Source organism: Janthinobacterium sp. NKUCC06_STL (assembly GCF_019345455.1).
In the GTDB taxonomy this organism is placed as follows: Bacteria; Pseudomonadota; Gammaproteobacteria; order Burkholderiales; family Burkholderiaceae_D; genus Janthinobacterium; species Janthinobacterium rivuli.
The window spans coordinates 227,478-271,985 of record NZ_JAHKQY010000008.1; the positions used below are offsets into that span (position 1 = coordinate 227,478).

The 44,508-nt window shown below is 62.9% G+C and carries 48 protein-coding genes and 1 rRNA gene (1 of these 49 cut by a window edge); 20 read left to right on the top strand and 29 right to left on the bottom strand.

Features of this window, described 5'->3' with window-relative positions; genetic code table 11:
- The 3 genes from KO539_RS22840 to rsmB form a co-directional block, all read right to left on the bottom strand.
- Positions 1-84, bottom strand: partial view of a PAS domain-containing sensor histidine kinase gene (locus KO539_RS22840; protein ID WP_099403349.1) — the start only. The gene continues 2,214 nt to the left of window position 1, outside the view; 84 of the gene's 2,298 nt are visible here — the first part of the coding sequence; it begins with the start codon at positions 82-84; its stop codon lies beyond the left edge, outside the window.
- Complete coding sequence (locus KO539_RS22845; RefSeq protein ID WP_225243733.1) at positions 84-590, bottom strand: DUF4390 domain-containing protein; 507 nt, start codon at positions 588-590, stop codon at positions 84-86. Before KO539_RS22845 ends, KO539_RS22840 begins: the two co-directional genes overlap by 1 nt.
- 97 nt (positions 591-687) lie before the next feature.
- Entirely contained in the window at positions 688-2,109 is a 1,422-nt protein-coding gene (gene rsmB, locus KO539_RS22850) for a 16S rRNA (cytosine(967)-C(5))-methyltransferase RsmB (RefSeq protein ID WP_219311903.1), read from the bottom strand.
- 376 nt (positions 2,110-2,485) lie between these two features.
- On the opposite strand from rsmB, the gene argS reads away from it, so the two are divergent.
- Genes argS through KO539_RS22885 form a run of 7 tightly spaced genes read left to right on the top strand, consistent with a single transcriptional unit; the run spans position 2,486 to position 8,704 of the window.
- On the top strand, positions 2,486-4,195 hold the full coding sequence (gene argS, locus KO539_RS22855) for an arginine--tRNA ligase (protein WP_219311905.1): 1,710 nt from the start codon (positions 2,486-2,488) through the stop codon (positions 4,193-4,195).
- 20 nt (positions 4,196-4,215) lie between these two features.
- A complete protein-coding gene (locus KO539_RS22860; RefSeq protein ID WP_099403353.1) occupies positions 4,216-4,932 on the top strand; it encodes an SPOR domain-containing protein in 717 nt (238 codons plus the stop codon).
- A gap of 9 nt (positions 4,933-4,941) precedes the next feature.
- Positions 4,942-5,613, top strand: coding sequence for a thiol:disulfide interchange protein DsbA/DsbL (locus tag KO539_RS22865; RefSeq protein ID WP_219311907.1), 672 nt, complete (start codon positions 4,942-4,944; stop codon positions 5,611-5,613).
- A 37-nt stretch (positions 5,614-5,650) separates the two neighbouring features.
- The gene (locus KO539_RS22870; protein WP_219311909.1) at positions 5,651-6,445 is read left to right on the top strand and encodes an SDR family oxidoreductase; all 795 of its coding nucleotides are present in this window, start codon (positions 5,651-5,653) and stop codon (positions 6,443-6,445) included.
- 15 nt (positions 6,446-6,460) lie between these two features.
- Positions 6,461-7,255, top strand: a complete 795-nt coding sequence (locus KO539_RS22875) for a biotin--[acetyl-CoA-carboxylase] ligase (RefSeq protein ID WP_219311911.1) — start codon at positions 6,461-6,463, stop codon at positions 7,253-7,255.
- Positions 7,256-7,259: 4 nt separating this feature from the next.
- Positions 7,260-8,018, top strand: coding sequence for a type III pantothenate kinase (locus tag KO539_RS22880; protein WP_219311913.1), 759 nt, complete (start codon positions 7,260-7,262; stop codon positions 8,016-8,018).
- On the top strand, positions 8,012-8,704 hold the full coding sequence (locus KO539_RS22885; RefSeq protein ID WP_219311915.1) for an SPOR domain-containing protein: 693 nt from the start codon (positions 8,012-8,014) through the stop codon (positions 8,702-8,704). Before KO539_RS22880 ends, KO539_RS22885 begins: the two co-directional genes overlap by 7 nt.
- A 52-nt stretch (positions 8,705-8,756) precedes the next feature.
- On the opposite strand, the gene KO539_RS22890 is transcribed toward KO539_RS22885, so the two are convergent.
- The 6 genes from KO539_RS22890 to KO539_RS22915 form a co-directional block, all read right to left on the bottom strand.
- Positions 8,757-9,800, bottom strand: coding sequence for a septal ring lytic transglycosylase RlpA family protein (locus KO539_RS22890; RefSeq protein WP_219311917.1), 1,044 nt, complete (start codon positions 9,798-9,800; stop codon positions 8,757-8,759).
- Positions 9,800-10,915: a rod shape-determining protein RodA gene (gene rodA, locus KO539_RS22895; protein ID WP_219311919.1), complete on the bottom strand. Its 1,116-nt coding sequence runs from the start codon at positions 10,913-10,915 to the stop codon at positions 9,800-9,802. The genes KO539_RS22890 and rodA overlap by 1 nt, the downstream gene beginning before the upstream one ends.
- Before the next feature lie 8 nt (positions 10,916-10,923).
- Positions 10,924-12,894 carry a penicillin-binding protein 2 gene (gene mrdA / locus KO539_RS22900; RefSeq protein ID WP_219311921.1) on the bottom strand — a complete coding sequence of 657 codons (1,971 nt, stop codon included), beginning with the start codon at positions 12,892-12,894 and terminating at the stop codon, positions 10,924-10,926.
- Between the two features lie 12 nt (positions 12,895-12,906).
- Entirely contained in the window at positions 12,907-13,419 is a 513-nt protein-coding gene (gene mreD / locus KO539_RS22905; RefSeq protein WP_035824494.1) for a rod shape-determining protein MreD, read from the bottom strand.
- Positions 13,416-14,471, bottom strand: a complete 1,056-nt coding sequence (gene mreC, locus KO539_RS22910) for a rod shape-determining protein MreC (RefSeq protein WP_219311923.1) — start codon at positions 14,469-14,471, stop codon at positions 13,416-13,418. Before mreC ends, mreD begins: the two co-directional genes overlap by 4 nt.
- 106 nt (positions 14,472-14,577) lie before the next feature.
- Positions 14,578-15,621, bottom strand: coding sequence for a rod shape-determining protein (locus tag KO539_RS22915; RefSeq protein WP_010393186.1), 1,044 nt, complete (start codon positions 15,619-15,621; stop codon positions 14,578-14,580).
- 351 nt (positions 15,622-15,972) lie between these two features.
- Here KO539_RS22915 and gatC point away from each other — a divergent pair, with 351 nt between their 5' ends.
- From gatC to gatB, 3 genes are read left to right on the top strand one after another with little or no spacing between them, the layout of a single operon-like run.
- Positions 15,973-16,275, top strand: a complete 303-nt coding sequence (gene gatC / locus KO539_RS22920) for an Asp-tRNA(Asn)/Glu-tRNA(Gln) amidotransferase subunit GatC (RefSeq protein WP_034784699.1) — start codon at positions 15,973-15,975, stop codon at positions 16,273-16,275.
- A 52-nt stretch (positions 16,276-16,327) separates the two neighbouring features.
- Positions 16,328-17,812, top strand: coding sequence for an Asp-tRNA(Asn)/Glu-tRNA(Gln) amidotransferase subunit GatA (gene gatA, locus KO539_RS30315; RefSeq protein WP_374106476.1), 1,485 nt, complete (start codon positions 16,328-16,330; stop codon positions 17,810-17,812).
- A 38-nt stretch (positions 17,813-17,850) separates the two neighbouring features.
- The gene (gatB, locus tag KO539_RS22925; RefSeq protein WP_374106477.1) at positions 17,851-19,326 is read left to right on the top strand and encodes an Asp-tRNA(Asn)/Glu-tRNA(Gln) amidotransferase subunit GatB; all 1,476 of its coding nucleotides are present in this window, start codon (positions 17,851-17,853) and stop codon (positions 19,324-19,326) included.
- A 68-nt stretch (positions 19,327-19,394) separates the two neighbouring features.
- Here the strand turns inward: gatB and KO539_RS22930 are convergent, their stop codons facing one another.
- Positions 19,395-19,949 carry a hypothetical protein gene (locus tag KO539_RS22930; protein ID WP_158300227.1) on the bottom strand — a complete coding sequence of 185 codons (555 nt, stop codon included), beginning with the start codon at positions 19,947-19,949 and terminating at the stop codon, positions 19,395-19,397.
- Between the two features lie 310 nt (positions 19,950-20,259).
- Between KO539_RS22930 and KO539_RS22935 the strand changes: the two genes are divergently transcribed.
- From KO539_RS22935 to KO539_RS22945, 3 genes are all read left to right on the top strand, one after another.
- Positions 20,260-20,643 (top strand): BlaI/MecI/CopY family transcriptional regulator, encoded by a 384-nt coding sequence (locus KO539_RS22935; RefSeq protein ID WP_219311926.1) that lies wholly within the window; start codon positions 20,260-20,262, stop codon positions 20,641-20,643.
- Positions 20,640-21,887, top strand: a complete 1,248-nt coding sequence (locus KO539_RS22940) for a M56 family metallopeptidase (protein WP_219311928.1) — start codon at positions 20,640-20,642, stop codon at positions 21,885-21,887. The genes KO539_RS22935 and KO539_RS22940 overlap by 4 nt, the downstream gene beginning before the upstream one ends.
- A gap of 94 nt (positions 21,888-21,981) precedes the next feature.
- A complete protein-coding gene (locus tag KO539_RS22945; protein ID WP_219311930.1) occupies positions 21,982-23,019 on the top strand; it encodes an oxidoreductase in 1,038 nt (345 codons plus the stop codon).
- 18 nt (positions 23,020-23,037) lie between these two features.
- On the opposite strand, the gene KO539_RS22950 is transcribed toward KO539_RS22945, so the two are convergent.
- From KO539_RS22950 to KO539_RS22965, 4 genes are all read right to left on the bottom strand, one after another.
- A complete protein-coding gene (locus tag KO539_RS22950; protein WP_219311932.1) occupies positions 23,038-23,502 on the bottom strand; it encodes a carboxypeptidase-like regulatory domain-containing protein in 465 nt (154 codons plus the stop codon).
- 65 nt (positions 23,503-23,567) lie between these two features.
- On the bottom strand, positions 23,568-23,759 hold the full coding sequence (locus KO539_RS22955; RefSeq protein ID WP_035824477.1) for a YqaE/Pmp3 family membrane protein: 192 nt from the start codon (positions 23,757-23,759) through the stop codon (positions 23,568-23,570).
- 95 nt (positions 23,760-23,854) lie between these two features.
- Entirely contained in the window at positions 23,855-24,724 is an 870-nt protein-coding gene (locus KO539_RS22960) for an alpha/beta fold hydrolase (RefSeq protein ID WP_219311934.1), read from the bottom strand.
- 21 nt (positions 24,725-24,745) lie between these two features.
- Positions 24,746-25,639 carry a LysR substrate-binding domain-containing protein gene (locus tag KO539_RS22965; protein ID WP_034749390.1) on the bottom strand — a complete coding sequence of 298 codons (894 nt, stop codon included), beginning with the start codon at positions 25,637-25,639 and terminating at the stop codon, positions 24,746-24,748.
- Between the two features lie 125 nt (positions 25,640-25,764).
- Here KO539_RS22965 and KO539_RS22970 point away from each other — a divergent pair, with 125 nt between their 5' ends.
- Both KO539_RS22970 and KO539_RS22975 read left to right on the top strand, forming a co-directional pair.
- Entirely contained in the window at positions 25,765-26,508 is a 744-nt protein-coding gene (locus tag KO539_RS22970; protein ID WP_219311936.1) for a sulfite exporter TauE/SafE family protein, read from the top strand.
- The gene (locus tag KO539_RS22975; protein ID WP_219311938.1) at positions 26,496-26,750 is read left to right on the top strand and encodes a GNAT family N-acetyltransferase; all 255 of its coding nucleotides are present in this window, start codon (positions 26,496-26,498) and stop codon (positions 26,748-26,750) included. The genes KO539_RS22970 and KO539_RS22975 overlap by 13 nt, the downstream gene beginning before the upstream one ends.
- Here the strand turns inward: KO539_RS22975 and pyrE are convergent.
- Entirely contained in the window at positions 26,747-27,409 is a 663-nt protein-coding gene (gene pyrE, locus KO539_RS22980) for an orotate phosphoribosyltransferase (protein ID WP_219311940.1), read from the bottom strand. The genes KO539_RS22975 and pyrE overlap by 4 nt on opposite strands.
- Before the next feature lie 108 nt (positions 27,410-27,517).
- Here pyrE and KO539_RS22985 point away from each other — a divergent pair, with 108 nt between their 5' ends.
- Positions 27,518-28,294 (top strand): exodeoxyribonuclease III, encoded by a 777-nt coding sequence (locus KO539_RS22985; protein ID WP_219311942.1) that lies wholly within the window; start codon positions 27,518-27,520, stop codon positions 28,292-28,294.
- Between the two features lie 6 nt (positions 28,295-28,300).
- On the opposite strand, the gene KO539_RS22990 is transcribed toward KO539_RS22985, so the two are convergent.
- The 13 genes from KO539_RS22990 to KO539_RS23050 all read right to left on the bottom strand — a co-directional run bounded on the left by KO539_RS22990 (position 28,301) and on the right by KO539_RS23050 (position 41,054).
- Positions 28,301-29,200, bottom strand: coding sequence for an RluA family pseudouridine synthase (locus KO539_RS22990; protein ID WP_257626404.1), 900 nt, complete (start codon positions 29,198-29,200; stop codon positions 28,301-28,303).
- Position 29,201: 1 nt separating this feature from the next.
- A complete protein-coding gene (locus KO539_RS22995; RefSeq protein WP_219311943.1) occupies positions 29,202-30,104 on the bottom strand; it encodes a M48 family metallopeptidase in 903 nt (300 codons plus the stop codon).
- Positions 30,085-31,344, bottom strand: coding sequence for an AmpG family muropeptide MFS transporter (locus KO539_RS23000; RefSeq protein ID WP_176389112.1), 1,260 nt, complete (start codon positions 31,342-31,344; stop codon positions 30,085-30,087). Before KO539_RS23000 ends, KO539_RS22995 begins: the two co-directional genes overlap by 20 nt.
- Positions 31,344-31,955 carry a methionine biosynthesis protein MetW gene (gene metW / locus KO539_RS23005; RefSeq protein WP_034749410.1) on the bottom strand — a complete coding sequence of 204 codons (612 nt, stop codon included), beginning with the start codon at positions 31,953-31,955 and terminating at the stop codon, positions 31,344-31,346. The genes KO539_RS23000 and metW overlap by 1 nt, the downstream gene beginning before the upstream one ends.
- Positions 31,952-33,151 (bottom strand): homoserine O-acetyltransferase, encoded by a 1,200-nt coding sequence (locus KO539_RS23010; protein WP_219311945.1) that lies wholly within the window; start codon positions 33,149-33,151, stop codon positions 31,952-31,954. Before KO539_RS23010 ends, metW begins: the two co-directional genes overlap by 4 nt.
- Before the next feature lie 134 nt (positions 33,152-33,285).
- Positions 33,286-35,028, bottom strand: a complete 1,743-nt coding sequence (gene ptsP, locus KO539_RS23015) for a phosphoenolpyruvate--protein phosphotransferase (RefSeq protein WP_219311947.1) — start codon at positions 35,026-35,028, stop codon at positions 33,286-33,288.
- Positions 35,029-35,072: 44 nt separating this feature from the next.
- Positions 35,073-35,342, bottom strand: coding sequence for an HPr family phosphocarrier protein (locus KO539_RS23020; RefSeq protein ID WP_010393142.1), 270 nt, complete (start codon positions 35,340-35,342; stop codon positions 35,073-35,075).
- A 92-nt stretch (positions 35,343-35,434) separates the two neighbouring features.
- Positions 35,435-35,839: a PTS sugar transporter subunit IIA gene (locus tag KO539_RS23025; protein ID WP_035824452.1), complete on the bottom strand. Its 405-nt coding sequence runs from the start codon at positions 35,837-35,839 to the stop codon at positions 35,435-35,437.
- Positions 35,840-35,853: 14 nt separating this feature from the next.
- On the bottom strand, positions 35,854-36,810 hold the full coding sequence (gene gshB / locus KO539_RS23030) for a glutathione synthase (protein WP_219311949.1): 957 nt from the start codon (positions 36,808-36,810) through the stop codon (positions 35,854-35,856).
- A gap of 97 nt (positions 36,811-36,907) precedes the next feature.
- Positions 36,908-38,206, bottom strand: a complete 1,299-nt coding sequence (gene gshA / locus KO539_RS23035; RefSeq protein WP_219311951.1) for a glutamate--cysteine ligase — start codon at positions 38,204-38,206, stop codon at positions 36,908-36,910.
- A 204-nt stretch (positions 38,207-38,410) separates the two neighbouring features.
- Complete coding sequence (locus KO539_RS23040) at positions 38,411-39,925, bottom strand: ammonium transporter (RefSeq protein ID WP_307789201.1); 1,515 nt, start codon at positions 39,923-39,925, stop codon at positions 38,411-38,413.
- Positions 39,926-39,936: 11 nt separating this feature from the next.
- Positions 39,937-40,275: a P-II family nitrogen regulator gene (locus KO539_RS23045; protein ID WP_010393464.1), complete on the bottom strand. Its 339-nt coding sequence runs from the start codon at positions 40,273-40,275 to the stop codon at positions 39,937-39,939.
- 11 nt (positions 40,276-40,286) lie between these two features.
- Entirely contained in the window at positions 40,287-41,054 is a 768-nt protein-coding gene (locus KO539_RS23050) for a TorF family putative porin (RefSeq protein WP_219311953.1), read from the bottom strand.
- A gap of 270 nt (positions 41,055-41,324) precedes the next feature.
- On the opposite strand from KO539_RS23050, the gene KO539_RS23055 reads away from it, so the two are divergent.
- The 4 genes from KO539_RS23055 to KO539_RS23070 all read left to right on the top strand — a co-directional run bounded on the left by KO539_RS23055 (position 41,325) and on the right by KO539_RS23070 (position 44,343).
- Positions 41,325-41,573, top strand: coding sequence for an accessory factor UbiK family protein (locus KO539_RS23055; RefSeq protein ID WP_035824443.1), 249 nt, complete (start codon positions 41,325-41,327; stop codon positions 41,571-41,573).
- A gap of 114 nt (positions 41,574-41,687) precedes the next feature.
- The gene (locus KO539_RS23060; protein WP_219311955.1) at positions 41,688-43,208 is read left to right on the top strand and encodes a YifB family Mg chelatase-like AAA ATPase; all 1,521 of its coding nucleotides are present in this window, start codon (positions 41,688-41,690) and stop codon (positions 43,206-43,208) included.
- A 64-nt stretch (positions 43,209-43,272) separates the two neighbouring features.
- Positions 43,273-43,818 (top strand): hypothetical protein, encoded by a 546-nt coding sequence (locus KO539_RS23065; RefSeq protein WP_257626405.1) that lies wholly within the window; start codon positions 43,273-43,275, stop codon positions 43,816-43,818.
- Between the two features lie 180 nt (positions 43,819-43,998).
- Positions 43,999-44,343, top strand: a complete 345-nt coding sequence (locus KO539_RS23070; protein ID WP_034749443.1) for a DUF1840 domain-containing protein — start codon at positions 43,999-44,001, stop codon at positions 44,341-44,343.
- Positions 44,344-44,404: 61 nt separating this feature from the next.
- Here KO539_RS23070 and rrf read toward each other — a convergent pair.
- Positions 44,405-44,508: ribosomal RNA gene (gene rrf, locus KO539_RS23075) — 5S ribosomal RNA — on the bottom strand; the annotation flags it as partial.

Consider the following 44,508-nt stretch of genomic DNA (forward strand, 5'->3'; position numbering starts at 1 on the left):
GTCGGAAGCCGACGCCAGCAGGAACAGCAGGATACTGACAATGCCGCCGCCCACCACCAGCAGATAGCGCAATGCTTGACTCACTACTCCGCCGTATACAAGAAGGTTTTTTTATTCGAAGCCAGGCGCCAGTCGCTGTTATTGAAGGCATTGACCTGTATCGGCTTGGGCAGGTAGTCGCGGTCCATGCCCATGCGCAAGGTGACGTTATACGTCTGCCCCACTTTCAGCTCGCCGCGCCGCGCCACCAGCCAGCGGCTGGGACGGCGGATCAGGAACAGCGCATCGTCGAGCGTGGGGAAGCTTTGCTGCAAGCCGACGCCCGACACATGATACTGGCGCGTGAGCACGTTGTAAGACAGCTTGCTGGTCTGGCGCGCCACGATGGCTTTTTCATCGAACCAGTACCAGCGGGGCCGGGTCAGTTCGATTTCGGTCGTGAAATACAGCGGTACGCCATGCTGTACCGCGTCATCGAGGTCGTGATTGAGCTCGAAGGAATACGTGGCGGCCAGCTTGTAGCCCTCTTCGCCCGACTCGATGTAGGCACGGGTGATGTCGACCATGTCGGCGGCATGCGCGCGTGGCATGGTACATGCCAGCATCAGCAGCAGGGCCAGGAGTCGGAAGAGTCGTGTTGTCACAAGTGTGCCGGTGTAGTCCGTAGGATAAGGTTCGACGAATCGCTCAAGCCGCATTTTTTTGGAAGAGCGCATAGAACAAACCGTCGTGGTCCTGCTCCGCGCTGCCAGTCGGCAACAGCTGGCCAGGCGCTGTCAATCGGGTTGCATTATTGCGTACCGCAAATGCCGCCGCCTGTGCCTCGGATTCTTGCGGCCACAATGAACATGTCACGAACAGCAATTTACCATCGGGGCGCAGCATCTGCCACAGGTTGTCCAGAATTTTGGATGAAAGTGTTGCAAGTTGGAACGCATCGCCCTTGCGGCGCAACCAGCGAATGTCCGGATGGCGGCGCACGATGCCCGAGGCCGTGCACGGCACGTCGGCCAGGATGCGGTCGTACTGCTGGCCGTCCCACCACGCGCTCGATTGCGCATCCTGCGCCTTCAGGGTGGCGTCCAGACCCAGGCGCTCGAGGTTTTCCGCGATGCGCGGCAGGCGCTTGGCGTCCGCGTCGATGGCCGTCACGTGCACGTCGGCCAGTTCCAGGATGTGGCACGTCTTGCCGCCAGGTGCCGCGCAGGCGTCCAGCACGCGCATGCCATCGTGCAAGTCCAGCAGCGGCGCGGCCAGTTGCGCGCCAGCATCTTGTACGGAAACGACGCCCTGCTCGAAGCCGGGGATCTGGGCCACGCCGATCGGCTTGTCCAGGCGCACGGCGAACGGTCCCACCTGGCGCGCGGCAATGCCCGCCTCGGCCAGCACGGCCAGGTACGCTTCGACCGTGCTCTTGCGGCGGTTCACGCGCAAGGTCAACGGCGGCACAGCATTGCCGGCCGTCAAAATGGCTTGCCAGTCGCGGGGATAGGCCAGGCGCAGCGAGTCGATCCACCACTGCGGATAATTCCATTGCGCCAAAGGCTGCTGCAGGGCCGCTTCCAGCAAGGATTTGCGCTCGCGCAAGAAACGGCGCAAGACGGCATTGACCATGCCCTTGGCGTGCGCCAGGTCAGGGTGCGAGGTGGCCACCGTGACAGCCTGGTCCACAACGGTAAATTCTTCGTACGGCTGTTCGCCCGGCTCGGCCGACATCAGGGACAGCGCACAGCACAGCAGCGCGGCCAGCATCGGCGGCTCGGGCGCCTTCGACGTCATCAGGCCGACCAGGGTTTCGCTGCGGCCCAGCTGGCGCATGGTGCGATAGGAAATATCCTGGATCGCGCCGCGCGCCTGCGGGCTGGCGTTCGATTGCATAAACACCTTGGCCAGCGCCTGCGGCAGGGCCGTGCCCGTGCGCACTTGCGCCACGGCATTGGCCGCGCCCAGCAGGCAAAATGCCAGCGAGTCGGCACGCAAATCGGGTTGGAAGCCTGGCTGCAAGACCGGTTTCAGGTCGGGATGGTAGCTGGGACGCAGTTTCGGTGCGGCAGGCGCCTGGCCTGGCGCCGGCTTGGTTTTCAATTTCAGCGTGGGGCGCTTGTTCATAGTTATCCGGTGTGGCTGCGCGCGGCGGGCTGCATGGTGGCAAAGTCGCGGCCGCGCGTCATCAATAAAGGGTCGATTGTAGCGTTTGTGGCGCCCTCTGGCCCAAGCGATTGCAGCGATACCTGTAAATTGCGGCAAAAAACTGCATATATACAAGCAGAATGCCCCATGCTGATGTTTTCGTGCACCAACATGGACATGCTGTCCTGATAATATCGTGAAACGCGCCGGCACGGGCACACTGCCTGCCAGCGTATTGTTCCGGGCAGCAAACCAGTATAATTAACGCAGTCTGGGCGGCTTGGGTACTGGCCGTCCGTTTTGCTTTTCGATTCATTCTATTCATTCTTAACGCGGTTCCGCCGCCATCCTGCTCATGCTCGCCCAACAGAAACAAGAAATCATCGCCCTGTTCCAGGCCGCCCTCGCTCCCGTCCTGGCCGGCACTTCGCTAGCGCCTGCCGTGGTGCTCGAGCGACCACGCGATGCATCGCATGGCGACGTCGCCTGCAATATCGCCATGCAACTGGCCAAGCAGCTGAAACAGAATCCCCGTGAACTGGCGCAAACCATCGTTGCGGCCGTGCTGGCCAACCCGGCCGGCAAGGGCCTGGTCGAGGCAGTGGAAATCGCCGGTCCCGGCTTCATCAACGTGCGCGTGTCAAACGCCGCCAAGCAGGCCGTGGTGAAAACCATCCTGAGCGAAGCCGACGGCTATGGCCGCAGCACGGCAGGCGCCGGCAAGCAAGTCATCTTGGAATTCGTCTCGGCCAATCCGACCGGTCCGCTGCACGTGGGCCACGGCCGCCAGGCGGCCCTGGGCGACGCCCTGTCCTCGCTGTTCGACGCGCAAGGCTACCAGGTCACGCGCGAGTTCTACTATAACGACGCGGGCGTGCAGATCCAGACCCTGGCCAATTCCGTGCAGGCGCGTGCGCGCGGCTTCAAGCCGGGCGACGCCGAATGGCCAGAGTCCGCCTACAACGGCGACTATATCGCCGATATCGCCAACGACTTCAAGGCCGGCAAGACCGTCTCGGCCAGCGATGGCCAGCCGGCGTCGGCCAATGGCAACGTCGAAGACATCGATTCGATCCGCCCGTTTGCAGTGACTTACCTGCGCAACGAGCAGGACATCGACTTGCAGGCGTTTGGCGTGAAGTTCGACAATTACTACCTGGAATCGTCGCTGTACGCGGACGGCAAGGTCAATAGCGCCGTCGAAACCCTGATCAAGGCGGGCCACACCTACGAGCAGGATGGCGCGCTGTGGCTGCGCACCACCGACTTCGGCGACGACAAGGACCGCGTGATGCGCAAGACGGACGGCACCTACACGTATTTCGTACCGGACGTGGCGTATCACCTGGTGAAATGGCAGCGCGGCTTCGTGCAAGCCATCAATATCCAGGGCAGCGACCACCACGGCACCATCGCGCGCGTGCGCGCCGGCCTGCAGGCGGTCGACATGGGCATCCCGCAAGGCTACCCCGACTACGTGCTGCACAAAATGGTCACCGTCATGAAGGACGGCGAAGAAGTCAAGATTTCGAAGCGCGCCGGCTCCTACGTCACCGTGCGCGACCTGATCGAATGGTCGGGCGGCGGCGACATCGCCAAAGGCCGCGACGCCGTGCGCTTCTTCCTGATCTCGCGCAAGGCCGACACGGAATTCGTCTTCGACGTCGACGTGGCGCTGAAAACCACCGATGAAAACCCCGTCTATTACGTGCAGTACGCGCATGCACGCATCTGCCGCATCCTGGAAAACTGGGGCGGCGATGCCAGCACGGTCGCCAACGTCGACCTTTCCCCACTGACGGCACCGACCGAAGCAACCCTGCTGGCGACCCTGGCCGCCTACCCGGAAATGCTGGCGCGTGCGCAAGCGGAACTGGGGCCGCACCAGGTGGCGTTCTACCTGCGCGACCTGGCCGCCAACCTGCACAGCTTCTACTTCGCCGAAAAAGTGCTGGTCGAGGACGAAGCCGTCAAGATGGCCCGCCTGGCCCTCGTCATCGCCGCGCGCCAGGTACTGCGCAACGGCCTGGCACTGATCGGCGTATCCGCGCCAAACAAAATGTAATCGCGAAGGTCAAACCGTCAATGAATCACGCTTCCTCTTACGCCAGCCGCTTCTCTTCGACCCGGCGCCAGCAGGGCAATACCCTGGTCGGCATCATCATCGGCCTGGTCATCGGCCTGGGCATCGCCGTGGTGGTCGCCCTGGTGATCACCAAGGGCGCCTCGCCCTTCACCGACAAGTCGGGCAAGGCCGGCAAATCGACCGAACCGACGGCCGGCCAGATCGCCGACCCGAACAAGCCGATGTACGGCAACAAGGAAGCGGCCAAGGAAGCGGCGCGCGACTTCTCCAAGGAGCCGCGCGAGATCGTCACGCCGACGCAGCCAGCCGCACCGGCACCGGCGCCAGCGCAGCAGCCGAAGGCGCCGCCGCCGGACGCGCTGCAGGAATTGATCGGTACCTTGAAGGACAAGCCGGCGCCGAAAACGCCGGCGGCAGCACCAGCAGCGCCGCAAGCCAAGGCCGACGTGAAAGAAGCCAAGGCCGATGCAGCCAGCGACAAATGGATTTATTATCTGCAGGCCGGCGCCTTCCATGACATGTCGGACGCCGAAAGCACGCGCGGCAAACTGGCGCTGCTCGGCTTCGAAGCGGCCATCAGCGACCGCAGCACCGACGCCGGCGTGCTGCACCGCGTGCGCGTCGGACCGTTCAACCAGCTCGAAGCGATGAACCGCGCGCGCACGAAACTGTCTGAAAATGGCATCGACGTCGCCGTCGTCCGCAACCAAAAATAAGGAACCAGCATGCGTTTTCTGAAGAACATCCTGATCGCCGTCGCACTGTGCACGGCCGCCATGGGCGCATCGGCCTCGCCGGCCGAGCCGAAAAACGGCGTCGAGTACGAAACCCTGCCCACGCCGCAGGCGACGGAAGCGGGCAAGAAAATCGAAGTGACGGAATTCTTCGCCTATTACTGCCCGCATTGCAACGTGCTCGAACCGCAATTGGCGGCCTGGGTCAAGAAGCAGGGCGACAACATCGTCTTCAAGCGCGTGCACGTGTCGCGTGATGACAGCGTGGCGCCGCAGCAGCGGCTGTTCTTCACCCTGCAAGCCATGGGCCTGGTCGACAAGCTGCACACCAGTGTCTTCCACGCCATGCACGTGGAACGCAACCGCCTGAACACCGACGACGCCGTTTTCGATTTCGTCGCCAAACAGGGCGTAGACCGCCAGAAATTCATCGACACCTACCGTTCCATGGGTGTCTCGGCCCGCGTGCGCCGCGCGGACGCCATGATGCAAGGTTATAACGTGACGTTCTGGCCCATGATCGCCATCGATGGGCGCTACATCACCTCGCCGTCGCAAGCCGATCAGGGCAGCAAGTCGGCCAAGAACGAAGAGCAGCTGAACGGCCAGGCGCTCAGCGTGATGGACGCGCTGGTCGCGAAAGCCAAAGCGGAAAAGAAATAAGCATGGCCACTTCCCTGGCGCGCCCGGGTATCGTCTGATGCAACGCGTGCTTTACAGCGTATTCATCACGGGCGCGTCGAGCGGCTTGGGCGCCGCCCTGGCGCTGCAGTACGCGCGCCAGGGCGCCCATCTGGGCTTGCTGGCCCGCCGCGGCGACACCCTGCAGCAACTGATCGCCTCCCTGCCCCACCCTGAACGCCACCGCGCCTACGCCGTCGATGTGTGCGACCACGCCGCCCTGAAAAGCGCGGCCGCCGACTTCATCGCCCATGCCGGCGGCATCGACGTCGTCATCGCCAGCGCCGGCGTGTCCTACGGCACCTTGAGCGAACACGCGGAAGACCTGGACGCCTTCGCGCGTTTGATGGCCATCAACGTCACGGCCACCGTCGCCACCTTCGCGCCCTTCATCGCCACCATGAAAAGCCAGGGCAGCGGACGCCTGGTGGGCATCGGCAGCGTGGCCGGCATCCGCGGCCTGCCCGGCGCAGAAGCCTACAGCGCCTCGAAAGCGGCCGTCATCAGCTACTGCGAATCGCTGCGCCTGGAACTCAAGCCGGCTGGCGTCAAGGTCGTCACCATCACGCCCGGCTACATCGACACGCCGATGACGCGCCACAACGCCTACCGCATGCCCTTTTTGATGCTGGCCGAAAAATTCGCCGCACGCGCCGCGCGCGCCATCGCCGACGGCGACAGCTACCGCGTGATCCCGTGGCAGATGGGCGTCGTCGCCAAGCTGCTGCGCGCGCTGCCCAATGCCGTCTACGACCTGGCCTTCGCCAACGCGCCGCACAAGGCGCGCAGCAAGCCATCCGGCGACAGCCAGTAAAACCATATCCTCCCCATGACGAAGCACTCAGACCTGAACAGCGCGGCCATCGCCGCCCATTGCGCCACGGGCGCCTCCCACGTGGCCATTGAAGTGGTCGACGAAACGGGATCGACCAACGCCGACCTGCTGGCGCGCTGCGCCACCCTGGCCGGCCCCACCCTGCGCATCGCCGGCCAGCAGACGGCCGGACGCGGGCGCGCCGGACGGCCATGGGTGTCGCAGGCGGACGCCAGCCTGATGTTCTCGCTGGCCTGGCGCTTCAAGGGGCCGCTGCATCAGCTGGTCGGCTTGCCGCTGGCCGTCGGCGTGGCGCTGGCCGAGACCATGTCCTCGCTGGGCGTGCCGGTACAACTGAAATGGCCGAACGATCTGCTCAAGGATGGCCATAAACTGGCTGGCATCCTCGTCGAGACGCAGCAGGCGCCCGATGGCGCCGTGTGGGCTGTAATCGGCTGCGGCATCAATCTGCTGATGCCCGATGTGCTGGAACGGCAGATCGGGCGCAGCGTTTCGGCCGTGCCCTGGCTGGCGCAGATGGAGCGCAATACCCTGGTGGCGGCCCTGCTCAGCCGCCTGGCCGGCATGCTGGCCGAATTCGACGACACGGGCTTCGCGCCGTTTGCCGAACGCTGGAACGCGCTGCACGCGTGGCAGGGCCAGCACGTGAAAATTCTCGACAACGGCCAGCTGCTGCAGCAAGGCGTGGCGGCCGGCGTGGACCAGCTGGGCCGCCTGCTGCTGCGCACCGATGGCGGGCTGCAGGAAATCATGTCCGGCGACGTGTCCTTGCGCCTGCTGGGGGAGTAAGCACATGCTGCTGCTGATCGACGCCGGCAATACGCGCATCAAATGGGCACTCGTGGCCGCCGGTAGTGCCGCCGGCGGCTGGCTGGCCAGCGGCGCCGTCGCGCATGCGCAGATCGACACGCTGGCCGCGCAATGGGCGACACTCGCCATTCATGAGGTGCTGCTGTCGAACGTGGCCGGCACCAATATCGGCACGCGCCTGCGCGCCATGCTGCCAGTCGCGGCCCGCGACTTTGCCTCGCTGCCGCAGCTGGCAGGGCTGACGAACGGCTACCGCACGCCATCGCAGCTGGGCTGCGACCGCTTTGCCGCCGCCATCGGCGCGCACGCGCTGGCGCCTGGCCAGGCCGTCATCGTCGCCAATTGCGGCACCGCCACCACCATCGACGCCATCACGGCAGATGGCGTTTTCCTCGGCGGGATGATCTTGCCGGGACTGGGATTGATGGCCAGCTCGCTGGCGCGCAATACGGCGCAACTGCCGCAAATCGCCAGCGACGCCGCGCTGCCGGCCGGCTTTGCCGACAACACGGACGACGCCATCCTCTCCGGCTGCCTGGCGGCCCAGGCGGGCGCCATCGAGCGGGCCGTGCGCATGCACGGCGCCAGTGCCTGTCTGTTGTCGGGCGGCGCCGCAGCACGCATCGCGCCGGCCCTGGCGCTGGCGGTACCGCTGCACCTGGTCGATAATATCGTCATGCTCGGCCTGCAGGCGGCTGCGCGCGCCGGGGCCGCAGGAACACAAGGAAACCACGTATGCTGAAATTCGTCTTCTGGCTGCTGGCCGGCGTCAACCTGCTGGTGCTGGCCATCGGCCAGGGTTATCTGGGCAGTTTTCGCACGGAGACGCGCGAGCCGGCGCGCCTGAAAAACCAGCTGCAAGCGAATAAACTCAGCTTGCTGACGCAGGAGCAGGCCACGGCGTCCGCCGCGCCGCCAGCCGCCGAGGGAGTGGTAGCGGCGGCCGCACCAGCGCCGCCGCCATCGTATGCGTGCACGGAAGTGGGCAATTTCCTGCTGGCGGACGGGCGCCGCTTCGAGGCGCAAGTGGCGGCACTGGGCCTGGGCGACCGCCAGTCGCGCCGCAACGTGGCCGGCCAGGATATTTCCAGCTACATGGTGTACATCCCGCCGCAGGGCAGCAAGGAAGGCGCCGACCGCAAGGCCGGCGAATTAAAGCAGCTGGGCGTGACGAATTACTTCATCATGAATGAAAGCAGCCCGCTGCGCTGGGGCATTTCACTGGGCGTGTTCAAGTCGGAAACCAGCGCGCAAAGCCAGCTGGCATCGCTCAACAAACAGGGCGTGCACAGCGCCCGCGTCGCACCGCGCTACAGCGCCAGCAAGCAGCTCGCTTACCAGTTCCGCGACCTCGACGCCGCCACGCGCGCGCGGCTGGCCGAGATCACGAAGCAGTTCGAAGAACAGGAACTGCGCTCCTGTAAATGACACGTGGCAATCGCGTCGGATTACGGCGCCTTGCGCCTAATCCGACCTACGCTTATCTTTCGATGACGATGGGCTTGATGCCTGTCGATTCCGGTAAATTCGCCGCCGCCCGTGCCGCCTCGGCGCGGCTGGAAAATGGTCCGCCGTACAGGCGGAACAGGTTACCGGCCTGCACCACGCCGAGGGACCCCAGGCCCGCCGCATACGGCGCCAGGCGCGAACGTCCCGATTCCGCATTGTCGGCGCGCGAGTAGGCGCCCAGCTGCAGATAAAAGCCGCTGGCCAGCGCCGCCGGTGCCGGCATGGCCACCGTCGCATCGACGGGCAGCATCTGCGACGACACTTCCGGCTGCACCACGGCGCCCGTTTCCACGGGCGTATCGATGGAGATGGCGACCACGGAAGGCACCGGCTTCGGCGCCGCACGGGCCGCCAGGATGGCGTCGATATCGGCCGGCAGCAGCCGTTCGACGACCACCTGGTGGCTGCCCTTGCCAAGGAAGCCCAGTTTCAGCGCCGCCGTGTAGGACACGTCGATCACGCGCGTGGCGTGGAACGGGCCGCGGTCATTGATGCGCACGATCACCTGCTCGCCGCTGTCGATGCTCGTCACGCGCGCATACGACGGAATCGGCAAGGTCGGATGGGCCGCCGTCATCTTGTACATATCGTAGATTTCGCCCGACGAAGTGCGCTGGCCATGGAATTTCTTGCCATACCAGGTACCCGTACCCTTCTGCTTGAAAGGTTCGTTGTCGGTGATCGGCGTGTACGTCTTGCCGAAGACGACATAGGGGCGGTTCGAGCGCGTCGAATACGGCTCGTTGCGCACTTCCGCGTCGGGCACGTCGCGCAGGTTGGCCGGCGGATTGTCGCCCGGGCCATCATCCTTGTAGTAGCCGCCGCGCCCGGAGCCGGCCGCCGGCAATACCGGCAGGGTGGGATCCTGGCGCACGGGCACCTTGACCTTGCCGCCGGATGGCAGCGGCACGTTATTCGATGCGGGCTTTTGCGGCGTGGTGCCGCAGGCGGCCAGGGTCAGCAAAGCGGCCAGGCTCAATCCGCGCATGGCGAAGGTCTCGAAAGGCGCGCGCATCAGGTCTGCACCAGCTTGCGGTGGCGCTGAATGCTCATCAGGATACCGGTGGCCACGCCCAGGGTCAGCAGCGCGGTGCCGCCATAACTGAGGAATGGAAGGGGCACGCCGACCACCGGCACGATGCCGCTGACCATGCCCATGTTGACGAAGGCGTAAGTAAAGAAAATCATAGTGATCGCTCCTGCCAGCAGGCGAGTGAAAAAACTGGGGGCGTTGGCGGCGATCATCAGCCCCCGTCCCACCAGCAGCAAATACATCAGCATCAGGATCAAGTTACCGACCAGGCCGAATTCCTCGGAATACACGGCAAAAATAAAATCGGTCGTGCGTTCCGGAACAAACTCCAGGTGGGCTTGCGTGCCGTGTGTCCAGCCCTTGCCCGTCATGCCGCCGGAACCGATGGCGATGATGGACTGGATGATATGGAAGCCCTTGCCCAGCGGGTCCTTGGTCGGGTCGACCAGCATCATCACGCGGTCGCGCTGGTAATCATGCAGGTGCGACCAGGCGATCGGCAGGCAGGAAACAAAGGTAATCAGCAAGCCGGCCAGCACCTTCCAGGACAGGCCAGCCAGGAAGATGACGGTAAAGCCGGCCGCCACCACCAGCAGCGCCGTGCCCAGGTCGGGCTGGCGCGCGATCAGGTAGACGGGCGCCAGCAGCAGCACGGCCGCCATCAGGAACGATTTCCAGCGCAGGGCGCCCGCATTGTGCTGGAAGAACCAGGCCAGCATCAGCGGTGTGGCGATCTTCAGGAATTCGGACGGCTGGATGTCGATCACGCCGATATGCAGCCAGCGCCGCGCACCAAGCTTGATGGTGCCGAACAGCGCCACGGCCACCAGCAAGATCACCGATACTGTGTACGCCGGCACGGCGATGCGCATCATCATCTGCGGCGTGACGTTGGCCGCCACCCACATGACGAAAAAGCACAGCAGGATGTTGCGCAGGTGGTCCTCGATCTTGCCCGGGATGCCGATGCTGGCCGAGTACAGGGTCAGCAAGCTGGTACTGAGCAGCATCAGGATGATGATCATCAGTGGCGGATCGAACACCGCCAGATAGGGTTTGGCGCGCCGCCACAGCGAGCGCCTCTCGTTAATGGGCATGTGCTTCCTTATTGCCTGGCAGGAGTCGCCGGGGCGGCCTGCTCGTCAGTGATTTCTTCCAGGGTGCGCACTTCGTCGACATCTTCCTTGGGCACCTTGGTGGTGTCTTTTTCCTTGTCGCTCGGACGCTTGCCCAGCAGGTAGTAGTCGAGCGCCTTGCGCGCGATCGGCGCGGCAACGCCGGCGCCGAAGCCCGCGTTTTCCACCACGATGGCAATCGCGATGCGCGGCTTGTCTGCCGGCGCGAACGCCGTAAACAAGGCGTTGTCACGCAGGCGTTCGGCCAGCAGCTTGGCATTGTACTTCTCGTTTTTCTTGATGCCCACCACCTGCGCCGTCCCCGTCTTGCCGCCCACCGTGTACTGCACGCCGGTGAAGATGCGCGCGGCCGTGCCGCCCTGTTCGCTGGTCACGCCGACCATGGCGCGCTTGATGACGTCGATGTTTTCCTGCTTGAGCGCGATGCGGTAGCTTTCCTTGGGTACCGTCAGAGTGCGCGCGCGCGTGGCCGCGTCTTCGATGATTTTCACCAGATGCGGCTTCATCACCACGCCGTTGTTGGCCAGGTTGGCCGTCGCGTGGGCGATCTGCAGCGGCGTGTAGGAGTTGTAGCCGGAACCGTTACTCACCGAAATCGTGTCGCCGCCCACCCATTTTTTCTGCTGTGGCGTCTTGAAGCGGTTGCGCTTCCATTCCGTCGACGGCAGCACGCCCGTCTTTTCGTTATTCAGGTCGATACCCGTCAGCTGGCCGAAACCGAACGGCTTCATGAAGTCGTGGATGGCGTCGATGCCCATGTCGCGGCCCAGTTGATAGTAATAGGTGTTGCACGAGACGACGATGGACTTGTGCATGTCCACCGTGCCGTGACCGCCCACCTTGTCGTCGCGGAAGGTATGGCCGCCGAGGATGAAGAAACCGGGATCGGAAATCGCCTGGCTTGGCGTGCGCTTGCCCAATTCGAGCGCGGCCAGCGCCATGAAGGGCTTGAAGGTCGAGCCGGGTGCGTAGGTGCCGGACAGGGGACGGTTGACCATCGGCCGGTCCAGCGAGGTATTGAGTTCATTCCAGCTTTGCTGGTCGATGCCGTCGACGAACAGGTTGGGGTCGTAGCCTGGCTTGGAGACGTAGGCGAGGATGTCGCCCGTGGCCGGGTCGATGGCCACGGCCGCGCCGCGCCATTCGCCGAACGCTTCCTCGACCACTTTTTGCAGTTCGATGTCGATCGACAGGATCAGGTTATTGCCAGGGGTGGCCGCCGTGCGCGACAGGGTGCGCATGGCGCGCCCGCCGGCCGACACTTCCACCTCTTCGTAGCCGGTGGTGCCATGCAGCTGCTTCTCGTAGCTTTTTTCCAGGCCTTCCTTGCCGATATGGTCGGTGCCATTGTAGTTGGCCGCGTCCTCGCCCTCTTCCAGCGCCTTGGCTTCGTTGCGGTTGATGCGGCCGATGAAGCCCACCACGTGCGAGGCCACCTCGCCCATCGGATACTGGCGGAACAAGCGTGCCTGCACCTCGACGCCGGGGAAGCGGAAACGCTGCGCCGTGAAGCGCGCCACTTCCTCGTCCGTCAAACGCGTGCGCAGCGGCACGCTGACGAAGTTCTTCGATTCTTCCAGCAGCTTCTTGAAACGGCGGCGGTCCTTGATGTCGATCTGCACCAGGGTCGACAGCTCGTCGATCACGGAATCAAGGCTGGCGCTCAATTTCGATGGCGTGATTTCCAGCGTATAGGCCGAGTAATTGCGCGCCAGGACCACGCCATTGCGGTCGAGGATCAGGCCGCGCGTGGGCACGATGGGCACCACGGCGATGCGATTGTCCTCGGCCTTGGTCGCATAGTCCTCGTGCTTGATCACCTGCAGCCAGATGAAGCGCGCCAGCAGCAGCGAAAAGCAGACGAAGACAAGCGCGCCCAGGATGGTCAGGCGCATGCGGAAAAAATGCAGTTCGCGCTCGGTGTTCTTGAGTTCAGTCATGGCAGGCGCTCGTCAGATCGGCCGGTTATGGTCGCGGTCCACGGCGCGGCGCTGCGGCGCCAGCAAGATCCACGTCACAAAAGGCCACAGGGCCACGGCGACGAAGCTCTCGATGAAATTGAGCCAGCCGGGGAAGCGGCCCGAGACGATCAGCCGCGTCAGCAATTGCAGCGCCTGCGTCAGCAGCAGCAGCGGCAGCACGTGCAGCGCCTGCGTCAGGATGGGGAACCACAGCACGCGGCGGTGCATCATGATGGCGAAGTACGACAGCAAGGTGTAGGCCAGCGCATTCTCGCCCAGCAGGGTCGAGTCGTGCACGTCCATCATGAGGCCCATGAAGAACGCCACGCCGATGCCGACCTTGCGTGGCTGGTGGATGCCCCAGAAGACCAGCACCAGGGCGACGAAATCAGGCACGCCGACGAACTGCCCCCACGGCAGCAAATTCAGCAAAAAAGCGCACAGCAGGGAAAACCCGATGAACAGGGGGCTGACCGGCAGCAGGATGTAATGCGGGCGGTTCATCGTGTCGCTTCCTTCGGTGGCACGGCGGCGGGTGCGGGCGCTGGCGTCGCAGGTTTTGCGGGCGCGGGCGCAGCCGCGTTGGCGGCAGGCGGCTTGGCGGCCGGCGTGGCGGCTGGTACCGCAGCGGCGGCCTCCTTGGCAGGGTCCTTGATCGGCGCCATCTTGCCGGCGATCTTGCGGCCCGTCTTGACATCTTCAGCGGGCGGGCGCGGCGGAATTTCCGGCGACGTCATCAGGATGAGCAGCTGGGTGTTGCGTTCGATGCCGGCCAGCGGCTGGCACACGACGCGGCCGAACGGGCCATGCGCATTGCGCTCGACCAGGGTCACGCGCGCCACGGCCAGGCCGGCAGGATACAGGCCGTCGAGGCCCGAGGTAATGACGATGTCGCCGATCTGGATGTCGGCGCTGGGGGCCGTGAAGCGCAGCTCCATGGTGCCGGACTTGCCGCGCCCGATGGCCACGCTGCGCACGCCATTGCGCAGCAGCTGCACGGGAATGGCCTGCTCTTCATCCGTCAAGAGAGTCACTTCGGAGGTGAACGGGAACACGCGCGTGACCTGCCCCACCACACCGAGGTTGTCGATCACGGGGCGGCCCAGTTCCACGCCATGCTGGATACCGCGATCGAGCACGATCTTGCGCGTGGCCGAATCGCGCGTGTCGTACAGCACTTCAGCCATCATGGTCTTGACGGGCACGCGCTCGCGCGCTTCCATCAATTTGCGCAAGTGGTTGTTTTCAACGATGTTGAGCTGCGCCTGCTGCAGGATCTGCGCCGAGGCGATTTGCTCATGCTTTAGGTCGCGCACCTGTTTTTCCAGGGCAGACAACGAAGAAAAGTAGTTGCCGACACCGACCGCCACGTCGCGCGGCACCAAGGCCGCCATCTGCACCGGATACAGCACGGTGCCGACTGCCTGGCGCACGGCCGTCAGCGCGTGCATGCGCGAATCGACCAGCAGCAGGGCGATAGAAATGCCGGCGAACACCATCATCTTGACGCGGGCGGAGGCGCCTTGTTTGAAAAGTGGCGGAGGACTGTATTCCATGACTTCCAATGATCAGGCCAGGCGCAGTGCGCCAACGTGCAGGCCCCGGTCAAACGCCGGCGCCAAAACCAAAGCCGGAGACCCGCTCTCCGGCCCGTTGATCCGATTATTCGTAGGAGAAGATCGAGCCGAGCTTGTCCATACGTTCCAGTGCCATCCCGGAACCGCGCACCACGCAGGTGAGCGGATCCTCGGCCACCAGCACCGGCAGGCCGGTTTCCTCCATCAGCAGGCGGTCCAGGTCGCGCAGCAGTGCGCCGCCGCCCGTCAGCATCATGCCTTTTTCGGCGATGTCGGCGCCCAGTTCCGGCGGCGTCTGTTCCAGCGCGTTCTTCACGGCCGAGACGATGTTGTTCAGCGGGTCGGTCAGCGCTTCGAGGATCTCGTTGCTGGAGATGGTGAACGAACGCGGGATGCCTTCGGACAGATTGCGGCCCTTGACTTCCATTTCCTTCACTTCCGAACCCGGGAAAGCCGAACCGATGGCCTTCTTGATGGCTTCAGCCGTCTGTTCGCCGATCAGCATGCCGTAGTTGCGGCGGATGTAGTTGACGATGGCTTCATCGAATTTATCGCCGCCGACGCGCACGGAACCCTTGTAGACCATGCCGCCCAGCGAGATGATGCCCACTTCGGTGGTGCCGCCGCCGATGTCGACCACCATCGAGCCGGTCGCTTCGGACACGGGCAAGCCCGCGCCGATGGCCGCTGCCATCGGTTCTTCGATCAGGTACACCTGCGAGGCGCCGGCGCCCAGGGCCGATTCGCGGATCGCGCGGCGTTCGACCTGGGTCGAACCGCACGGCACGCAAATGATGATGCGCGGCGATGGACGGAAGAATTTCGAGTCGTGCACCATGCGGATGAATTGCTTGAGCATTTGCTCGGTCACGGTGAAGTCGGCGATCACGCCATCTTTCATCGGACGAATCGCTTCGATATTGCCCGGCACTTTGCCCAGCATCTGCTTGGCTTCCTTGCCGACTGCCTGAATGGTCTTCTTGCCATTCGGACCGCCTTCCTGGCGGATGGCGACAACGGATGGCTCGTCCAGGACGATACCGAGGCCGCGTACATAAATAAGGGTGTTGGCCGTGCCCAAGTCAATGGCCAGATCGGTGGAGATATACCTGCGTAAAAAACCAAACATGAGTGTCCTGTAGCGCATCGAGCTGCGCAAAAGCTGTTTATGGGGAGTTTCAAAGCGGGCGCTTTCAGGCACCCTGAAAATCCGTGGAGGCGATTTTTTCGGGTTTCGCTTGGCGCTTGCGCAATCTTTTCTATGCTGCGGCAGCGGTCCATCAGCGCCGGCAACGCATTAACCCGCCATTCTACCTTATAATTTGAATGCGATTTGCTCAAAAACCATGGAAAAGTGCGACTCTTGCAGCCGCGAGTTACGCGGCATTCCTCGATTTTTGTGAGCAAAATAGCAGTAAATACCCGCGTTTTATCAAAACGCCAACTTAATACTAATGCGCGGCACTCCGCGCCATTCGCCATGTCCCTGACACTCTCCGACGTAAAACGCATCGCCCACCTGGCCCAACTTGAAATGGCCGACGACCAGGCCGTCACGTCTTTGGCCCAATTGAACAAGATTTTTGCACTCGCGGAACAAATGCAAGCTGTCAATACCGATGGCGTGGCGCCCCTGAGCCACCCACTGGCCGCCCACATGGACAATATCGCCCTGCGCCTGCGCGAAGACATCGCCACGGAACAAAACCGCCGCGACGCCTACCAGGCCGTGGCGCCGAAGGTACAGGATGGCCTGTATCTCGTGCCAAAAGTGATCGAGTAACTGCGCCACTCCATGCTGTTGCCTTCCCGTCGAATATCAAAATAGAAACGCCATGCATACAAAATCCATCAAACAGCTGTCCACGCTCTTGCAGAACAAGGAAATTTCCGCCGTTGCACTGGCGACGCATTTCCTCGACCGCATCGCAGCGGACAACTCGAACGCCTTCTTGCACGTCGACCGTGCCCTGACCTTGGCGCAAGCTGCCGAAGCGGATGCACGCATCGCCGCCGGCACGGCCACGCCATTGACGGGCGTGCCGATCGCGCACAAGGACTTGTTCGTCACGAAAGGCTGGCGCACGACGGCCGGCTCGAAAATGCTGGCCGACTACGCCAGCCCGTTTGACGCCACCGTGGTGGAGAAATTCCAGGCGGCCGGCATGGTCACCCTGGGTAAAGTTAACTGCGATGAATTCGCCATGGGCTCCGGCAACGAGAATTCGGCCTTCGGCGCCGTGCAGAACCCGTGGGACAAGCACGCCGTGCCAGGCGGCTCGTCGGGCGGCTCGGCCGCCGCCGTCGCGGCAGGCCTGACACCGGCGGCCACCGGCACCGACACGGGCGGCTCGATCCGCCAGCCGGCCGCGTTCTGCGGCATCACCGGCATCAAGCCAACGTATGGCCGCGTCTCGCGCTTCGGCATGATCGCCTTTGCCTCGTCGCTCGACCAGGGCGGCCCGATGGCCCGCTCGGCCGAAGACTGCGCCCTGCTGCTCACGGCCATGGCCGGGTTCGATGAGCGCGACTCGACCAGCCTGTCGCCGGAACAGGGCGGCGTGGCGGAAGATTTTTCGCGCAGTCTGGATGAACCCCTCACGGGCCTGCGCATCGGCGTGCCGCGCGAATACTTCGGCGAGGGCCTGGCCAAGGACGTGGAAGCGGCCGTGCGCGGCGCGCTGGCGCAGTATGAAAAGCTGGGCGCCACCCTGGTCGACATCTCGCTGCCGAACACCGCCTTGTCGATTCCCGCCTACTACATGATCGCCCCGGCCGAAGCGTCGTCGAACCTGTCGCGCTACGACGGCGTGCGCTATGGCCACCGCGCCACCGAGTACAAGGATTTGCAGGACATGTACAAGAAGTCGCGCGCGCAGGGCTTCGGCCCGGAAGTGCAGCGCCGCATCATGGTCGGCACCTATGTGCTGTGCCACGGCTACTACGACGCCTACTACCTGAAAGCGCAAAAGATCCGCCGCCTGATCGCGCAGGATTTCGACGCCGTCCTGAATGGCCCGAACTCCGTCTGCGACGTCATCATGGGACCTGTCGCGCCGACCGTCGCCTGGGACCTGGGCGACAAGACGGACGACCCGGTGGCGAACTACCTGGCCGACATCTACACCCTGTCGACCAGCCTGGCCGGCCTGCCCGGCATGTCGATCCCTTGCGGCTTTGGCGAAGGCGAGAAAAACGGCAAGCGCCCCGTCGGCCTGCAAATCATCGGCAATTACTTTGGCGAAGCCAGGCTGCTGAACGTCGCCCACCAGTTCCAGCAAGTGACGGACTGGCATACGCGCAGCCCTGCCGGTATTTAATAAGAACAGACGCGCCGCCCAGGCGGCGCCACCAAAAAATAAGCGAGAACACTATGCAATGGGAAGTCGTCATCGGTCTTGAGAACCACGTGCAGCTCACGACCGAATCCAAAATTTTCAGCGGTTCGCCGATCAAGTACGGCGCCGACGCCAACACGCAAGCGAGTCCCGTCGACCTGGCGCTGCCAGGCGTGCTGCCGGTGATGAACAAGCAAGCCGTCGACCGCGCGATCCGCTTCGGCCTGGCCGTGGGCGCCACCGTCGCGCCGCACTCGGTCTTCGCGCGTAAAAACTATTTTTATCCGGATTCGCCCAAGGGTTACCAGATCAGCCAGTTCGAAGACCCCGTCGTCATCGGCGGCGCCCTGACCTTCGGCTATGAGAAGGATGGCGAATTCGTCACCAAGACGGTCAATCTGACGCGCGCCCACCTGGAAGAAGACGCCGGTAAATCCCTGCACGAAGACTATGCAGGCATGAGCGGCATCGATTTGAACCGCGCCGGCACGCCGCTGCTGGAAATCGTCTCGGAACCGGAAATCCGCAGCGCCGCCGAAGCCGTGGCCTACGCCAAGGCCCTGCACTCGCTGGTCATGTGGCTGGGCGTTTGCGACGGCAACATGCAGGAAGGCTCGTTCCGCTGCGACGTCAACGTCTCCGTGCGCCCTGTCGGCCAGAAGGAATTCGGCACCCGCTGCGAAATCAAGAACCTGAACTCCTTCCGTTTCATCGAAGAAGCCGTGCACGTCGAAGTGCGCCGCCAGATCGAGCTGATCGAAGACGGCGGCAAGGTCGTGCAGGCGACGCGTTTGTACGATCCGGACCGCAAGGAAACGCGCGAAATGCGCAGCAAGGAAGACGCCCAGGATTACCGCTACTTCCCGGACCCTGACCTGCCGCCGCTGGTCATCTCGCAAGCGTGGATCGACACGGTCAAGGCGTCGATGCCGGAACTGCCGGCCGCCATGCGCGCCCGTTTCATCAGCGAATACGCGCTGCCTGACTACGATGCGCTGGTGCTGACGCAGTCGAAAGCCATGGCCACCTATTTCGTCGCCGTGGTCGACAAAGCCGGCAAGGAAAACGCCAAGGCCGCCGCCAACTGGCTGATGGGCGACGTATCGTCGACCCTGAACCGCGAAGGCGTGGACCTGGGCGACGCCCCCGTCTCCGCCGCGCAGCTGGCCGCCATGCTCAAGCGCATCGCCGACGGCACCATCTCGAACAAGGCGGCGAAAGAAGTCTTCGCCGGCATGTGGGAAGCGAAGTCCAGCGACGAGAACCTGGTCGACGCCATCATCGACGCCAAGGGCCTGAAGCAGATTTCGGATACTGGCGCCCTGGAAGCCATCGTCGATGAAGTGCTGGCGGCGAACGCCAAGTCAGTGGAGCAGTACCGCGCCGGCAAGGAAGCGGCCATCAACGCGCTGATCGGCCAGGCCATGAAAGCGTCCAAAGGCAAGGCCAATCCGGCCCAGCTGACGGAGCTGCTGAAGGCCAAGCTGGCGGGCTGACCGTCCGCTTGAAAAAAAAGGACGCCACGGCGTCCTTTTTTTATGCGCAACAGGCATGTTTTTCGTCTTTACGGGACGCCGGCTGCAGCCGCGTCAGCGGGCTTGCGACAGAAGAATGAACTGAACACCGTGGCGACGTCCCGGCACACCATGAGTGGCAAGGCTTGCTGCGTATCGTCGTCATGCACACTGACACCGCAGCCTCCCAGAGAGAAGAACCCGCCTGCTTTGTCATCCGTCCGCAAGGTGTATTTACGCCCTTCCTGCAGCTGGGCAGCAAAGGAAATCGAACACTCGTGGGAGGACCCCAAAGGATAATTCACGAAAAAATGCGATACGCCAGCCGGCAGCCTCGTCACTACTGGATTGGATTGGTAATCCTTATTGAAACTGGCCAGCGTAAAACTGCGCTGGGCCGCCCATTTTCCATCCGCAGCAAAATCGACCTCGTTACGCCACACGACAGCCACTTTCCTCGACCCCGTGAAAATGGGCTTGATGGTCAGGGTAGTCGAAGGTTGCGCCGGATTCGGCAATATATATCGGGGGTGCGGCGCCGTATTAATGCATCCTGCCAGAAGCAAGGCACAGCTTGTCGACAGGATTGCTGCTTTCATTGTCATGGGGAGAGTTGGGCCTGGCTCAGCGAGGCTTAATAAATAGATGGATTAACAGGCAGCGGCCAGACAGGCCAAACTGTACTCCTGGCGAAATTGGCAATGATTATATAGTAATTTCTCAAACGCAACTAATTTCTGTCATTCTATCCAATGACTTGCGCCCACGCCGCTGCCGGACATGAAGTATATCGGTATGTCTAGTTCATATCAGCTTTAAAAACGGCACTTTTCGCCAGTCTGAAAATTAAAGTATACATTTTTGTCTACAAGGTTTAATCTAGCCTTATTGAATTTCAGGCAAGAGGAAAACCGCATGACCAAGATGCACGATATCCCGAAACCGACGGCGGCCGAACTCGATCTGCTGCAGGCACTGTGGCCGCTGGGCGCTGCCACGGCCAAGCAGGTGCACGAGGCGATGGCGCTGGCCAAGCCAGCCATCACGTACGGCACCGTGCTGCGCCTGATGCAGATCATGCACACCAAGGGCTTGCTGATCCGCGACGAAAGCCAGCGCTCGCACGTGTATGCGCCGGCGCAGGCGCAGGACAGCTTGCAGGCGAACCTGCTCAAGGAATTGATGCAGAAGGCCTTTGCCGGTTCGGCCAAGGCGCTGGTGCTGGCGGCGCTGCGCACGGGCGTGTCGCGCGCCGAACGCGAAGAAATCGAAAAAATGCTCAAGGACGATCAGTCATGAGCGGCTTCGTGCCGGCGCTGGGCTGGACCCTGCTGCACTTCCTGTGGCAAGGCTTGCTGATCGGTTGCGCCACGGCGCTGGCGTGGGCGGCCCTGCGCAATGCGCGTCCGGAAGCGCGCTACGCCGTCGGTTGCGGCGCCCTGCTGGCCTGCCTGGCATGGCCGGCGGCGGGCCTGTCTCTGCGCCTGGCCGGCGGCGACGCCACGAGCGCCCTGTACTCCAGCGCCTTGCTGCCGCCCGCCCTGCTGGCACCTGACAGCCTGCCCGACCTGGACTTGCTGCTGCGCGCCATCGTCGGCGTGTGGGCCCTGTGCGCCGCCGTGCTGGCCGTGCGCATGGCGCTGGGCATGCTGTGGATAGAGCGCAGCGCAAGGAACACGGGCGCCACGCATGGACCACTGCAGGCAAGGCTGTCGCACATGGCGCACGATGCCGGCGTGACGCGGCCCGTGCGGCTGCGCGTGCTCGACAACATCACCAGCCCGCTCACTGCCGGCATCTGGCGCCCCATGGTGCTGGTGCCCGCCGCGCTGTTGACCGGCATGCCGCCGCACCTGCTCGACGCGCTGCTGGCACACGAACTGGCGCACATCCGGCGCCACGATTATCTGATCAACCTGCTGCAAAACGCCATCGAGGCGCTGCTGTTCTTCCACCCTGCCGTCTGGTGGATTTCACGCGGCGTGCGCCTCGAACGCGAACACATTGCAGATGATTTCGCAGCAAGACAACTGGGCGAACCGCGGCGTCTGGCTCTTGCACTCTCGGAACTGGAACGTCTCCAGTTCTCAACCCACCACCTGGCCCAGGCGGCCAACGGAGGAGATCTTATGTCACGTATCAAACGATTGCTGCGCCCCGCACCACACACCCTGAACTGGAAGGCGGCCGTGCCGCTGCTGGCACTGGCCGGCGCCTGCCTCGGCATCTACGGCCAGGCCGTCGCCGCCGACAGCGCGCCCGTACTGGAGCGCCGCCCCGTCATCGACTTTGGCGTCTGCAACAAGCCGGTCTGGCCAGCAGCATCGCGGCAGGCGAAGGAAGAGGGCACGGTCAACATGTCCTTCGACGTGGATGCGGCCGGCAAGGTAACGGGGTCGAGCGTCGTCAAAAGCAGCGGCCATCCGGCCCTCGATGAGGCGGCGCGCAGCGGCATCGCCAAGTGCACGTTCAAGCCGGCCCTCGCTGGCGGCAAGCCTGTCAGCGCCAGCGTCAAGGTGCAATACGTCTGGCGCCTGAACTAAGGCAGGAGCGGCGGCGTTGCAACATTGCTGCAGCGCTGCCGCCGCCCGCTTGCGGGTATGATCATGGATTCTTCCACGCACCTGTGAACACGCCATGAACAAGATCAAAACCGGCCTGGTCGGCTACGGCTTTGCCGGCTCCACCTTCCACGCTCCCGTCCTGTCCACCATCGATGCCCTGGAACTGACGGCCGTCGCCTCCAGCAAGCCGGAGCTCGTGCACAAGGATTGGCCGCAAGCGACCGTATATGCGGAACCCGCGCAGCTGTTTGCCGATCCGTCCATCGAACTGGTCGTCATCGCCGCGCCCAATGAAGCGCATTTCAGCCTGGCGCAGGCGGCCCTGCAGGCGGGCAAGCACGTGGTGGTCGACAAGCCATTTACCATTTCCAGCGTTGAAGCACAGAGCCTGATCGCGCTGGCGAAAGAGCGCAAGCTGGTGCTCAGCGTGTACCACAACCGGCGCTGGGATGGCGATTTCCTCACCCTGAAATCGCTGCTGGCACAGGGCACCCTGGGCCGCATCGCCAGCGTCGAATCGCACTTCGACCGTTTCCGCCCCGAGATCCGCCAGCGCTGGCGCGAGTCCGGCGCACCCGGCGGCGGCTTGCTGTACGACCTGGGTCCGCACATGCTGGACCAGGCCATGCAGCTGTTCGGCATGCCGGAAAAGCTGTACGCCGATATCGCCCTGCAGCGCGATGGCGCGCAAGCCGTCGACTACATGCACATTGTGTTGTACTACGACCGGCTGCGCGTGGTGCTGCAAGCGGGCTGCCTTGTAAAAGCGCCGACGGCGCGCTTCGCCGTGCATGGCGATAAAGGCAGTTTCGTGAAGTTTGGCCTCGACCCGCAGGAAGACGCCCTGAAGGCGGGCGGCAGGCCGGGCCAGCCCGGCTGGGGCACGGATCCCGTGCGCGGCGCGCTGCATTTGGGCGCGCAGCCGGACGGGCATTGTGAACACCTGGAGATGCAGGCGGGCCGCTACCAGGACTTTTACCAGGGCATGGCCGACGCCATCCGCCATGGCGCAGCGGCGCCCGTGGCGGCCGAAGATGCGGCGGCAACGATACGCCTGATCGAACTGGCGCTGCAAAGCGCCGCCGAAGGGCGCGTACTCGCGGTCAGCTGATCGGGCTGCCGTCGCCCATCAAGGCCGGCCCTGGTTCGTTCCCGCCGGCCAGACCAGTTCCACCCGCGCAGAACTGCCTGCCTTGACCTGCACCTTGCGCTCCAGCGTCTTGCCGGCCAGGGTGGCGCTCAGGCTGTAGCTGCCCGGCGCCAGTTTCGCCAGCAGGAACGGTCCGCTGGCCGTCGTTTCCAGCACTGGCGCGCCCTTGGCGTCGCGTATGGTCAGCTTCACGTCGGAGGCAAATTCCGCCTTGCCCGCCGCCTGCACGGAAAACACGAGGCTCAAAGGCCAGTGCCGGCTGGCGCTCTTGATGGCCGTCGATTCATCGAGGCCGATGCCGCCGCTTAGGTATTCCACCGCCCCGCTTTTCTGCACGGGCGGCAGTGCGCTGTCGCTTTGCGCCTGCGCCGCACTTCCCAGCAACAGCCCGGCGGCCAGCATTGCCGCCGCCAGGGTCAGGGTACCGCGTCTGTCTGGTGCCATCTCACTCTCCTCATGTCGGTTGAATCAAGATAGGAAGCGCAGCTTAAACAAGACTTAGCCCCGTATCAGCGCCGGCGCATGGCCTCGGCGATCTTCTGGTCCGTCTTGTACTGGCTCAGCGAGTACACGGCCCAGATCGCCGCCGGCAGCCAGCCGATCAGGGTGATTTGCAGGATCAGGCAAATGATGCCGGCGATCGGACGGCCGATGGTGAAAAAGGTCAGCCACGGGAGTATCAGGGCAATCAGCAAGCGCATCGTTCATTCCTTGAGTATTCCCCTGTGCCGCGGGGACCGGGCCGGCATGCGCCGGCGGTAAATTCAGTGAATCCGATTATAACGATACTGGCGCCTCACGGCGCTACGGGTGCCAGCAGTTTCTCCATCCACGCCAGGATGGCGGCGAAGATTGCGTCGCGGTTCACTTCATTGAAATTCTCGTGATAATTGGCCGGATAGTAGTGATAGTCGAGCAGGCCATCGGGCACGCTGCGCAGCATGCTTTCCGTGGCGCGGCTGTCGGCCAGCTTGTCGTCGCCGGCCACCACGGCGAACAGGGGGAAGCGCCAGCCGGACAAGCCGCCCGCCAGCTCCTTTTGCGCCGACGTCAAGGCATGGGCAAAACGCACCGACGCGGCACTGGCGCGGATGCCGTCACGCTCATCCTGGAAATGGCGCGCCGTGATGGTTTGATCGTGCGTCAGCAGCATGGTCAGGTTCCCCAGCGGCACCTTCATCGTCGGGAAGCGCTGCGCCAGCCAGCCCGACAGCATCTGCAGCACCTTCGGCACGGGAATCGCATTCACGTAATACGGCGACGAGATGATGAAGCCTTTGATCGCCGGATCGCCGGCAAAGCGCCACAAGCCCAGGTGCGTGGCAATCAGGCCGCCCATCGAGTGGCCCATGACGAAGATAGGCACGCCTGGATACGTGGCCTTGACCCACGCGAGGAACAACTCCTCGTCGTCGAGGAAGGCATCGAACGAAGGGATATCGACCTTGCGCTGGCCATCGTGGCCCACCATGTCGAAGCTGACGGTGGCGATGCCGTGCTGGCGGAAATACAGCGCCGGCGTGACGTAGTCGCCCGCATGCGCCATGCCGCCGTGGATCGCCAGGATCACGGCACGTGGTGGCGCTGCTGGCTGCCAGATGTGGATCGGCCGTTCGACCTGGTCGCTGCACCGCAGGCTGGCCATCTTGTCTTCTGAAAAACGCATCGCTGCTCCTGTCATGCCCTGTCACGCCTTCAGATGATCGATCAACTGGCGCGCATACAGGGGTAATTCACTGAACTGGCGCACGCAGATCGTGAGATTGCGTACCGACCAGGGATCGGATAATTCCAGGCAGCGCAGCGCCATCGTCTGCTGGCAGCGGCTGGCCGCCGCCAGCGGCACCACGCTGATGCCAACGCCGCTGGCCACCATGCGGCAGACTGCATCGAAGCTGCGCAGGCGCACGCGCACCTTCAATGGGCGCCCCAGGCGCGCCGCATGCATACCCAGGTACTGCTGCATCGCGCTGTCGTCGGCCAGGCCGATGAAATCGTGATCCAGCACGCTGGCAAAGTCGACGACGCCATCCTGGCCCAGGGCACGGTGATGCACGCCGTCGGCCGCGGCGATCACCACCAGCCGGTCGGGGCGAAACAAAAACGTCTGCAAGCCGCGCATGTCGACCGAATCGGAGACGATGCCCATGTCGGCCAGTCCTTCCGAGACGGCCTTGACGATATCGTAACTGAGGCGCTCTTCCAGGTCGATGGTCAGGTTCGGATGCCGGTCGAGAAAAGCACCGAGCGCCTCGGGCAAAAATTCGCTGAGCGCGGCCGTATTGCACAGCAGCCGCAACTGCCCTTTCAAGCCGCGCGCAAATTCACCGAGCTCGCCGCGCATTTTCTCCATTTGCAGCAGCACCAGGCGCGCGTGATGCAGCAAGGTCTGGCCCACTGGCGTCGGTTCCACGCCGCGCCGGCCGCGCAGCAGCAAGGGCATGCCCAGCATCTCTTCCATGCCGCGCACGCGCGCGCTGCTCGACGCCAATGCGAGATGGCTGCGCGCGGCCCCCGCCGTCAGGCTGCCCGCCTCCACCACGTTGACAAACAGCTGCAAATCGACCAGATCAAAGCGCATGGCGGCCCTCCTTTTCGCCATCTTATCAGCCTTCGCATTTTACTAAGGCTGACTCAAAATAATCCGCCTTGGCGAAAGTCACGGGCAAGCGCAGAATCCACGCAAAATCACTCTGGATAAAAAAGATGGAGACGTCATTCCTGCTGGCCGTCGGCGCCAGTTTCCTCGTCGCTGGCTTCGTCAAGGGCGTAGTCGGCCTGGGCTTGCCGACGGTGGCCATGGGTACGCTCAGCCTTGTCATGCCGCCCGTGCAGGCGGCCGCCCTGCTGATCGTGCCATCGATGGTGACGAACGTGTGGCAGCTGGCGGCCGGTCCCGGCCTGCGCGCCCTGCTGCGCCGGTTGTGGCCGATGCTGGCCGCCGTCATGGCCGGCACCCTGGCGGGCGGCGCATTGCTACCGGCCGATAGCGGCGCCTGGGCCGTCATCGCGCTGGGCGTGGCGCTGATGCTGTATGCGCTGGCGGGATTATTCTCGCTGCAGCTGCGCGTGCCGGCGCGGCACGAAACGTGGCTGGGGCCCGTCGCGGGCGCGGCGACGGGACTGGTGACGGCCGCCACGGGCGTGTTCGTCATCCCCGCCGTGCCGTATCTGCAGGGACTGGGGCTGGCGCGCGATGGGCTGGTGCAGGCGCTGGGCCTGGCGTTTACGGCGTCGACCGTGGCGCTGGCGGCCAGCCTGGCCCTGCACGGCGACTTCAGCCTCGGCGCGGCCGGCGCCTCCGCGTATGCGCTGCTGCCGGCGCTGGCCGGCATGCTGGCCGGTCAATGGCTGCGCGGACGCATCGCGCAGCCAGTATTCAAACGGTGCTTTTTTATCGGCCTGTTCGCCCTGGGCTTGCATGCGGCGGTCAAACCATGGCTGGCGTGATGCGGATAGACTGGCAAGGGGAAAGCGCGCTGTGCGCGTGGATCGACGGCCAGCAGGTGGCCATGCTCGACATCAGCAAGTGCGCGAACGGGGTGACGGTGAACATGCTGTTCGTGAAACCGCCGTTCCGCCGGCGCGGCATCGGCGGCGCATTGCTGCGGCGGCTGTTGCAATGCCACCCGCAAGCTGGCGCCGCCTGCAGCGACCCGCGGCTGCGGGCGCTGCTGGAGAGGACGACTTAAATACCGTAACGGGCGCGGTACGCGGAAACAGCCTCTTTATGCTTCAGCAATTCCGGATCGGCGCCCGCGCCATTCAGGTAGCCAAACAAGTCGTCCAGGTTACCGATCGAGATGACGGGGATACCGTACTGTTTCGACACTTCCTGCACGGCCGAACTTGGCGACAGCTGGCCGTCCGGGCCGAAACGCTCCATGCGGTCCAGGGCGATCAGCACGGCGCATGGCTCGGCGCCGGCGGCGCGGATCATGTCCACCGATTCGCGCACCGACGTGCCGGCCGAGATCACATCGTCAATGATGACGACTTTGCCATGCAGCTTGGCGCCGACGATGGTGCCGCCTTCGCCATGGTCCTTGGCTTCCTTGCGGTTGAAGGCGAACGAGGTGTTGCGGCCCTTGCCGGCCAGCGCCACGGCGGTGGCCGACGCCAGGGTGATGCCCTTGTAGGCGGGGCCGAACAGCATGTCGAACTCCACGCCCGAGTCGAGCAGGGTCTGCGCGTAGAACTGCGCCAGTTCGGCCAGGGTGGCGCCGTCATGGAACAGGCCCGCATTGAAGAAGTACGGCGATTGACGCCCGGCCTTGGTGGTGAACTCGCCAAACCGCAAGACTCCCTTGGATACTGAAAACGCGATAAACTGCTGGCGTAAATTATTCACATTAGCCTCATTTTTTAAAAGTGCCTGTATTTTAATCCGCGCGCACCGGCGAGACAATCGCCATGCCGCGCCCGCCGGCCCCGTACAACGCCCTTTCACTCTCGACCTATGCCAAAAATTATTTCCGCCAACCTGAACGGTATCCGTTCCGCCGCCAAAAAAGGCTTTTTCAACTGGATGGGCACGCAGACGGCCGATTTCATCTGCGTGCAGGAATTGAAGGCGCAACTGCCCGACATGACGCCGGAATTCCTCAATCCACACGGCTACCATGGCCATTTCCACTATGCCGAGAAAAAGGGTTACTCTGGCACGGGCGTGTACAGCAAGGTCGAACCGGACGCCGTGCATATCGGTTTCGGCAGCCCTGAATTCGACGCCGAAGGCCGCTACGTACGCTGTGATTTTGGCAACCTGTCCGTCATTTCCGTGTATTGCCCGTCCGGCTCGTCCGGCCCCGAGCGCCAGGAAGCCAAGTTCCGCTTCATGGAACTGTTCCTGCCGCACCTGCTGGCATTGAAGGCGCTGGGCCGCGAAGTGGTCATCTGCGGCGACTGGAACATCGCCCACCATGAAATCGACCTGAAGAACTGGAAGGGCAACAAGAAAAATTCCGGCTTCCTGCCTGAGGAACGCGCATGGCTGACGCGCGTCTTCGACGAAGTGGGCTTTGTCGACGTGCACCGCGGCCTGGACAAGCGCGAAGACCAGTACACGTGGTGGAGCAACCGCGGCCAAGCCTATGCGAAAAACGTGGGCTGGCGCATCGACTACCACGTCGCCACGCCCGGCATCGCAGCCCAGGCGCATACGGTCAGCGTCTACAAGGACGAGCGTTTTTCCGACCATGCGCCCTTGATCATCGATTACACCATCAAGGCCTAAGCACCGCTACAGGCTGCGCCGGCTTTCAAAGTGGCGCGGCTCGCCGCTCAACGGATCCGTGAAATCGATGGCCCGCGCCAGCAGCTGCAAGGGCTGCGACATGTCGTCTTCCTTGCACGGCAGGGCCACCGGGTAAAACGCATCGTTGACGATGGGGATGCCCAGCGATGCCAGGTGCACGCGCAGCTGGTGCTTGCGCCCCGTGTGCGGCTGCAGCCGGTACAGGTTGACGTCGCCGCGCTCTTCGATCACCTCGATGATGGTTTCCGAATTCGGCTCGCCCGCTTCCTCGCGCATGAGGAAAAACTGCTCGCCCTCGACCATGCGGCTGCGGTAGGTGAATGGAAAATCGCGCCCCGCCAGCACGGGCGCCAGCGCCTCGTACGTCTTGCGCACTTCGCGGCGCTGGAACAGCGACTGGTAGGCGCCACGGCTGGCCACCTGGCGCGAAAAAATCACCACGCCAGCCGTCTCGCGGTCGAGGCGGTGGATCGGCGTCAGCTCGGCGCAGTCCAGGTTTTTCTTCAGCCGCGTCAGCAGGGTCTCCTGCACGAAGCGCCCGGCCGGCGTCATGGGCAGGAAGTGCGGCTTGTCGACCACGATCAAATGCTCGTCCTGGAACAGGATAGCTTCCTGGAAGGGGATCGGTGTTTCCCGTTCCAGCTCGCGGTAGTAAAAAATGCGCATGCCGCGCCGGTATGGACTATCGGGCGCCAGCACGGCGCCGTCGCCATTGACCACCTCACCGCGCGCCATGCGGTCCCGCCATTGCGCCGCGCTGATCTGCGGATAGCGCTCGAGCAGAAACGACAGCATGTCGGGCCACTGCCCGTCCGGCAGCCACAGGTAGCTGGGCGCCACGCCATCGCGCATGGGCAAGGGTGCGGCGGTGTGGCGGCTGCACATCCTAGCGCTGCGCGATGGCGTTGCTGCGGTATGGCGGCAAGGCATCCACGCTGACGCCCTTGCTGCGCGCGTACAGGGGCAGCACTTGCGCCATATGGCTGTTCATCTGCGAGATGCGGTCCTTGCCCGACGGGTGGGTCGAGAGGAATTCCGGCGGCGCGCCCGCGCTCACGGCCGCCATCTTCTGCCACAGCACCACGCCGGCGCGCGGATCGAAACCGGCGCGCGCGGCCAGGTCCATGCCGATCAGGTCCGCTTCGCGTTCATCGTCGCGCGAGAACTTCAGCATCACGCCCTTGGCCGCCATGTTCGTGGCGGTGCTGGTCAGGTTCGGGTCGACGCCGAGCCAGGCCGACAGGCCCGCGCCCACCAGCTTCGAGCCGACGGCGGCCAGGTTGCCCTTGCCAGCCTGCGCCTGCGAGTGTTCGCGCAGGGCGTGCGAAATTTCATGGCCCATGACGACGGCCACTTCATCGTCGGTCAGGTTCAGTTTGGTGATGATGCCGCTGTAAAAAGCGATCTGCCCGCCCGGCATGCAGAAGGCGTTGACCTCGTCCGAGTTGAGCAGGTTGATCTGCCAGTTCCAGTTGGCCGCCGCCTCGTTCCAGCGCGTGGCGAACGGGATGATGCGCTGGGCGATGGCACGCAGGCGTTTCACCTGCGGATCGCTGTCGGGCACCAGCGCATTTTTTTCCTTCGCTTCGTTGACCAGCTGCATATATTGCTGCTTCGATTCCGCATTGAAATCGGCGCCGCCGGCAAAGATGCGCGTAGTCGACAAGGGACGCACCTTGATGCCATCCTGTACCGTCGCCTGCTGCGCGAAGACGGACAGGGGCGCCAGTGCGGTGGCCGCGCACAGGCTGGCCAGGACGGTGTAACGTTTAAGGGATATTGGTGCCATTGGCAGACCTCCATGGAGCGATTTTAGGCAGCATCATCATGGCCGGGAAGGCCAGGAAGAAGCACACGATGAAAAATGAGAACCAGCCCAGCTCGGCGACGAGGAAGCCCACCGAGGCGTTGATCAGGGTGCGCGGCACGGCGCTCAGGCTGGAAAACAAGGCATATTGCGTGGCAGTGTAGCGCGGGTCCGTGCTGCGCGACAGGAACGCGACAAAGGCGGCCGCGCCCAGGCCCAGGCTGGCGAAAGCTTCAAAACCGATCACGGCGCTCAATAGCATGGTGTTCGGCCCCACCTGCGCCAGCCAGGCGAAGCCCAGAATCGCGATCGCCTGCAATGCGCCAAACACCCACAAGCCCCGGTTGATGCCCAGCTTGAGCATCCACACACCGCCCACTACGCCACCGGCCAGACTGGCCCAGAAACCCGTGGTGTTGGCGGCCAGGCCGATCTGCGTCATGCTAAAACCCAGGTCGAGATAAAACTTCGTCGCCAGCGCCGTGGCCATGCTGTCGCCGATTTTGTAGAGTAATACGAAGGCGAGAATCCACATTGCGTTACGCCAACCATCGCGCGCGATGAATTCCTGGAACGGCAGAATGATCGCTTCGCGCATGGTCTTCGGCGGCGAGCCGTACACGGTCGGCTCCTTGATCAGCAGGGTGCAGACAAAACCCGGCAGCATGAAGGCGGCCGTGATCCAGAACACGGGCTGCCACGGCATGCGGTCGGCCAGAATCAGCGACAGCGCGCCCGGCACCATGCCCGCCACTTTATACGCGTTGACGATGACGGCCGCGCCCAGGCCCTGCTCATTGTCGCTGAGGATTTCGCGCCGGTAGGCGTCGATGACGATGTCCTGGCTGGCCGACAGAAAAGCCACGCCGCCGGCAGCGGCCGCGATCAGGCCGATCTGCGTGAGCGGGTCCAGCATGCCCATGCCGCCGATGGCAAAGAACAGCGCCACTTGCGTGAGCGCCATCCAGCCGCGCCGGCGTCCCAGTCCCAGGATGCGGTAGCGGTCCATCAGGGGCGCCCACAGGAATTTCCAGATGTAGGGGAACTGCACCAGGGCGAACAGCCCCAGCGCCTTGACGTTCAGGCCCGACTTGGCCAGCCATGCCTGCAGCAGGTACAGCAGGATGAACAGGGGCAGGCCGGAACTGAAGCCCAGCACCAGCACGGCCAGCATGCGGCCATTGGCATGGGAACGCCAGCCAGGCGCCGGGCTTTTGCTCATCAATGCACCGCTTTTTTACGCAGGCGGAAGACGGCCAGGTCGCCGCGCAGATTCGGCAGCACGGAGACCATCTTGCCTTCGGCCAGGGCCACGCATTCGATCACTTCCAGGCCGCATTCCTCGGCCAGTTCGCGGAAGTCGTTGATGGTGGCGCAGCGCACGTTGGGCGTGTCGTACCACTGGTACGGCAGCGATTTCGACACGGGCATGCGCCCTTTCAGCAATGCCACGCGGTGCGGCCAGTAGGCGAAATTGGGGAACGAGACGATGGCCTCGGCGCCCACGCGCACGATGTCGCGCAGCAGCGGCTCGACCTGCTTCATCATCTGCAGGGACGACAGGCACAGCACCGTATCAAAACTGTTGTCGCCAAAAATCGACAAACCCTTTTCCATGTCCTGCTGGATCACGTTCACGCCACGGCGGGTGCTGGCCAGCACCTTGTCGTCGGCGATCTCGATGCCGTAACCACTGCACTCCTTGTCGCTTTGCAGGTACTGCAGCATCACGCCTTCGCCGCAGCCCACGTCCAGCACGTGCGCGTTGTTCGGCACCCAGTGGGCGATGAAGGCCAGGTCGGGGCGCAGTGCGCTCAATTCGTCAAAAGTCATGCGGTCTCCTTGGCGCCCTGGCGGACGGCGGTGTGCTGTGCGGGAGTGGGCAAGCCCGCCCCGATGTCGTTCCATACCTGGCCATAATAGGCGCGCACCATGTTCATGTAGCGCGCGTCTTCCAGCAAAAAGGCGTCGTGGCCGTGCGGCGCGTCGATTTCCGCATAGGTCACCTGGCGGCGGTTGCAGACGAGCGCTTCGACGATTTCGCGGCTGCGCTCGGGCGAAAAACGCCAGTCGGTGGAAAACGAGGCGAGGAAGAACTTGGCCTTCGTGCCCGACAGGGCCTTGGCCAGGTCGCCGCCATGCGCGCGCGCCGGATCGAAGTAATCGAGCGCCTTGGTAATGAGCAGGTAGGTGTTCGCGTCAAAGTATTCGGAGAACTTGTCGCCCTGGTAGCGCAAGTACGATTCGATCTCGAAATCGATGCCGAAGCCGAATTTGTAGTCGCCCGTCTGCGCCGCGTCGCGCAGCTTGCGGCCGAATTTTTCAGCCATGTCGTCGTTCGACAAATACGTGATGTGGCCCACCATGCGCGCCACGCGCAAGCCATTCTTCGGCACCACGCCGTGCGCATAGAAGTCGCCGCCATGGTAATCGGGGTCGGACAGGATGGCCTGGCGCGCCACGTCGTTGAAGGCGATGTTTTGCGCCGACAGCTTGGCCGTCGAGGCGATCACCACGCAGTGGCGCAAGCGCTCGGGGAACATGATGCTCCACGCCAGCGCCTGCATGCCGCCCAAAGACCCCCCCATCACGGCGGCGAACTGGGTGATGCCCAGTTCATCGGCCAGGCGCGCCTGCGCGCTGACCCAGTCTTCCACCGTCACGACGGGGAAAGCGGCGCCATACGGCTTGCCGGTGGCGGGATTGGTGTGCATGGGACCCGTCGAACCGAAGCAGGAACCCAGGTTGTTGACGCCGATGACGAAGAATTTGTCCGTGTCGAGCGGCTTGCCGGGACCGACCATATTGTCCCACCAGCCCGTGCTTTTCGGCTCGTCCGCGTAGACGCCGGCCACGTGGTGCGAGGCGTTCAGGGCGTGGCAGACCAGCACCGCGTTCGATTTGTCGGCGTTCAGGGTGCCGTAGGTTTCATACATCAACATATAGTCTTGCAGCGATGCGCCGCTTTGCAGCTGCAAGGGTTGCGCAAAATACATGGTTTGCGGCGAAACGATTCCAATGGATGACATGTGTGTCGGTTTATAAAAGGGGGGCGGCCCCACGGGCCATGGTCGATGCAGCACCGCGATGATAGGTGCTGCAACTTTAGCACCAGGACACCTCTTGCCGCGCGCGAGGGGTCCTGATGCTGATAGGTGACAGTTTACATGAGCTGCAACTGTTGTACGGCTTCCGCGATCACATTTGGTTCCATGGAACGCATAATTTTGCGCATTTGTGGCGCAATCAGGCCCAGGTCGCTGTTGAGGATCTCTTGCTTGACCGCCAGCAGCTGCGCCGGGTGCATGGAAAACTCGCGCAAGCCCATGCCCAGCAGCAAGCGCGTGAGCTTCACGTCGCCCGCCATTTCACCGCAGACGGCCACATCGATGCCCGCCTTGTGGCCGGCGGCGATCGTCATGGAGATCAGTTGCAGCACGGCCGGGTGCAGCGGATTGTACAAATGCGCCACCTCATAGTCGACCCGGTCGATGGCCAAGGTGTACTGGATCAGGTCATTCGTGCCGATCGACAGGAAATCCATGCGCTTGACGAACATGGGCAGGGCCAGCGCGGCGGCGGGAATCTCGATCATGGCGCCCACTTCGACCTCGTCGTCGAACTTGACGCCCTCCTCGCGCAGGCTGGCCTTCGCTTGCGCGATCATGGCCAGCGACTGGTCGATTTCGAAGGCATGCGCGAGCATCGGAATCAGGATGCGCACCTTGCCGTAGGCGGAGGCACGCAAGATGGCGCGCAGCTGCGTCAGGAACAATTGCGGCTCGGCCAGGCAGTAACGGATGGCGCGCAGGCCCAGCGCGGGGTTGAGGGCCGTATGGTCGGCCTGGTCGAGCGGCTTGTCGGCGCCGATGTCGAGCGTGCGGATGGTCACCACGCGCCCTTTCATCGACTGCACCGTGTTGCGGTAAGCCTCGAATTGCTCGTCCTCGGTGGGAATCTTGTGGGCGCGGCCCATGAACAGGAATTCGGAGCGGAACAGGCCCACGCCGCTGGCGCCCGATTCCAGCGCAAACGCGCAATCCTCGGGTAGTTCGATATTCGCCAGCAGGGTGACGGGCGTGCCGCATTTGGTCACGGCCGGCGTCTTTTTCAGCTTGCCCAGCTTCTTGCGCGCGCGCTGCATGGCCGTCTGGCGCTCGCGGTACTGTTCCAGCACCAGGGCGCTGGGGTTGGCGATGACGACGCCGGCATCGCCATCGATGATCAGCCAGTCGTCCTGGTCGATCAGCATCGACGCCTGCGACATGCCGACGGCGGCCGGGATATCGAGGCTGCGCGCGACGATGGCAGTGTGCGAGTTCTGCCCGCCCACGTCGGTGATGAAGCCGATAAAGGAACGGTCGCGGAACTGCAGCATGTCGGCCGGCGAGATATCGTGGGCGACGACGATCATCTGCGCCACCAGCTCATCCGCCGTGGCCGCTTTCGGCAGCAGCTGTTCCGTGCCCAGCAAGACCTTCAGCACACGTTCGGCCACTTGCTGGATGTCGGCCTTGCGTTCGCGCAGATACGGGTCTTCGATTTCGTCGAACTGGGCCGACAATTCATCGATTTGCGTCAGCAGCGCCCATTCGGCGTTGTAGTGGCGCGAGCGGATGATGTCGAGCGGCGCTTCGGCGATCAGCGGATCCGACAGGATCAGCGCATGCACGTCGATGAAGGCGCCCAGTTCCGTGGGGGCGTCCTTCGGCAGCTCGTTCCACAGGGTTTGCAGTTCCTTGTGGACGGCGGCGATGGCATTTTGCAAACGCTGGACTTCGGCTTCGATCTGTTCCTGGGCGACCAGGTAGTGTTTGACGTCAAGGGCGGCCGGCGCCAGCAGATGCGCGCGGCCAATGGCGATGCCGCGGGAGACCGGGATGCCGTGGAGCGTGAAAGATGCCATGGGGTGACCTGTCGGAATGCGGCTGCGGCTGCGTTCGGCGAGCATTACTCGCCTTCGCCAAACCTGTCATTAATCAGGGCGGTGAGCGCATCGACACATGCCTGCTCATCATCGCCCTCGGCTTCCAGCGTCACTTTCGCGCCCTTGCCGGCGGCCAGCATCATCACGCCCATGATGGACTTGGCGTTGATGCGGCGCGCGTTGCGGGTCAGCCAGACGTCGCTCTTGAACTTGGCGGCGAGCTGGGTAAATTTGGCGGAGGCGCGTGCGTGCAGTCCCAGCTTGTTGATGATTTCGAGTTCTTTTTGAATCATTTTTGTATGGTCTCTATCCCTGAATGCACTGCATTGTTACCAGCCATTGCCTATAAAATCCGCCGCCTTCAGGGCGGCGGCCATGTCACTCTTTACTCGCCCACGCGAATGCGGTTATCGACGCGCACGGCGCCGCTTTGCGCACCGGCCAGCGCCATCTCCACCACCACGTCGAGCGTGTCGCGGCGATACGTGATGGCGCGCAGCAACATCGGCAGGCTGATGCCGGCGATGACTTCCACGCGACCCGCATCGGCCAGCTTGTTGCAGCAGTTCGACGGTGTGCCGCCCTTCACGTCGGTAATCACCAGCACGCCGGAACCGTCGTCGAGGCGGCAGATGGCGTCCGACGCCAGCTTCTGCACTTCGGCCAGATCCTGGTCGGCGACGACGTCGATGGCTTCAAACCGTTCCGTTGGCCCCCGAAACACATGCGCGCAGGCGGCGATGAAGGCCTGTCCCAGCGGTGCATGTGTCATGAGCAAAATCCCTACCATAGTCATTTCACCTTCTAGCGCTGCTGCGCTTGCGCAACGCCATGCTCGACGGCGTCGACAAACATGGCCGCCACGTCAAAACCCGTCTGCTGCATAATTTCCTGGAAGCAGGTCGGGCTGGTGACATTGACTTCCGTCAGATAGTCGCCGATCACGTCCAATCCTACCAGCATCAGGCCGCGCGCGGCCAGGATCGGCCCAAGCTTTTCTGCGATTTCCAGGTCGCGCGCCGTCAATGGCTGCGCCACGCCCGTGCCGCCGGCGGCCAGGTTGCCGCGTACTTCGCCCGCCTGCGGGATGCGCGCCAGCGAAAACGGTACCGGCTTGCCGCCGATGACGAGGATGCGCTTGTCGCCCTTGTCGATGTCGGGAATAAACCGCTGCGCCATGATGGTTTGCGCGCCGTTCTCGCTGAGGGTCTCGATGATGGCGCCTAGGTTCAGGCCATCGGCCTTGACGCGGAAGATGCCCGTGCCGCCCATGCCGTCGAGCGGCTTGAAGATGACGTCCTGGTGCTTGGCGTGGAAGGCGCGCAGGCGCGCTTCGTTCGACGTCACCAGGGTCGGCGAAGTGAATTCGGAAAACTGCGCAATGGCCAGCTTTTCATTGTTGTCGCGGATGGCCGACGGCTTGTTGAAGACGCAAGCGCCCTGCTTTTCCGCCAGTTCCAGCAGATACGTGCCGTACACGTATTCCATGTCAAACGGCGGATCCTTGCGCTCGATGATGGCGTCCAGGGTCGACAGGCGCACTTCCTCGGTGGAGACCACCTTGTACCAGTCGTGTTCGTCGCCCGTCAGCTCGATATGCTGTACCCGTGCCGTGACGATGCCTTCTTCCAGCGCCATGTCTTTCTGTTCGAAGGCATACACGGCGTGGCCGCGTTTGGCCGCCTCGCGCATCATGGCGAAGGTGGAATCTTTGTAAGTCTTGAAGCCTGCCAGCGGGTCGGCAAGGAATGCAATTTTCATGGTGCGTCCAATCGGGGAGCCTGGATAAGGAATGCTTGATTCTAGCCGAGATCGCCAGGCGCGGTAGTCGCCGCGCCCGGCAAGCCTCATTGGTGGATCAATACACCTCGGGATTCGGGTCCGTGCGCTCCATTTCCAGCGACGCGGCCAGCAAGGCCAGGCGCGCCACCACGCCGTACACATAGAAGCGGTTCGGCGCGGCCGTACCCGGCTTGGCCTTCAAGTCCGGCACGGCATGCTGCTGGGCAAACGCCAGCGGCACGTACTGCGAGCCGGGCGCGTTCAGGTTCTGGTCCACGCCTTTTTCAGCATGCACGCGGTAGAAGCCGCCCACCACGTAGCGGTCGATCATGTAAACGACGGGCTCGGCCACGGCATCCTTGATGCTTTCAAACGTGGGTACGCCTTCCTGGATGATCACGTCGGTCACCAGCTGGCCATCCTTGATGATGGACATTTTTTCGCGCTGCTTGCGCGACAGGTCGCGCACTTCGCTGGCGTCGCGCACCGTCATGATGCCCGTGCCATACGTGCCCGCATCGGGCTTGACGATGACGAACGGCTTTTCCTTGATGCCGTATTCCTTGTATTTCTTGCGGATCTTGGCCAGCAGCACGTCGACGCTGGCGGCCAGCGCGTCTTCGCCCTCGCCTTCCTGGAAGTTGACGTCGCTGCATTTGGCGTGGAAGGGATTGAGCATCCACGGGTCGACATCGATCATCTTGCCGAATTTTTTCACCACTTCATCGTAGGCCGTGTAGTGGTTGCTCTTGCGGCGCAAGGCCCAGCCCGCGTGCAAGGGCGGCAGCAGGCTTTGCTCATGAATGTTTTGCAAGATATCGGGGATGCCGTCCGACAAGTCGTTATTCAGCAGAATCGTGCACGGGTCGAAATCCTTCAAGCCCAGGCGGCGGCCATTGTTCAGGCGCACAAGCGGCTCGATGACGAGCATGTTGCCATCTGGCAACGCCAGCGGTGTCGGCTGGGTGATCTCGGGCGACCACGAGCCGAAGCGCACGTGCAGTCCCGTCTGGCGGAAGATCTGCATCAGGCGCGCCACGTTTTGCAGATACTGCGGCGTGGTGTTGTGCAATTCCGGCACGATCAGCAGGTTGCGGGCATCCGGGCAATACTTGTCGATGGCGGCCATGGCTGCCTGCACGGACAAGGGCAGCATTTCCGTGGCCAGGTTATGGAATCCGCCCGGGAACAGATTCGTATCGACGGGTGCCAGCTTGTAGCCGGCATTGCGCAAGTCTACCGAGCAATAGAAGGGCGGCGTGTGCTCTTGCCACTCCATGCGAAACCAGCGCTCAATGGCCGGCGTCGCGGCCAGAATCTTTTTTTCGAGGTCGAGCAGCGGTCCGGTCAGGGCCGTGACGAGATGGGGAACCATAGTTACATCCTTAAATTATGTGCAGTATTCAAAAAAGCACACAGAACTGCCGACTATATTACCGTGTAAGTACCCCAAATCGGGGCAAAAGCCTTGTTTTAAAGACCTTTTACATTCCCACAACGAAAAAAAGGCACCTCAATGAGGCGCCTTTTCCAGCCGGACATGCCGCGCCGGGGCGCTGGCATGCCAGATAATGACTATTTAGCCATGATACGCTTGCTCGCCATGGCTCGTGATATCGAGGCCTTCGCGCTCTTCTTCTTCCGGTACGCGCAGGCCGATGACGATGTCGACCAGTTTATAGGCGATGACGGAGACCACGGCCGACCAGAGGATGGTGGTGCCGACCGCTTGCGCCTGCACCCACACCTGATGGCCGATGGAATATGGATCCGCCGACATCTTGTTGGTGACATAGTCGAAAACGCCCTGGCCGCCCAGTTGTGGCGCGGCAAACACGCCCGTCAGCAAGGCACCCAGGATGCCGCCCACGCCATGTACGCCGAACACGTCGAGCGAATCGTCGGCGCCGATCAGGCGTTTCAGGCCATTCACGCCCCACAGGCAGACGACACCGGCCAGCAAGCCGATGACCAGGCCGCCCATCGGGCCGACAAAGCCGGCCGCCGGGGTGATCGCCACCAGGCCGGCCACGGCGCCCGATGCGCCACCGAGCATCGATGGCTTGCCTTTGCTGATCCATTCGCCAAACACCCACGACAGGGTGGCGGCGGCAGTGGCCAGCAAGGTGTTGACGAAGGCCAGAGCCGCCACGTCGCCCGCTTCCAGCGAGGAGCCGGCATTGAAACCGAACCAGCCCACCCACAGCAAGGATGCGCCGATCATGGTCATCGTCAGCGAGTGCGGTGCCATCGATTCGCGGCCGTAACCGACGCGTTTGCCGATCATGATGGCGCCCACGAGGCCGGCGACAGCGGCGTTGATGTGCACGACGGTGCCGCCGGCGAAGTCCAGCGCGCCTTTTTGCCAGATCCAGCCAGCTTTCAAGGCTTCGCTGGCCGAGGTGGCGGCGTTGGTGATCAGGTCAGGACCGGTCCAGAACCACACCATGTGGGCCGCTGGCAAGTAGGCGAACGTGAACCACAGCACGACGAAGGCCAGCACGGCGGAAAACTTGGCGCGCTCGGCAAAGGCGCCGACGATCAGTGCGCAGGTGATGGCGGCAAACGTGCCCTGGAAGGCCACGAAGACGAACTCGGGAATGACGACGCCTTTGCTGAAGGTGGCGGCGGCGGCAAACGTGCCCTTGGCCGGATCCCAGATGCCGTTCAGGAACAGGCGGTCGAAGCCACCGAAGAAGGCGGTTTTTTCCGTGAAGGCGATCGAGTAGCCGTAAATACACCACAGCACGATGACCAGCGCGAACACCATGAACACTTGCATCAGCACCGACAGCATGTTTTTCGAGCGCACCAGGCCGCCGTAGAACAGGGCCAGACCGGGGATGGTCATCAAGATCACCAGCAAGGTGCTGATCATCATGAAACTGGTGTCGCCCTTGTTGGCGACGGGCGCGGCGGCCGGCGCGGCGGCGGCTGGCGCTGCATCAGGCACCGGCGTGACGGCAGGGGCCGCGACGGCCGTAGTCGTGGCCGCCTCCGTCTTGGCGGGCGCATCGGCAAAGCTCGGCGTAGCAACGCCAAACGCACACAGACAGGCTATCCCGGCTAGCAATTTTGTTATATTTTTATGCATCAATATTCCCCTTAGAGCGCTTCGTTGCCGGTTTCACCGGTACGGATGCGGATGACCTGTTCCAGGTTGTAGACGAAAATCTTGCCATCACCGATTTTACCGGTACGCGCGGCGCCTTCGATCGCTTCGATGGCCTGGTCGACAATGGCGTCATCGACAGCCGCTTCAATCTTGGTTTTTGGCAAGAAATCAACGACATACTCGGCGCCACGGTAGAGTTCCGTGTGACCTTTCTGGCGGCCGAAACCTTTGACTTCCGTGACGGTAATGCCTTGCACATTGATAGCCGACAAAGCTTCGCGTACTTCGTCCAGTTTGAACGGTTTAATGATTGCGGTAATCATTTTCATGGCAGTCTCGCTTAAAAGGTTTTGGACACGGTCAGCACGAGACCGGATTTCGCCAGATTCTTGCCATTCGGTGCCAGCGACGTGATGTTGGCTTTGACGGCAGCCAGGGAAACGGTCGCCACGCCAAAGTCCTTGGTCACGCCGATCTTGTAATCGCTGTAGCTGAGGGAATCGTTGTGCTCGACCTTCTGACGGCCCACATGCAGGTTCAGCATGTAGCCATCATGCACCTCGACATTGGCGCCCACGTCCAGGTAGCCGCTGTTCTTGCTGTCGGCAACACCGAACAGATTGGTGGTCGAATGCGAGTATTTGATATACATCGGGCCGTAGCCGAGTTGGCCGTACAGCTCGAAGGTGTTGGCATTGGTGCTCAGGCCATTCGAGGGATAGAAATAGTACAGGCCGCCCACGTCATAGGTAAAATCCTTGCTGATCTCGCCCCGCTTGCCACCGTAGATATCCCATTCCAGATCGGTATCGCCGCCGCCATCCTTGATCCATTTGATGCTCGACAGCCAGGTGCCCACATACAGGCCCGTCGGGTTATGGGTATAGTCGGCGCCGCCACTGATGGCCGGGTTCAAGCGGCTTTGCGAAATGCCGCGGTAACGGTAGTCGCTGGTCAGCGCCACGTTGTAGCTCACCACGTTATCAGGCACGGCTTCGGCCGCAGCAGGCGTCGCCACTGCATCCTGGGCCATGGCGCTACCGCACACGGCGGTCATGGCCAGCGTCAACGCTGCAGCTAAAGTCATGTTCTTGGACAGATTCTTCATGGCGATTCCCTTTTATTGAACTTTTAAAGCGGTTGAGGTTTAAAATCTTGGCTGGAGATCACAAAGCGTTCATACCTTCTTTAGCAGAATACGTGCCAGCTCACTTGCCACCTTGACAGGTGCGTTTCCGGCCATACATACCCTGCAAGCCTGTCGGCATGCGGGTATGGGCTGCTGAAGTATGATGAATTTGCCCAGTTTCGCACCAGATTAACGCCGCTGTGCACCGCAATGGTGCGATGCACAGGCCGCACCATAAAAGGACTGACCATGGACATGAATACCTTCTTTAACGACTTGCAAGGCAAGATCCATCAAGCCATCGAAAACTCGCCTGCCAAGGATATCGAGAAAAACGTGAAATCGATGATGACCCAGGGCTTCGCCCGCCTCGATCTGGTCACGCGCGAGGAATTCGATATCCAGGCGCAAGTGCTGGCCAAGACGCGCGCCAAGCTGGATGCACTGGAATTGCGCCTGATCGAACTGGAAACGCGCCTGAACGATCCAAAAGCCTGAACCGCTGCTGCATGCAGGGCGCCGTAATCGGCGGCCTTGCTGGCATACCTCAAGCCTGACGCCGTTTCAAGCGCTAGACTGATCCTGCCCGCGTCCGCGCTACAGGGGAGTCTGATGAGTCTGGCCGTCCTGAAAAGCCGCGCCCTGTCCGGCATGGAGGCGCCCGAGGTAAGTGTCGAAGTCCACCTTGCCAATGGCTTGCCGTCCTTTACGATTGTCGGCCTGCCGGATACGGAAGTAAAAGAATCGCGCGACCGCGTGCGGGCCGCGTTGCAAAACTGCGGCTTTGAGATGCCGGCGCGGCGCATCACGGCCAATCTGGCGCCGGCCGACCTGCCCAAGGAGTCAGGCCGCTTCGACCTGCCCATTGCGCTGGGCATCCTGGCCGCCTCCGGCCAGTTGCCGGGCGACCAATTACACCACTATGAATTCGCGGGTGAACTGTCGCTGTCGGGACAACTACGTCCCATCCGTGGCGCGCTGGCCATGACCTTTGCCATGCAGCGCAGCCAGCCAGGCGCGCCACGCGCCTTCATCTTGCCGCAGGCGAACGCGGACGAGGCGGCGCTCGTCCGCGACGCCTGCATCTATCCCGCCCACAGCCTGCTCGAGGTCTGCGCGCATTTTGCTGCGCACGCCAGCCACACGGCCTTGCAACGCCACCAGCCCGTACTGGCGGCGCACGCTTTTCCGTACCCCGATTTTGCCGACGTCCAAGGCCAACAACAGGCGCGACGGGCGCTGGAAGTGGCGGCAGCAGGCGGCCATAACGTCCTGATGATTGGCCCTCCAGGCGCAGGCAAGACCATGCTGGCCAGCCGCTTCCCCGGCGTGCTGCCGCCCATGAGCGATGAAGAGGCGCTGGAATCGGCTGCCGTGCATTCGCTGGGCGGCCACTTCAAGGTGGAGCACTGGAAACGGCGCCCCTATCGCGCCCCGCATCAGACGGCGTCCGGCGTAGCCCTGGTGGGCGGCGGCAACGTGCCGCGGCCTGGCGAAATCTCGCTGGCCCACTGCGGCGTGCTGTTTCTCGACGAAATCGCCGAATTCCAGCGCCGGGTGCTCGATGTCTTGCGTCAGCCCATGGAATCGGGTGTGATCAGCATTTCACGGGCGGCCCGCCAGGCCGAGTTTCCTGCCCGTTTTCAATTGATCGCCGCCATGAACCCTTGCCCGTGCGGCTATTTGGGCCACGCTTCCGGCCGTTGCCGCTGCACGCCAGACGCCGTGCTGCGTTATCACAATCGCCTGTCTGGCCCGCTGCTCGACCGTATCGACCTGCAAATTGAAGTGGCCGCCATGCCGCCCGCGGCGCTGGGGCGGCGTGCCGGCGCCGGCGAAAGCACGCAAGCCATCGCCACGCGGGTAGCGGCAGCCTATGCCCTGCAGCTGGCACGCCAGGGAAAAGCGAACCAACGGCTGAGCAACACGGAAATCGAACAACATTGTCGGCTGGAAACGCAAGGCGAACAATTGCTGCATGGCGCCATGACGCGATTGCACTGGTCGGCGCGCACTTACCACCGGGTATTACGCGTGGCGCGCAGCATCGCGGACCTGGCCGGTAGCCCGGCCATCACGCCGCCACATGTCGCCGAAGCGATCCAGTACCGGCGCGTGCTGCGTGAAATATAAGGCGGCCGGTGCCCACCACACGTGCGCGATTGCGCGTGAGTGGCGGCGCTGCTACCATCTGCTGATGAAAAAAACATCACTTGCCCTCTTCCTGGTGACGCTCGCGGCTGCCAGCGTCCTGTCCGCCTGCAGTCCGAAATTCGACTGGCGCGACTATCGCAGCCCTGACGCCCAGTTCACGGCCTTGTTTCCAGGCAAGCCGGCCGTGTTGACACGCGAGATCGATCTCGATGGCAAGAAAGTCAGCCTGACCATGACGGCCAGCGAAGTCGATGGCAATACCTTCGCCATCGGCAGCGGCGTGCTCGACAGTGCGGAGCAGGCGCAAGCGGCCCTGCCCGCCATGCAGACGGCCCTATTAAAAAACATCAACGGTACCGTGCGCAGCGAAAAATCGGCATCGGCGGCCAGCAGCACGACAGCCGGAACACACCAGCGCAGCTCGCTGAGCGTCGAAGCAACGGGGACGCAGCAAGGAAAACCCGTCCTGCTGGTCGGACGTTTTGTGGCGCAGGACAAACGCATCTTCCAGATCATCATTCTCGGCGAAGAAAGCAAGCTGTCGCGTGACACCATCGACACCTTCATGGACTCGGTGAAACTGGATTGAGACTTAACGCTCGCTTAAACGGGTGTGGTCGCGGTAAGCAAGCTCTTGTAAATGCGTGCGTTGTCCAACAGATGGACCTATCCGGCTTGCAAATGTGCAATCCGGGCAATCGGACGGCCTGTGCGACATTTCAAGTCGTGATATTGTTTCGACACTAACAACAAGTTTCAGAAAGCGCTTATGTTGATCTCATTCAAATCCAAATCCTCCCCAGAAGTGCTGATGTACCAGGAACATGCCCAGCGCATCCTCGACATCCTGCACAAAAACCCCACGCGCGGCGTCATCACGCCTGCCGAAGCGGGCGATGCCCTGGCCCTGCTGGAAAAAGAAGTCGCGGAAAGCAAATTGCATCCGGAAAATGACATCGAACACGATGCGCATACGCCGGAAACTTTGGAAGACGGCGAAACGGGTGCCCATGCGCGCGCGCAAAAAGTGCATTTTTCGCAGCGCGCCTATCCTTTGATGGAAATGCTGCGCTCGGCCAAGGCGGAAAATGAAAGCATCACCTGGGGCATCTGATCCGATGAATGCTGCAGACGAAAAAAAACCCCGCACCTAGCGGGGTTTTTTTATATAACAAGCCTGACGATAACCTACTTTCACACTGGTTGCAGCACTATCATCGGCGCAAAGTTGTTTCACGGTCCTGTTCGGGATGGGAAGGGGTGGGACCAACTTGCTATG

Coding starts and splice junctions, on each gene's coding strand:
- KO539_RS22845 (WP_225243733.1), bottom strand. CDS start 590: ATGCCACGCGCGCATGCCGCCGACATGGTCGACATCACCCGTGCCTAC.
- rsmB (WP_219311903.1), bottom strand. CDS start 2,109: ATGAACAAGCGCCCCACGCTGAAATTGAAAACCAAGCCGGCGCCAGGC.
- argS (WP_219311905.1), top strand. CDS start 2,486: ATGCTCGCCCAACAGAAACAAGAAATCATCGCCCTGTTCCAGGCCGCC.
- KO539_RS22860 (WP_099403353.1), top strand. CDS start 4,216: ATGAATCACGCTTCCTCTTACGCCAGCCGCTTCTCTTCGACCCGGCGC.
- KO539_RS22865 (WP_219311907.1), top strand. CDS start 4,942: ATGCGTTTTCTGAAGAACATCCTGATCGCCGTCGCACTGTGCACGGCC.
- KO539_RS22870 (WP_219311909.1), top strand. CDS start 5,651: ATGCAACGCGTGCTTTACAGCGTATTCATCACGGGCGCGTCGAGCGGC.
- KO539_RS22875 (WP_219311911.1), top strand. CDS start 6,461: ATGACGAAGCACTCAGACCTGAACAGCGCGGCCATCGCCGCCCATTGC.
- KO539_RS22880 (WP_219311913.1), top strand. CDS start 7,260: ATGCTGCTGCTGATCGACGCCGGCAATACGCGCATCAAATGGGCACTC.
- KO539_RS22885 (WP_219311915.1), top strand. CDS start 8,012: ATGCTGAAATTCGTCTTCTGGCTGCTGGCCGGCGTCAACCTGCTGGTG.
- KO539_RS22890 (WP_219311917.1), bottom strand. CDS start 9,800: ATGCGCGCGCCTTTCGAGACCTTCGCCATGCGCGGATTGAGCCTGGCC.
- rodA (WP_219311919.1), bottom strand. CDS start 10,915: ATGCCCATTAACGAGAGGCGCTCGCTGTGGCGGCGCGCCAAACCCTAT.
- mrdA (WP_219311921.1), bottom strand. CDS start 12,894: ATGACTGAACTCAAGAACACCGAGCGCGAACTGCATTTTTTCCGCATG.
- mreD (WP_035824494.1), bottom strand. CDS start 13,419: ATGAACCGCCCGCATTACATCCTGCTGCCGGTCAGCCCCCTGTTCATC.
- mreC (WP_219311923.1), bottom strand. CDS start 14,471: ATGGAATACAGTCCTCCGCCACTTTTCAAACAAGGCGCCTCCGCCCGC.
- KO539_RS22915 (WP_010393186.1), bottom strand. CDS start 15,621: ATGTTTGGTTTTTTACGCAGGTATATCTCCACCGATCTGGCCATTGAC.
- gatC (WP_034784699.1), top strand. CDS start 15,973: ATGTCCCTGACACTCTCCGACGTAAAACGCATCGCCCACCTGGCCCAA.
- gatA (WP_374106476.1), top strand. CDS start 16,328: ATGCATACAAAATCCATCAAACAGCTGTCCACGCTCTTGCAGAACAAG.
- KO539_RS22930 (WP_158300227.1), bottom strand. CDS start 19,949: ATGACAATGAAAGCAGCAATCCTGTCGACAAGCTGTGCCTTGCTTCTG.
- KO539_RS22935 (WP_219311926.1), top strand. CDS start 20,260: ATGACCAAGATGCACGATATCCCGAAACCGACGGCGGCCGAACTCGAT.
- KO539_RS22940 (WP_219311928.1), top strand. CDS start 20,640: ATGAGCGGCTTCGTGCCGGCGCTGGGCTGGACCCTGCTGCACTTCCTG.
- KO539_RS22945 (WP_219311930.1), top strand. CDS start 21,982: ATGAACAAGATCAAAACCGGCCTGGTCGGCTACGGCTTTGCCGGCTCC.
- KO539_RS22950 (WP_219311932.1), bottom strand. CDS start 23,502: ATGGCACCAGACAGACGCGGTACCCTGACCCTGGCGGCGGCAATGCTG.
- KO539_RS22955 (WP_035824477.1), bottom strand. CDS start 23,759: ATGCGCTTGCTGATTGCCCTGATACTCCCGTGGCTGACCTTTTTCACC.
- KO539_RS22960 (WP_219311934.1), bottom strand. CDS start 24,724: ATGCGTTTTTCAGAAGACAAGATGGCCAGCCTGCGGTGCAGCGACCAG.
- KO539_RS22965 (WP_034749390.1), bottom strand. CDS start 25,639: ATGCGCTTTGATCTGGTCGATTTGCAGCTGTTTGTCAACGTGGTGGAG.
- KO539_RS22970 (WP_219311936.1), top strand. CDS start 25,765: ATGGAGACGTCATTCCTGCTGGCCGTCGGCGCCAGTTTCCTCGTCGCT.
- KO539_RS22975 (WP_219311938.1), top strand. CDS start 26,496: ATGGCTGGCGTGATGCGGATAGACTGGCAAGGGGAAAGCGCGCTGTGC.
- KO539_RS22985 (WP_219311942.1), top strand. CDS start 27,518: ATGCCAAAAATTATTTCCGCCAACCTGAACGGTATCCGTTCCGCCGCC.
- KO539_RS22990 (WP_257626404.1), bottom strand. CDS start 29,200: ATGTGCAGCCGCCACACCGCCGCACCCTTGCCCATGCGCGATGGCGTG.
- KO539_RS22995 (WP_219311943.1), bottom strand. CDS start 30,104: ATGGCACCAATATCCCTTAAACGTTACACCGTCCTGGCCAGCCTGTGC.
- KO539_RS23000 (WP_176389112.1), bottom strand. CDS start 31,344: ATGAGCAAAAGCCCGGCGCCTGGCTGGCGTTCCCATGCCAATGGCCGC.
- metW (WP_034749410.1), bottom strand. CDS start 31,955: ATGACTTTTGACGAATTGAGCGCACTGCGCCCCGACCTGGCCTTCATC.
- KO539_RS23010 (WP_219311945.1), bottom strand. CDS start 33,151: ATGTCATCCATTGGAATCGTTTCGCCGCAAACCATGTATTTTGCGCAA.
- ptsP (WP_219311947.1), bottom strand. CDS start 35,028: ATGGCATCTTTCACGCTCCACGGCATCCCGGTCTCCCGCGGCATCGCC.
- KO539_RS23020 (WP_010393142.1), bottom strand. CDS start 35,342: ATGATTCAAAAAGAACTCGAAATCATCAACAAGCTGGGACTGCACGCA.
- KO539_RS23025 (WP_035824452.1), bottom strand. CDS start 35,839: ATGGTAGGGATTTTGCTCATGACACATGCACCGCTGGGACAGGCCTTC.
- gshB (WP_219311949.1), bottom strand. CDS start 36,810: ATGAAAATTGCATTCCTTGCCGACCCGCTGGCAGGCTTCAAGACTTAC.
- gshA (WP_219311951.1), bottom strand. CDS start 38,206: ATGGTTCCCCATCTCGTCACGGCCCTGACCGGACCGCTGCTCGACCTC.
- KO539_RS23040 (WP_307789201.1), bottom strand. CDS start 39,925: ATGCATAAAAATATAACAAAATTGCTAGCCGGGATAGCCTGTCTGTGT.
- KO539_RS23045 (WP_010393464.1), bottom strand. CDS start 40,275: ATGAAAATGATTACCGCAATCATTAAACCGTTCAAACTGGACGAAGTA.
- KO539_RS23050 (WP_219311953.1), bottom strand. CDS start 41,054: ATGAAGAATCTGTCCAAGAACATGACTTTAGCTGCAGCGTTGACGCTG.
- KO539_RS23055 (WP_035824443.1), top strand. CDS start 41,325: ATGGACATGAATACCTTCTTTAACGACTTGCAAGGCAAGATCCATCAA.
- KO539_RS23060 (WP_219311955.1), top strand. CDS start 41,688: ATGAGTCTGGCCGTCCTGAAAAGCCGCGCCCTGTCCGGCATGGAGGCG.
- KO539_RS23065 (WP_257626405.1), top strand. CDS start 43,273: ATGAAAAAAACATCACTTGCCCTCTTCCTGGTGACGCTCGCGGCTGCC.
- KO539_RS23070 (WP_034749443.1), top strand. CDS start 43,999: ATGTTGATCTCATTCAAATCCAAATCCTCCCCAGAAGTGCTGATGTAC.